The following is a 52,806-nucleotide window of genomic DNA, read 5'->3' as shown; positions in this document are numbered from 1 at the left end:
GCCAAGATGGAAGAGGTGAAGGCGCGCGGTGACACCTACGGGGCGGCGCAGTCGTGAGTCTCACGCCCGGAACCCGTGTGAAGATCAAGCGCATGGCGCCGCCGGGCCATATCCGAACGCCGCATTACCTGCGTGGGCGCGAGGGCGTGATCGAGCGGGTTCTCGGCCCGTTCAAAAACCCCGAACAGCTGGCCTACATGGTGCCCGCGCCGGAGCGTGTCCTGTATCGCGTCCGTTTCGAGATGGGCCATATCTGGCCGGACGCTGAAGCCCCGCAAGACACGCTGGACGCCGAGATTTACGAGCATTGGATCGACCAAGATGCCCCATGACCATCACGACCATGATCACCTATCGCCCTCGGGCCACCCCTATCGCGCTGACAATGACGGGCCGCTGACCTATTGGCAGACCATGGAGGTCGCGATCCGCGAGCTGATGGTCGAGAAAGGCGAGCTGACGGCGGCACAGATTCAGGCGCAGGTCGATGCGATGGATGCACGTTCGCCCGCGAACGGGGCGGCTGTGGTGGCACGGGCCTGGACCGACCCGGATTTCAAGGCGCGGCTACTGGCAAACGGATCGGACGCGGCGCGCGAGATGGGGTTCGACATCGGACCGATGCATTTGGTGGCGGTGGAGAACACCGCGGACGTACACAACCTGATCGTGTGCACGCTGTGTTCGTGCTACCCGCGCAACCTGCTGGGGCTGCCGCCCGATTGGTATAAGACCCGCGAATACCGCTCCCGCGCGGTGCGCGAGCCGCGCGCTGTGCTGCGCGAGTTTGGCGTGGATTTGCCCGCAGACAAGACCCTTCGGGTCCATGACAGCACCGCAGATATGCGCTACATCGTGCTGCCTGCCCGGCCTTCCGGGACCGACGGCCTCGACGAGGCGGCGCTGGCCGCGCTCGTGACCCGCGACAGCATGATCGGCACCGGGTTGCCCAAAGCGCCGTAGCCCATGGCCCAAACCAATATCGCTCGCGGCATCGCCTTGATGGTCGCGGCCACGCTCATGTTCACCTTGATGGATGTCTGCGCCAAGGCGCTGTCGACCCGCGTCGACACGATCCAGACGCTTTGGGCGCGCTACACGGTGCAGATGGTGGTGGTCACGCTTCTGGTCGCCCCGCGCCTGCGCAGTGTCGTTCAAACGCAGCGGCTGGGTCTGCAAGTGCTGCGCGGCTTCATGCTGCTCTGCACGACGGGCTTTTTCTTCTTTGGCTTTCTCAAGATGTCACTGATCGAGACGACCGCGCTGATGCAGATCAGCCCGGTGGTGATCATGATCGGGGCTGCGATTTTTCTGGGCGAGCGGTTCGGGATGCGCCGCGCGGCGGCGGCGGGCGTCGCCTTCCTGGGCGCGATGATCGTGCTGCGCCCCGGCACAGAGGCCTTCACGCCCTACGCGCTTCTGACCTTGTGCGGTGTCGCGTGCTATTCCACCTACGCGCTGCTGACCCGGTACGCGGGCCATGGCGAGGACGTGTGGACCTCGCTCTTTTATACCGGCAGCGTCGCCACCGTGGTTCTTTGCGCGATCGTCCCGTTCTTTTGGGAGCCGCTGGAGTTGGGTGATCTGCCATGGATGCTGGGCGTTGGGCTACTTGGCACCATGGGGCAGCTCTTGCTGATCCGCGCGCTTTCGATGGCGCCTGCATCGCTGCTGGCCCCGTTCACTTACGTGGCATTGGTGTTCTCGACCATCTGGGGGATCGTGTTCTTCGCCAACTACCCCGACGGGCCGGTCTATGTCGGCGCTCTTGTGATCGTGGGGGCCGGGCTCTATGTCTGGCACCGGGAAACACGCGTCAAAGCGAGCTAGACCATGGCACTAGGCAGCACCGCGGCAGGGCGCAGAGGCGCGCCCGATTTCATCGCAAATCTGGCGATCCGTGGCATCATTGGACTGGCGCTGGCGGTGCCTTATCGCGCGCGCGTCCCGATGGCGGGCTGGATCGTCTCGCGCATCGTGGCTCCGGTTGCAGGCTATTCCAAACGCGTGCGCGAGAACCTTGCCTATGTCCTGCCGGACCTGCCTGCGTCGGAGGTCGAGCGCCTCGTGCGCGCCGTGCCGGACAATGCGGGCCGCACGTTGATCGAGATATATTCGGGCCGCGGCTTTACCGACCGTTTCAAGCATGCGCCGCTGACAGGTGATGGGGTTGCCGCGTTGCGCGAGGCCCACAAAGCAGGCCGTCCGGTGGTGTTAGTCACCGGCCATTTCGGCAATTACGACGCGCCGCGCGCGGCGCTGATCGCGGCAGGCTTCAACGTGGGCGCGCTTTACCGCGAAATGAACAACGGGTTCTTCAATCCGCACTATGTCGCGGCAATCTCGAAGATCGGCGAGCCGGTTTTTCCGCGTGGACGTAAAGGCTTATCCGGCCTCATCAAATTCCTGCGCGGCGGCGGCATGGCCGGGTTCCTGATGGATCAATACATGGGCGACGGGGCCGATCTGGACTTCTTCGGCAAGCCCGCCCCGACCGCGCTGTCCGCCGCAGAGCTCGCGCTGAAATATGACGCCCTCGTTGTTCCCGTCTACGGCGTGCGCCAGCCCAATGGTCTCGATTTCGAGGTGATCTGCGAAGCGCCGATCCCACACACCGATCCGGTGCAAATGACCCAAGCGCTCAATGACAGCCTAGAGGCGCTAGTGCGCCAGCATATGGAGCAGTGGTTCTGGATACACCGGCGCTGGAAGCCAGAGCGCGCGGCGGAGCGTCAGTCGACCCGCGCGGCGGCCAAAATGGGACCGGACGCGCCGTCCTGAATGATGACGACCGCGGGCGTCTCGCCCGGTGCATCAGCGGTAATCGACAGTGGCTTGCCCCCGTCCCATTTGCCGATCGCCATGAAGCTGTCGACGACGTTGTGATAGGTCAGGTCTTGGCCCGCGTTCTCGCCGCGCTTGATCTTGACGCTTTGCTGCGGCGTGTAGCGAACAAGGAAGATCACCATGCCGCGTGGCACATTGGCCGCCGGCACCGCTTCGATCTCGAGCGTGTCGCCAGCGCGCGCGAGTTTCAAATCCACGGGATTGGCCTGCGCCTTGTGCTTGTCGATATGGGCCGCGAGTTTCATCGCCTTGGTGCCGACAATCTGGTCGCGCCCGCCGATCACCATCTGCGGGGTGTAAATCATTGTGCTGCCCGCGGCTTTGGCGTAGGCGCGCTGGCGGGCGGTATAGGCGGGATCGGCGAAGGCATCGACCCAGCCGAGATAGTCCCAGTAGTCCACATGCAGGCTCAAGGCGATGACGTCTTCGCGCTCTGCCAGCTCGCCCAGAAGAGCATCGGCAGGCGGACAGGACGAGCAGCCCTGCGACGTGTAAAGTTCGACCACAACCGGCCCCCCGGCCGTAGCCTCGGTCGCAGGGGTCAGAACGAGCGCGGCAAGCGCGGCGGCGGTCAGGCGTTTGAGCATGTGAGGAAATCGTCCCTTTTGCGTGTGTGCCCTATCTAGGCTCGCATTCGTGCACACACCAATCAAGCCTTTGCGAGTTTTTGTCATATCCAGCGGCGCGTGCGCGACAGATAGGCCTCGGCCTCTGCGCCGAATGCATCGCGCAGCCCTTGCTCTTCGGGCAGTACGAAGCGCCGGTTCAGGGTGCCCCAGAACAGCGGCACGAGAATCAGGCAGACCGGCTGGCCGCGCCCGATCACGGCACCCGCAAGGATGATGACAAGCGCCAGATAAATCGGATTGCGCGAGACACGGTACGGACCCTCGACGATCAGGGCTTTCGGCGTGTGGTGCGGTTCGATCGGCGTCTTGCGGCGCCAAAACCAGATGGCCGACCACGCGATCAACGCCAAGCCCAGCCCGATCAGCCCCCAGCTGACATAATCCAGCACCGGCGCGCTTGGATTGCCCGGGATTGCGGTCGAGACCGCCCAGTTGATCATCAGAAACAGCACAAGCCAGAGCGGCGGAAGATCGGGGAAACCTTTCATAGGGTCCACAATGCAGGCTGTCGGCGCAAAGGCCAAGCCTGACCCTCCTCGCCCGGGCACAAAAAAGGCCCGCCCCAAGGATCAACCTGGGGCGGGCCAGATCATACGCGGGCGAAAACCTTACGCGGCTGCGAGATCGCGCAGCACGTAATGCAGCACGCCGCCATGCTCAATATATTCTTTCTCGATCGCGGTATCGATCCGGCACTTCAGAGTGATGTTCTTCACCGTGCCGTCCGCCATGGTGATCTCGCAGGGCACTTCGGACAAAGGTTGCAGATCGCCTTCGAGCCCTGTGATGCTCACCGTCTCCTCGCCTGTCAGGCCAAGGGACTTGCGCGTGTCACCGCCGGTGAACTCGAACGGGATCACGCCCATGCCCACGAGGTTGGAGCGGTGGATGCGCTCGAAACTCTCGGCGATCACGGCCTTCACGCCCAGAAGCGCGGTGCCCTTGGCCGCCCAGTCGCGAGAGGACCCGGCACCGTATTGCTCGCCACCGAAGATCACCAGCGGGGTGCCCTGCTCCTGATAGGCCATCGCGGCATCGAAAATCGACATCTGCGAGCCATCGGGGCCCTTGGTGTAGCCGCCTTCGACCCCATCAAGCATCTCGTTGCGGATGCGGATGTTGGCGAATGTGCCGCGCATCATCACCTCGTGGTTGCCGCGACGCGATCCATAGGAGTTGAACTCCCGCGGGGCGACCTGACGCTCCACCAGATACTGCCCGGCGGGCGTACTTTCCTTGAACGAGCCCGCGGGCGAGATGTGGTCGGTGGTGATCATGTCGCCCAGAACCGCCAGCACCTTGGCGCCCTCGACGTTCGAGATCACGCCCGGATCCTTGTCCATGCCCTGGAAGTAAGGAGGGTTCTGCACATAGGTCGAGGTCGCAGGCCAGTCATAGGTCTGGCTGTCAGTCGTCTCGACCCCCTGCCATTTCTCATCGCCCGTAAAGACCTCGGCGTATTTCTCCTGGAAGGCCTCGCGCGTCACGGTCTTCTCAACCAGATCGGCAATCTCCTTGGAGGTCGGCCAGATGTCCTTGAGGTAGACGTCATTGCCGTCCTGATCCTGGCCCAGCGGCTCCTTGGTGATGTCGACATTCATGTCGCCCGCCAGCGCGTAGGCCACGACCAGCGGCGGTGAGGCGAGATAGTTCGCACGTACATCGGGCGAGATGCGGCCTTCGAAATTGCGGTTGCCCGACAGCACCGACGTGGCGATCAGGTCACCCTCGTTGATCGCCTCCGACAGCTCCGGCGCGATGGGCCCGGAGTTGCCGATGCAGGTCGTGCAGCCGTAGCCCACAAGGTTAAAGCCGATGGCGTCGAGATCTTCCTGCAGCTCCGCGGCCTCCAGATAGGCGGACACCACCTGGCTGCCCGGCGCAAGCGAGGTCTTCACCCATGGCTTGCGGGTCAGGCCCTTTTCGCGGGCCTTGCGCGCCACCAGACCGGCCCCGATCATCACATACGGGTTCGAGGTGTTGGTGCAGGACGTGATCGACGCGATCACGATGGAGCCGTCATGCAGCTTGTAATCCTGCCCTTTGACCGCGGCCGCATTGTGGTGGCCGATATCGCCCGGGATATGGTGCGGCGCGGGTTGGCCGCCCTCGCCTGTCCACTCGGCCATTTCTTCGCGTTTGGCCGACGGCTCTGGGCGCTGCCCTTTGACATATTCGGCAAAGCTCGTCGCGGCCTGGTCCAGAGCAATGTAGTCCTGCGGCCGCTTCGGGCCGGAAATCGCAGGTACGATGGTGCCCATGTCGAGGCTCAGCGTGTCGGTGTAGATCGGCGCGTAATCCGCGTCGCGCCAGAAGCCGTTCTCCTTGGCATACGCTTCCACCAGCGCGATCGTCTCTTCTTCGCGGCCGGTGTTGGTGAGATAGCGCAGCGTTTCGTCGTCGATCGGGAAGAAGCCACAGGTCGCGCCATATTCCGGCGCCATGTTGGCGATCGTCGCACGGTCGGCCAGCGGCAGATTGTCCAAGCCCTTGCCGTAGAATTCCACGAACTTGCCCACCACGCCCTTCTCGCGCAGCATCTCGACCACCTTCAGCACCAGATCGGTGCCGGTGGTGCCCTCCATCATCGCGCCGGTCAGCTCGAACCCGATCACTTCGGGGATCAGCATGGAAATCGGCTGGCCCAGCATGGCGGCCTCGGCCTCGATCCCGCCAACACCCCAGCCCAAAACAGCCGCGCCGTTGACCATGGTGGTGTGGCTGTCCGTGCCAACGAGCGTGTCCGGGTAGGCCACCGTTTCGCCATTCTGGTCGGTGTCGGACCAAACGGTCTTGGCCAGGTACTCGAGGTTCACCTGGTGGCAAATGCCGGTGCCGGGCGGCACCACGCGGAAGTTGTTGAAGGCCGACTGGCCCCATTTCAGGAACGTGTAGCGCTCCATGTTGCGCTCGTATTCGCGGTCCACGTTCATCTGGAAGGCGCGCGGGTTGCCGAACTCGTCAATCATCACCGAGTGGTCGATGACCAGATCGACCGGGTTGAGCGGGTTGATCTTTTCCGCGTCGCCACCAAGGGCCACAAGCCCGTCGCGCATCGCGGCCAGATCGACCACTGCGGGCACGCCGGTGAAGTCCTGCATCAACACGCGCGCGGGACGATAGGCGATTTCCTTGGGGTTCTTGCCGCCTTGCTTGCCCCAGTCGGAAAACGCCTTGATGTCGTCGACGGAGACCGTCTTGCCATCCTCGAAGCGTAGCATGTTCTCCAGCACGACCTTCAGCGCCGCGGGCAGGTTCGAAAACTCACCCAGCCCTGCCTCCTCGGCCGCCTTGATGGAGTAATAGGCGACGGTCTTGCCGCCCGCTTTGAGCGTCCGGCGCGTTTTCGAGGTATCATGTCCGACGACGATGGGCATAGGCAAAGCTCCTGAGGTTATGTGAATTCGGGCTGTTCAGATGTGGTGATGCCCCAAGTTTTTCAGGCGATCAAGGGGGCAAAACGCCCCGGACATCATAATTGTATGCAATTGCATACATTTTTCTTTGTTTCCGGCACCAAAGTGATGCGCTACGGCTTAACCCATGGAATTCAGCGTGCAAAATCTGGCCTGCAGGCGCGGCCCGGTGACGGTTTTGTCCGACGTTTGCTTCTCCGTCAGCGGCGGAGAGGCGCTGATTCTGCGCGGACCCAACGGCGCGGGCAAGACCACCTTGCTGCGCTGTCTCGCAGGGCTGACACCCCCGGTTTCCGGCACGCTGAACACATCGTGCGATGACGTTGCCTACGCGGCCCATGCCGACGGTCTGAAGGCACAGCTGAGCGTTGCCGAGAACCTGCAATTCTGGGCCGACATCTTCGGCACCGGCGACATCCGGCCAGCAGTAGAGGCTTTCGACCTGGGCGACTTGCTGACGCGACGTGCGCAAGACCTGTCTGCGGGGCAAAAGCGACGCCTGTCGCTGTCGCGTCTGTTGCTGACGGGCCGCCCCGTTTGGGCGCTGGATGAGCCGACCGTGTCGCTCGACACCGAAAACGTCGCCCGCTTTGCCGCGGCCGTGACCGCGCATCTCGACGCCGGCGGCGCTGCGATCATCGCGACCCATATCGATCTTGGCCTGCCCGCCGCGCGCGTGCTCGATGTCGGGCAGTTCAAGGCTACACGCGCAGCCGCGCCCGAAAGCGATCCATTTCTAGACGAGGCCTTGTCGTGATTGCCCTTTTGCGCCGCGACCTGATGCTCGCCATTCGCGTGGGCGGCGGCTTTGGGCTTGGCCTTGCCTTTTTCCTGATCCTCGTGGTGCTCGTCCCGTTCGGCGTCGGCCCCAATGCCGAGATGCTGTCGCGCATCGCGCCGGGCATCCTCTGGGTCGGGGCCTTGCTGGCCTGCCTGCTGTCGCTCGACCGTATCTTTCAGCTCGACTTTGAGGACGGCACACTGGATCTGCTCGCGACCTCCCCGCTCCCGCTGGAGGCGGCGGCAACCCTGAAGGCGCTGTCCCACTGGTTGACCACCGGCCTGCCACTGACGCTCGCGGCACCCGTCCTGGGCGTCTTGCTGAACATGGATGCGCAGGCGACGGCCTGGCTGATCACCTCTCTTGCGCTTGGCACGCCCGCATTGTCGATGCTGGGCACGTTCGGTGCGGCGCTGACAGTCGGGTTGAAGCGTGGCGGGTTGCTGATCTCGCTGCTGGTGCTGCCGCTCTACATGCCGACCCTGATCTTCGGGGCGGAGGCCGTGCGGCGCGGGGCGGACGGGCTTGCCGCCACGACCCCGCTTCTCTTCGTGGCCGCCATCACCGCCGGATGCGCGGCGCTGCTGCCCTTTGCGACCGCCGCGGCCCTGCGCATGAACCTGCGCTGACACGCTCGTGACCCACGGAGGGCAAAGCGCGCCAGAATGCCCATTGCCCCGGTCGCGCCCGTCCCATAAATCTGACACATGTCGATTTGGGAATACGCCAATCCAACGCGCTTCATGCAGACCTCGGGCAAGCTGTTGCCCGCGGTCACCGTGCTGTCGCTTGTCTGCCTTGTCGTCGGTCTGGTGTGGGGGTTCTTCTTCACACCAGACGATTTCCGTCAGGGTTCGACCGTAAAGATCATCTACCTGCATGTGCCGTCCGCATTGATGGCAATCAATGCATGGCTGATGATGCTGGTCTGCTCGCTCATCTGGCTCATCCGACGCCACCATGTCTCTGCGTTGGCGGCCAAGGCCGCGGCGCCGGTGGGGGTCACGATGACGTTGATCGCGTTGGCGACGGGGGCGATATGGGGTGAGCCGATGTGGGGCACTTATTGGGCGTGGGACCCACGGCTGACATCCTTCCTGATCCTGTTCCTATTCTACCTTGGCTACATCGCGCTCTGGGCTGCGATCGAAAACCCGGACACTGCCGCCGACCTGACATCGGTCCTGTGCTTGGTCGGATCGGTCTTCGCCTTGCTGTCACGCTACGCGGTTAATTTCTGGAACCAGGGCCTGCACCAGGGGGCATCTTTGTCGCTGGACAAGGAAGAGAACGTGGCGGACGTCTTCTATTTCCCGCTGCTCGTCAGTATTGCGGGCTTCGTGCTGTTGTTCCTCGCGCTGGTCCTGCTGCGCACCCGGACTGAAATCCGCGCGCGGCGCACCGCGGCTCTTGTGGCGCAGGAGCGGATGGCATGACCTGCGCCCCGATCCTAGTCGATACCAACCCAGTTAGTTCAGTATCGAAAGCCTGCTAATGCCTGATCTTGGAAAATATGCAGACACAGTCCTGTCGTCTTATGCCGTCTCGATCGCGCTTTTGGCGGGGCTTGTCGTCATGTCCATTTGGCAGTCCAAACGCGCCAAGGCGCGTCTGGCAGAGGTCGAAGCGCGCCGCAAAAGCGACGCGGCCCGTCAGTAGATATACCGGATCTGATCTGCCCAATACCGCTCCATCCGGCGCAGCGAGTGGTTGATCTCGTCGATCCCGGTCGTGCCCAGAATACCCTTCTCTTCCAGACCAACGGCGTGACGCTCGAACAGTTCTGAGACGTTGTTGCGCACGTCGCGCCCCTTTTCCGTCAGGCGCACGCGCACCGAGCGGCGGTCAATCTCGCAGCGCTGGTGGTGCATGTAGCCCATTTCGACCAGCTTCTTGAGATTGTAGGACACATTCGAGCCCTGATAGTAGCCGCGCGACTTCAGCTCGCCCGCGGTCACCTCGTTGTCGCCGATGTTAAACAGAAGCAGCGCCTGCACGGAGTTGATATCGAGGATGCCGAGGCGTTCGAACTCGTCCTTGATCACGTCGAGAAGAAGACGGTGGAGCCGCTCGACCAGGGCCAAACTGTCCAGATAGCTGGTCATGAAAACCCGGGCTTCCGGGCTGACCAAAGGCTTTTGCATACTCATGAAATTCTCCGGCTTACATCTGCTCTTCGACGCCGGAATAGGCCACGAATCACAAAGAAACCGTTAAAAGCCTAGAGATTTCTCAGCCCAGACCCGCACCCTTCACGGCCTTCTGGATCAACGGCGCAAATCGTGCGGGCGCCTCGGCCTGCCCGGACGCCCATTGGTACATGTCGTGGTCGCTTTCGCTCAGCATCTCGTCATAGAGCGCAAGCTCTTCGTCGCTCAGACCCTCCAGCCCCTCGGCCGCAAAGCCGCCAAGGATCAGGTCCATCTCCTTGATCCCGCGCCGCATGGAGCGCAGCTTCAGCCGCCGGATCTTGGTCTCGCGGGTCTCGCCTTCAGGGCCAAGCTCTTTCATTCGCCCGCTCGCAGCAGTTTGCCCAGACGCTTTTCGAGACGGCCCAAATGGTCGGTGAGGCGGGCAAATTCGGCTTTCGTGCGGCGCATCTCCAGCAGGACCTCGCGCACGTCGCCCGACAAGGCGACTTCGTCTTCGGGCGCATCCACGCCCTCGCCCACGCCGGTCAGCAGCCACCGCATCGAGACATTCAAAACGCCCGCCAGCGTCACCAACTTGTTGGCCCGTGGCTCGGAGATGTCATCCTCCCAGCCACGCACTGTCTTCAGCTTCACGCCAAGCTTGTGGGCCAGTTCTTCCTGGCTCAAGCCCTGCGTCTCGCGCGCGGCGGCCACGCGGTCGCCGAAGGTGGCGTTCTCGTTGCTGAAATAGGCGTCTGCGTCGTCCATCGAAAGGCTCCCTGGGAGGCGTTATCGCTTGAATGCGGTCGAGGCTCTGCCTAAGAGCAAACCAGAAGCACTTCAACCTGACGAGGCGTCACATGTCCTTTCTCTCCGAGACCCTTTCCCGCGTAAAGCCATCGCCGACGATTGCGGTGACCCAGAAGGCGGCAGAGTTGAAGCGGGCGGGCAAGGACGTCATCGGTCTGGGCGCGGGTGAGCCGGATTTTGACACGCCGCAAAACATCAAGGACGCCGCCGTGCAGGCCATCGCCGACGGCAAGACAAAATACACCGCGCCCGACGGCATCCCCGAGCTGAAAGAGGCGATCTGCGCCAAGTTCAAGCGCGACAACGGGCTGGATTACACCCCTGCCCAGATCAGCGTGGGCACCGGCGGCAAGCAGATCCTCTACAACGCGCTGATGGCGACGCTGAACGAGGGCGACGAGGTGGTAATCCCGGCCCCCTACTGGGTGTCCTACCCTGACATGGTGCTGCTGGCCGGCGGCACACCCATCATTGCGGAGGCCTCGCTGCAAACCGGCTTCAAGCTGACCGCCGACCAGCTTGAGGCCGCGATCACCGACAAAACCAAGTGGCTAATCTTCAACTCTCCGTCGAACCCGACGGGCGCAGGCTACACGTGGGACGAGCTCAAGGAGCTGACAGACGTGCTGATGCGCCACCCCCATGTCTGGGTGATGACCGACGATATGTACGAGCATCTGGCCTATGACGATTTCGAATTCTGCACGCCCGCGCAGGTCGAGCCGCAGCTCTACGAGCGCACGCTGACGGTCAACGGGGTTTCCAAGGCCTATTCGATGACCGGCTGGCGCATTGGCTATGCGGGCGGGCCCGTGGAATTGATCAGTGCGATGCGCAAGGTGCAGTCGCAGTCGACCTCCAACCCCTGCTCGATCAGCCAATGGGCCGCGGTCGAGGCGCTGAACGGAACGCAGGATTTCCTTGCGCCCAACAACGAGCTCTTCGTGCGCCGCCGCAACCTGGTGGTCGAGATGCTTAACGCCGCCGATGGCATCGCCTGCCCGAAGCCGGAGGGCGCGTTCTACGTCTACCCGTCCATTGCGGGCTGCATCGGAAAGACCTCCGCAGGCGGCACAAAGATCGTCGATGACGAGACCTTTGCGACCGCGCTGCTGGAAGAACATGGCGTCGCCGTCGTCTTCGGCGCGGCCTTCGGGCTGAGCCCCAACTTCCGGGTCAGCTACGCCACCTCGGACGAGAACCTGAAAGAGGCTTGCACGCGCATTCAGACCTTTTGCGCGGGTCTGAGCTGATCTCCATCCAATTCCGACGCCTCGCGCCGATCTGCGCGAGGCGGACTTGCGAAATTGTCTGATTAAAATTCAGGCAAACCGTGCGCATTATTGCCTGCACGGGCCCCTTATGCGGCAATTTCCTGCACAGAATTCCATTTGCGATTAAGAAGCGTGACTTTCCCGTAGGTAAACTGAACACTCTAGTTTATTGTCTAAGCGTGGCGGGGTAACGCCCGCGCATCAGGCACGGCCCACATTTTTTGTGGGCTCAACGACGCAACAGGCGAAGACCGTGGGCAAGTTCGACCGCAGTATCCAGGAGGCGCGCGCCAAGGCGCAGCAAGGTGACCTCACGGCCGCATTGGCGGCCGTGGATGTGGCACTGGCTGAGGTGCGTCAGGTCTACATTTTCCGCGCTCGCCTTCTGCAGGCACTGGGTCGTCCGCGCGAAGCCTTGCGGGATATGGAACGGATCGACGGGCCGGATGCGGAACCTGCGTTCCTGGAAATGAAGGCAAAGCTCGAAGAGCAGCTCGATCTGTTCCAGAGCGCCATCGACACGCTCACCCGCATCCTGCCCCGCGCCAAGTCCCCTGCCCCGATCCTGGCGCGACGCGCGATGTTGTATCAGGCCTTGGGCCAGATCGAGCATTCGGTCGGCGATCTTGACGCGGCGATCGCGCGAAGCCCCAGCGATACTGAGCTGTACCGCCTGCGCACCCGCATTGTCCCCGCAACCGTCACTGATCCGGCGATTGCGCAGATGGAAAAGATGCGCGGCTCGGTGAAGACTGGCAGCGCTCAGGCGATGCACCTGCATTTCGCGCTCGCCAAGGTTTATGAGGATCTCGGTCGCCACGACGAAGCCTTCGAGCTTCTCACCAGCGGCAACCGGATCATGCGCACGTTGCAGCCCTATGACATCGACACGCGCAAGCGAGAGGTGGCGGCCTATCAGAGCGCCTTTGCCGATGTCGGCGGCGCGCGCGGGGCGAGTGATTTCGCGCCCATCTTCGTGACCGGAATGCCGCGCTCCGGCACCACCCTGACAGAGCAGATCCTGTCCGCCCACCCCGATGTTTGCGCGGGCGGGGAGACGCGCGCCTTTCTGGCCCAGATGCAGGCGCATCTTGGCGATCCGATGATGCCGCCGAAAGCGGGGCTGAACCTGACGCAGAAATCCCTGACGGAGCTTGGCGCCGCCTACGCCCGCGACATGATCGAGCGTTTCGGCCCCAGTCCGCGCCACACTGACAAGTCGATCCAGACACTGCTTTACGCAGGCGCGGTGCTTGCAGCCCTGCCGCGCGCGCATATCGTGGTCGTGCGCCGCAATCCGCACGCCGTCGCCCTGTCGCTCTACAAGCAGGTGTTTCAGCCCGGCAAGCAGCTGTTCAGTTACGACCTCGAAGATATCCGCGCCTATCAGAAAAGCTTCGACGAGATGGTCGCGTTCTGGGGCACCCGCCTGACGGAGCGGTTTCACATCATTGACTACGAAGACCTCGTGACGGCGCCCGAGGCGTCGATCCGCGATCTGCTGGACCGGGTCGAGCTTGGCTTCGACGCGGCGTGCCTTGCACCCGAGACGAACCCGCGCGCGGTCAGGACGCTCAGCGCCATGAGCGTCCGGCAGCCGATCAACTCCGCCGCGCTCGACACGTGGCGTCGCTACGCGCGCCAGCTGGGTGTCTCTGCCGACGCCTGAAAACCCCGCCGTACCCTTCGCGCGAAATCGCTGTTCCCGTGCCGCATATTCCTGTGATAGCGTCGCGCAGACGCAAATAAGGCCGGGTCCAACCGAACACATGTCGAGCGAGCTTCCTGAATTCTACTTCCGCGTGCGCGAGAACGGGGCGACCGTCTTTCGCGTCGACACCGAAAACCGGCAACGGCGCATCGACATGTCCGAGATCGCGGTCGTCAATATCCGCAACGGCCAGATCAAGCCCCATGGCGATCATGAGCTGTCCGCCGAAGAGCTTGAGGTGATCGAGGACTGGATGGAAGAGCGCACGGCCGTGCTCGCCACTCGCGATATTGACGACATCTACCGCGCGGTGGACTACCTGAACCTGACGACCCACTGGGCGCAGACTAAGGCCGAGCCGGACCAGCTTGAAGTGGTCACAGACGCGCTGCTTCTGGCGATGCATGACCTGCGCTCTGTGCTGGTGCGCAAGAAGGCCGACCGGCTGCTCAAGGACCGGGGTTGATCTGGCGGCGCCGCCGCGCGCCACGCTGCCCGGAGGCCGCCCTCTGGGACCATCTCGATGCCTGCGAAATACCCTTTCGCGCGCCGCTGTCAGACTGGATCGACCGCTACCACCTGAGCCCGTCGGTCTGGAGCGAAGGGCTCGACTATTGCATCCCCGATGATGTTGCCCCGTTCTTCCCCGGGCTGGACGCGCCGTTGCACGCGCAGGTCTATGAGGTCGCCGATCTCGCCGCGCCGCCCGATTACTTGTGGTGCGCGCTGCGCGGCGACGGGGATCACCGCCTGAACTACGCAGGCGCGCTCGCGCGGCTCACGAAGATCTTCGGCAAAGGGGCCGAGACCAGCTCCAGCAACACCGTCTCACGCGAATGGCGCTTCGGGCTCGCCCGGCTCAGCTGCACCGTTTGGCCACCCGAAAAGCAGTCCTATGGCCAAAATGACCGACACCGTTTGTTCCCGGACACGATCACCGAGGCCTCCGTCGCGATCCATCCCGCGTGGCGTGCGCCGCTCTCGGCCGAGGAACACGCGGCCTGCGCGGCGGCCAAGCCGATCTGGGCCGACCCCTCCCCGACCCCGGGTGCCAATATCATCCGGTTCTCGCGGGACTGGCCCAGCGACGCTGCGACCTTGCCCCCGGGATTGGCCTTGGCCGGACAGGACATGCTGCTGTCCATTCGCAGTCCTGACATCGCGGACCTCTTCCCCCGCACGCTGATGCGCGAGCTGCATCTGGTGCGCCTGACCCCGGCGCGCGGTGGGTCGATGGCCAGCCTGTCGCTCCGCCTGTCTGCGCAGCTGCGCGATGGCCCCGGCGAGATCAACCGCACAGTCGCCAGTGTCAGTGGCGATCACGCGGCGCTTGATGCGGTGGCAGAGACGCTCGCCAAGGCGCTTGATCTGCCGCTCGACACCTGTACCGGGCCCAGCGACTAGTCACACAGCCTGAGCGGCGGGCGGCGCGCCTATGTCGAGCCGCTGCTGTTTAGTTCGGTATCCCCTCGCCAGCCTGAACCGCAACACTTCTCGCGCTTTTGCGCATACCGCCACTGATGCACGCCTGCTTATCCCGCCCGCCGCAGCTCACCAAAGCGGCGCAGGAAACGCCACCACAAGAGCACCGCGGCGAACAGCAGGCCGATCACCAGCCCCAGCCAGACGCCGACACCGCCATAGCCCAGCGTGATCCCCAGCACGTAGCTCGCCGGGATGCCAAGGCCCCAATAGCTGAGCGCCGCCGCATACATCGGCCATTTCGTGTCCTGAATGCCCCGCAACAGCCCCAGCGCCATCACCTGCCCCGCATCGACCAGCTGGAACAGCGCCGCGACCGCCAGAAGGCTCGCGCCGAGCGCGAAGACCTGCGAACGGCTTGGCTCGTCGGGCGAGAGGAAGCCCGACATCAACAGCTCAGGCAACAGAAGGAAGGCCAGCATGGTCACGACCACGACCGCCATCGAAACGGCGACGACCGCCCGTCCGCCAAGGGCCAGCGAAGCCCAATCCGCGCGCCCCATCGCCCGCCCCGCGCGCACCGTCGCGGCCTGGCTCAGGCCGATATGGACCATGAATGTGGCCGAGGTAATCTGCAGCGCGATCCCATGGGCCGCCAGTGGCAGCGTGCCGATCAGCCCGATGATCAGGGACGAGGCCGAGAACATCCCGCTTTCGGCCAGATTGGTCAGCCCGATGGGCCAGCCGAGGCGGAAGACGGCCCCGAATGCCTCCGGGTCCGGGCGCCAGATGCGCTGGAACAATGCATGCTCACGGGTCGCCTTGCCGCGCGCCACGTAGAGCGCGAAAACCGCCAAGGTCAGGCTTTGCGTCAGCACCGACGCCAATGCCGCGCCTTGCAGCCCAAGCTCTGGCACGCCGAGATTGCCGAAAATCAGCACCCAGTTCAGCGCCGCGTTGACCCCCACGGCGGCGACCGTGACCCACAGGATGAAACTCGTCTTCTCCAGCGCTGCGAGGTAGCTTTTCAACACCATGATCAGCAGCGCCGGGATCATGCCGATGCCGACAATGGCAAGGTAGTCCTCGGCCAATTGCGCCAGCTCCGGGTCTTGGCCGAAAGCGCGCAGGATCGGGGCGGACCAGATCATCAGCGGCAACAGCGCTACAGCGTATATCAGCGACAGCCACAGCCCCATGCGGGTGACGCGACGGATGCGGGTTTCGTCGGACTTCTCCGCGGCCTCCGCCACCATGGGCATCACCGCGAAGGCGAAGCCACCGCCCATAATGAACAACACGAAGAAATAAGATCCTGCCAGCACGCTCGCCGCCAAGGCAGTGACGTCGTACCAGCCCAGCATGACCGCATCGACCAGGTGCACCGCGAACTGCGCCAAATGGCTTCCCACAAGGGGCAGGCCCAGCACCAAAACCGCGCGAATATGTTGGCGAAACGTCATGACCCACGGCTACCGGGCTTTGTCAGACGCAGCAAGCGCGACGGCCGCAAAGTCTTATGAAGACTTTGGCCCAGAGTTTCGGGGAAACTCTGGCTGCGCGCTCAGAGCGCGCGCAGCAGCAGACCGCCTGCGATCACGACCACCAAACCGCCCGCGACCATTTCGATGATGGGCACCGCGCGTGCCAGAACGCCGCCTTGCGCACCCGCCAGAATGCCGCCGCGCAGGCCGATGGCCGCCAACCCGACCGCGATCGTGACCGAAGCAGTCCCCAGAGCCATGGCAAATGTCGCGGCGATCCCCGCCAGGGCGATGCCCATCTGCCACGTCAGGATCAGCACAAAGAGCGCCCCGGTGCAGGGTCGGATCGCAATGCCCGCGATCAAGGCCAGCGCGTCGCGCAGCGAGCGGGCTTTTGTGACGTCATCTAGGCTCGGCCCGTGCTTATGCCCGCAGCTGGAGCACACATCATCATCACCATGGTGATGATGGTCGCGATCATGATCGTGGTGGTGGTCATGCGCGTGTTTGGCTGGCCGCAATTTGCGCAGGCCCCGCCACACCAGCCACAGGCCAATGGCCGCGATGGCCGCATAGCTCACGGGCGCGAAGATATCCTCCGCCGCGCCCACCATCTGCTCGCGCGCAAGCCCCAGGATCCACACGCCCGCATAGACCAGCACGATGGCCGTGACCGTCTGCCCCAGCGAGGCCAGCAGGGAGATCACCGACAGCCGCAGCCAAGGCACCTTGCGGCCCAGCCCGTAGCCCCCGATCAACACCTTGCCATGGCCCGGCCCGACCGCGTGGAAGAACCCGTAGGCAAAGCACGCGCCCATAAGGGCTGCGAGTGCCCCGGCCTCGCCCGCGCGCAATCCGCGCAGGGTGCCCGCCATCTGGTTTTGGAAACTGCGCTGCTCGCCCGCAGCCCAAAGGGCCAGCTGGTCAAAGCCGCCCGATTGCCACAACCACAGCCCGCAGGCGGCCACGGCGAGGGCCACAAGGCTCACGATCCCGCGCATGTCACCTCGATCTGCGTGGCGAATTGCGCACCAATATTGTCAAAGCCCACATCCGCCGGATCGACCGAGGGGTCGAGCGCCAGAAGCTGCTCCTGGATCTGAGTCAGGGCGCCGGTCACGTCCGGCACAACCACGTCAAAGCCGCAGCCCGCGGGCGCGCCGGTCAGGCGTACGGGCTTGGTGACGTCATAGGCGGTGTAGAACGTCTCGTCATAGGGCTTTATCACGAGGGCGTCATTGACGAACGGGCTGCCTTCCACCTCGCGCAAATGGGTCGAGCTGAGGCGGCCGTCCTTGTAATCCGCCGTGTAGGCCACCGGTCGCGACAGCGCCAGCTCGGTGCCACCCAGATAGGCGCGGGTGTCGCCGTAATAGCCCTGCATCCAGTCCTGGTCGAAGCCTTGCAGCGCGGCCATTTCGGCATCGGTCAGCTCGCCATCAAAATCCGGGTCGAGTTTCATGTCCTCGGTGATCCACAGCGAGTAGAGCTCGTCATACTCCCAGGTGATGCGCAGATGGGTGACCCGCCCGGCCTCGTCAAAAATAACCTCAACCCCCGTGTCCACGAAGACATGCGGGTGGGCCAGCGCGGGGGCGGGCGCAAGCATCAGGGCGGCAAGGAGATACCTCATATGCAGTGACATAAGGGCCTGCCGCGCTGGCGGCAAGTTCTACCCGGTGTGCCGGGTGCTTGGATGCAAAGCCTTGCCCAAAATATGCGCGTCGCGATGGATCACATGCTCCGCGCGTCCCACAAGCAGCGGGTCCGGCGCACCCACCAGAGCCTCGTCTTTGTCGGGGTAGTCGAGGCTGGCAAGGAAATGCCGCATGCAGCCCAGCCGCGCGCGTTTCTTATCGTCGGACTTGATGACGGTCCACGGCGCATCGGCGGTGTCGGTGTAGAAGAACATCGCCTCCTTGGCCTCGGTGTAGTCGTCCCATTTGCCAAGGCTCGCCTTGTCGATCGGGCTGAGCTTCCAGCGCTTAAGCGGGTCGTCCGCGCGGCTGTCGAAACGGCGTTTCTGCTCCTCTTGGGTGACGGAAAACCAGTATTTGTAAAGCTTTATGCCCGACCGGACCAACATGCGCTCCAGCTCCGGCGTCTGGCGCATGAACTCCAGATACTCATCGGGGGCGCAGAACCCCATCACCCGCTCGACGCCTGCGCGATTGTACCAGGAGCGGTCGTAGAGCACGATTTCGCCCCCGGTCGGGAGGTGCTGAAGGTAGCGTTGGAAGTACCACTGTCCGCGCTCGGCATCGCTGGGCTTGTTCAGCGCCACGACCCGCGCCGCCCGCGGGTTGAGGTGCTCGGTGAAGCGTTTGATCGCGCCCCCCTTGCCCGCCGCATCGCGTCCCTCGAACAGCAACACGAACTTTTGACCGGTCTCCTGCGCCCAAAGCTGCACCTTGAGCAGTTCCGCCTGCAGCTTGGCCTTGTCAGCCTCATAGGCCTTGCGCGGCAGGCGGTCGCCGTAGGGATAGCTGTCCTGCTCGAACCGCGCCGCCGGAACGGGCGCCACGGGCGCCGGTTTCGGTGCCGGGGCGGGCGGCTCTGCGGCCCTTTCGGATTTCGGTTCGATCGCGGTCACTTTGCGCGTCATCTGCGTCTCCCTCATGCTGTCGGATGCCCCCCATTAGCCGATCGCGCGTGGCGTGACGTTGATCTGGCTCAAGATGCGGCCCGCCTGGGCCGCGACGCGCCGGAAATCGGCCGCGTCCCCCACGATCTTGTGGATAGGCGCGCCTTTTACGGGACATCTGGCATCGCGCGCTCTTCCCCCGCCCCCGCCGCTCTGCCATAATCCAGCAAAACAAAGCCAATCAGAGCGGTATATCCATGGCAGACGACATGTTCTCCGGTGCGGGAAGCAATGACGACTATAATGCCTCCTCCATCGAGGTGCTGGAGGGGCTCGAGCCCGTGCGCAAGCGCCCCGGCATGTATATCGGCGGCACCGACGAGCGCGCCCTGCACCACATGGTGGCCGAGGTGCTCGACAACTCCATGGACGAGGCCGTCGCGGGCTTTGCCAACCGGATCGAGGTTGAGCTGAACGATGACTACTCGATCACCATCAAGGATAATGGCCGCGGCATCCCCATCGACCCGCACCCCAAGTTCCCCGACAAATCCGCGCTCGAGGTGATCTTGTGCACGCTCCACGCGGGCGGCAAGTTCTCGGGCAAGGCCTACCAGACCTCCGGCGGTCTGCACGGCGTCGGCGCGTCGGTGGTCAACGCGCTCTCCGACAGCATGGTCGTGCAGGTGGCGCGCGACAAGAAGGTGTTCGAGCAGCGCTTCTCCCGCGGCCTGCCGCTTGGCCCCGTGGCCGAGGTCGGCCAGACCCAGAACCGCCGCGGCACCACGGTCACCTTCCACGCCGACGTGGAAATCTTCGGCAATCACCGCTTCAAGCCTGCGCGGCTGTTCAAGTCCATCCGCTCCAAGGCCTACCTGTTCTCGGGCGTCGAGATCCGCTGGAAGTCCGCAATCGACGATGGCGAGACCCCGACGGAGGCCACGTTCCACTTCCCCGGTGGCCTCAGCGACTACCTGTCCGAAACGCTTGGCAAGTCCACCACCTACGCCGACACCGCCTTCGCGGGCACCGTCGACTTTCAGGAGAAGTTCGGCGCCGCTGGCAAGGTCGAGTGGGCGATCAACTGGACCCCAGCCCGCGACGGCTTCATCCAGAGCTATTGTAACACCGTGCCCACGCCCGAGGGCGGCACGCACGTGACCGGCTTCTGGGCCGCAATCCTCAAGGGGATCAAGGCGTATGGCGAGTTGACCAACAACAAGAAGGCCGGGCAGATCACCCGCGACGATCTGATCTCGGGCGGCTGCGCGCTGGTCTCCTGCTTCATCGCCGAGCCCGCCTTCGTGGGCCAGACCAAAGACCGCCTGTCGACCGAGGCCGCCGCGAAATATTGCGAGGCCGCCGTGCGCGACCATTTCGACAATTGGCTCGCCTCCGACACCAAGTCCGCCGGTGCCATCCTCGATTTCCTCGTCCTGCGGGCCGAGGAACGCCTGCGCCGCAAGCAGGAGAAAGAGACCTCCCGCAAATCCGCCACCAAGAAGCTGCGCCTGCCGGGCAAGCTCACCGATTGTACCTCCAAGACCCGCGAGGGCACGGAGCTGTTCATCGTCGAGGGCGACAGCGCGGGCGGCTCCGCCAAGGGTGCCCGCAAGCGCGAAACGCAGGCGCTGCTGCCGCTCAAGGGTAAGATCCTCAACGTGCTGGGGGCCGCGTCCGGCAAGCTCACCTCAAACGCGGAAATCTCCGACCTGTGCGAGGCGCTTGGCTGCGGCATGGGCACCAAGTTCAACCTCGACGATCTGCGCTATGACAAGATCATCATCATGACCGACGCCGATGTCGACGGCGCCCATATCGCGTCGCTGCTGATGACGTTCTTCTTCGTGCAGATGCGCCCGCTCATCGATCAGGGTCATCTCTATCTGGCCTGCCCGCCTTTGTACCGCCTGACGCAAGGCGCACACCGGCTCTACGTCCCCGACGACGCAGCAAAAGAGGCCGCGCTGGCGAAGGGTCTGGGCGGCAAGGGCAAGATCGACGTGCAACGCTTCAAGGGTCTGGGCGAGATGGACGCGAAGGATTTGAAAGAGACCACCATGGACCCCGCCACCCGCCAGCTCATCCGCGTGACGGTGCAGGAGGACGAGCCCGGAGAGACCGGCGATCTGGTCGAACGGCTGATGGGCAAGAAGCCGGAGCTGCGGTTTGAGTACATCCAGCAGAATGCGAAGTTTGTTGAGGATGTGGATGTTTAGTCTAAAACGGGACTTCATCGTCCAGATTATCCAGTTCTCTCAGAATGTTATCGAGAGCCTGATCAGCGCCGGATTTTTGACGTTTAACAGTTCGGAAAAGCGATGCGAAAACACCTCCAGCAGAAATAAAACCTGTCGAAGTGAGCTCATCATCTGTGAAGGCATCAATTTCTTTTCCAAATTCGTCTCTAACTATAAGACGGTACTCGTCAATTAATTCGAAAAACTGAACTTCGACCTTCATTTCGCCTAATTGAGTTGAGATTTCGTCTCCATGAACTGTTTCGTTCCAAGACAGCTTTCCGGCCCTGGTAAGTGAAACCAATTTCTGAAGCAATTGACCCCATTTATCACTCATGCATTCAACGCCTTCTCTTTTAATTCTACTTGCAGAGCAGTGGCCTTCAAAGTGTTTCTGTTCAACATATTCTTGACCTTCACCTGATCGATGGGGCCATCTTCGTGCAGGGCTTTATCAGATAGTTTGGACAACCAAGCCATCTGGGTGGCCATGCCCGCTAAGGCCTTAGAGCCTTCTTCAGAGATTTCCACCGAAGATGAACTTTGAAGCGTTGCAACTATCGCTTGCGCATCCGTACAATGCTCTGAGATTCGCTCCCAATCCATACGATCTAACCGCCAGCGAATCTCCTTGAGTACCCTCAAAAGACTCCCCATTTCCGACACTGCCTCAATCGAGTTAATAGATTGAACCGCATTGTTTGCCGCCATCTTTGCCAATTTCGAGTTTCGGCTAGCCCTAAACGCGAAAAATGTACTGAATAAAGCTAAAACTCCACCCCAGAAATCATAGCCAGCCCACGCATATAGAATTTCCCAGGTCAGCCCGTACAACTATCTCAATCCCCCTGCCTTCGCCCAAATCTATATAGGATTTCCCAAACTTCAATCCTTTGATGCAAAACGCGATCACTTAGTCAGCACAACATGGATTTTCTCAAATTTGCAGCGCAGCTTTTGAGCAAAATCATCCCCGCGAGATCGGGGGGAGGAGGATCCCCAGCCTCTGAACGCAAGCGCTTTTTGGCGGCCAAGCGCATTCCACAGAACGAACGTCTCACTAACACCAACCAAATCGCCGCCCCGTCAAACCGCAGGTTTGCCTCCGGCAAAACGGGGCGGGACGGCGATGTGCGGCGGCTACGCCTTGGTTCCGCACGGGTGCAAAGCTCTCCCTGTCATCCGCAATTGACCCCGATCAATCCGGACCCGGCCCTCTTGATGTATCCCCTCCACATCCCCCGCACCCCCGCGGGGACCCCGATGGAGGACCCCATGAAAACCATTCTGATCCCCCTCGCCACCGCCGCCCTGCTGGCACTGCCCGCCTGCGATAACCTCTCGGACACCGAGAACGACATCATCGGCGGCGTCGCGGGCGCCACGGTGGGCGTGCTCACCGCCCGGGCGCTCAACGCCAACACCAACTGGACCATCCTCGCAGCCCTCGGCGGCGCGGTCGCGGGCACGCTGGTGGCGCGCAACCGGCAGACCGGCGAATGCGCCTATGCCAATGGCGATGGCACCTACCGCGCCGGGCCCTGCCGCTGAGGCGTTATTGTTGAATGCTCTCCAGGTAGCCGATCAGATCGACGACCGGCTGGCTGGTCATGATCAACACCCCGTCCTCGCCCGGGATGGTCACGCCCTCGCCCTCGAAGAACGGGCCGTAGACCGGCATCGGGCTGCCGTGGGAGACCAGCGGGTCGGTCCCGTCAATGCGCCGGATCGCCCAGGCGCGCGGGAACACCCCGTCATTCTCGCCCGCCAGAATCGTAAGGTCGGTGGGCCGGATGATCATCACCTGCGCCATCGGCCCGTCGCCCCGGGCCTCCGTGCCATGGCAGGCCACGCAATACTGCGAGAAATACTCCGCCCCCGCCTCGATATTCTGGGCGGTGGCAGGGGTCATGCAAAGGGCGGCCAGCGCGGCGGCGGTCAGATGTCTCATCGGAGGGTCTCCTGTCGTTGCGATCCCCCTGAGCCTAGTCGGCGGCGCCCGCGGGCGCGTTGATGCAAATCAAGGCGCGTCTGCCCCGCCCTAGGGTCGCTGCAACGCCTCGAGATACTCGGCCACCGCCAGCAGCGGCTCCGGCACCGGGGTGACGACCCCGTCCAGCTCCACCGCCGCCATGGGACCTGCGAAGAAGCTGCCGAACTCGGGCATCGCCGTCTCGAAGCGCGGGTTGCGGTGGAAGCCGTCGATGGTGCTGAGCACCCGCTCCATTGGAAACACGCCGCCATTGCGCGCGCTGAGCCGGGTCAGGTCGGCGGGCTTGCGCTTGAGCACGTCGCTCGCCCAGCCCTCCCCCGTCGCATCCGCGCCGTGGCACGATGCGCAATTCTCGGCAAACAGCTGCTTGCCCGTGGGCGGCTCGGGCTGGGCGCAGGCCGCCACGCCACAAACCATTGTAAGGTAAAGATATTTCATGCTCGCCTCCTGCTGTGATCCTAACCGTAAGTTGTGTGTGTCACAACAACCTTGAGGCAGATCAAATCCCTTGCGAGGCGGGCGAAGACTTGCCACTCTGCCCTCATGCGCCTGTTGTTTCTCCTTGCTTTCTTGACCCTTGCAGCCTGCGGTCGCCCTCTCTCAGAGGCCGAGACCCGCTTTGCCGTGGAATTCCACGGCCCCCAGCTCGACACGTCCAAGATCCGCATCCGCCAGGCCCCGGTTTTGCAGCTCTACAGCGCATCCTACCCGGCCCCGCCCCGCACGACCTGCGCCCAGAAACTGTTCCCGCCACCGGAAGAAGCGGTTCTGACAGGCTCCCCCGCGGCGACGGTTTTGTTCAATACAATCAACATCAACCCCGACTACATCGCGCGCGATTACATGCCCGCCTACCCCGACGCGGCCTCGCTTCTGGCGTCGATGTTTCTCGCCCATGAACTGGTCCATGTATGGCAATGGCAAAACCGTGAAACCACCGGCTTCCACCCGCTGAAGGCCGCGCGCGAGCATCAGATCAGCCCCGACCCCTACCTGTTCGAGCTCGACGCAGAGCCCGACTTCCTCGAGTTCGGCTACGAACAGCAAGGCGCCATCGCGTCGGAATACGTCTGCTGCGCGGCGCTGGCCCCGGATGCGCCGCGCACGAAGCGGCTTGAGCGGCTGCTCAGCCCGCATTTCCGATTGAAAAACATGACCTCGAAACTGGATCGCGCCAAGATGGTGCTGCCGTGGGATGGGGTCGAATTGCAGGGGATTTGCGACTGATGAACACCTATGATCTGACGGGTCGAACCGCCGTAGTCACCGGCGGTGCCCAAGGCATCGGCGCGGCGGTGGTCGAGCGGTTGCACGCCTCCGGCGCGCGGGTCGCGGTGTGGGACATGCAGAAGGCCGAGGCCGATTTCAGCACCTCTTGCGACATATCCGAAATGGCATCCGTTCAAGCCGCGCTGCAGTCCACGGAAGCCGCCCTTGGCCCGGTCGATATCTTGGTGAACTCCGCCGGGATCGCAGGCCCCAACGCCCCCATCCAGGACTACGACGACGCGGCTTGGGCGCAGATCGTGGCGGTTAATCTGACCGGCACCTACAACACCAACAAGGCCGTTCTGTCTGGCATGCGCGCGCGCGATTACGGCCGCATCCTCAATATCGCCTCCATTGCAGGCAAGGAGGGCAACCCCAACGCCTGCGCCTACTCCGCGTCCAAAGCGGGCGTTATCGGCTTCACGAAATCGGCGGGAAAAGAGAATGCTGACAAGAACATAGCCGTTAATTGCGTGACCCCCGCCGCTGCCCGCACGCCCATCTTCGATCAGATGAGCGAGGAGCACATCGGCTACATGCTGTCTAAGATCCCCCGCGAACGGTTCCTCGAGGTCGAGGAGGCCGCGAACATGATCGCCTGGATCGTCTCGGCGGAAAACAGCTTCACCACGGGCGCGGTGTTCGACCTGTCTGGCGGCCGCGCCACCTACTGAGCGGCGAGTTTCGCTTCCAACTCCGCAATCCGCGCGCCCATCTGGGCCAGCGCCTGTTCGACCTCGGGACGCGTGTATCGCTCGGTGATGTATTTCGGGCAATTCCACTCATAGCTCGCCACCCGCACGATCATACCGCGCTCGACCTGCGCCGGGCTGCCATCGGATAGCTGGGCCATAAATGGATCATCCGGCGAGATCACCCGCGCATGGCCGAACACCTTCAGTCGTGTCTTGGAGGCGTAATCAATGAAAAACAGTGACACGCGGTCCTCGCCCGCGATGTTCCCGGTCGAGATATATTGCCGGTTTCCAACATACTCTGCCCAGCCAAACTCGTGAGATGAAAGCACTTTGACAAACCCGGCGGGCCCGCCACGATGCTGCATATACGGCCAGCCGGTCTCCCCAACCGAGGCCATGTAAAAACTGTCCCGCGCGCCCAAATAGTTCTGCTCAGCCTCCGTCAGCTCGGTCTTCATAGGCTTTGGCGAAGCTTCGTATTTCGCGTACATCTCGCGGCTGCCCTGCGCTTCCTGCAAAGCCTTGACCCTCGGTGTGAACGCAATCTCGTGGTAGGTGTTCGGCATGGCGGCCTCCTTTTCAGCTCTGGCACCTTACCCGAACCGCTCCGCGCCCGCCTATCCATCACCAATGCACATGATCCGTGCGCTTGCCCTTGCCCGGTGCCTGTTTCATCTTGGCAGAAATATTCCCGCCGGAGGCTCCGCCATGACCACCCCTAGCTATGCCCTGATCATGCTCGCGGCGGGCATTGGCATCCCGATCCTCGCGGCCCTGAACGCAAGCCTTGGCCGCCAGATTGGCGCGCCAGCCGCCGCATCCGTTGTCCTTTTCGCCGTCGCATTCGCGACTGCGTTCGCTGTGGTTCTATTCACCGGCCCGCAAGCCATCACCAAGGTCGCCAGCGCGCCGAAACACCTGCTGCTGGCGGGTGTTCTGATCGCCTTCTACGTGCTGTCGATCACTTACATCGCGCCGCATTTCGGCGTCGGGAACGCGGTGTTCTTCGTGCTTTTGGGGCAGTTGATCTCGGCCGCGCTGATCGACCATTTCGCCCTGTTTGGCGCAACCCAAAGCCCGCTCACGCTCACGCGTGCGGCCGGCATCGCCGTGATGGCTGCCGGGGTCTTCCTGACCCAGATCACAGGCCGCGCTTAAGTCAGCGCGGACAGCTTTTCCCAAAGCGCATCAGCGACTTGCACGACAGACGCTTCAGCCCGCGTGGCCCCGGGGATACGCGCGCCGGGCTGCTCGGCCACCGCGTCGGCCATCCGCGCGAACCGCGCGCCGAAGGCGTCCGTGTAGGTGCCCGGGTCCATCAGAAAGTAGAACTGCCCCAAACCGTGCGGCGGGCCATCGGCCAGCTTCAGGCCGCCCACGTCCAGCGAATTGACCGAGCCGGTCATACAGGCCGCCATGACCTCTGCCATCAGGCCAAAGCCCCAGCCCTTGTAGCCGCCGGTCGAGACCAGCGCGCCGCCCAAAGCGGCCTCGGGGTTTGTTGTCGGCGCGCCGTCGGCGTCGACCGCCCAGCCTTCGGGGATCGGCTCGCCCGCGGCCTTCGCCATCGTGATCTTGCCCAAGGCCACGGCGGAGGTGGAGAAGTCGAAATGCATCACCGGCGCGCCGTCACCCGGCACGGTCATGGCAATCGGGTTGGTGCCGATCACCGCCTTGTTGCCGCCCGGCGGGGCCACCACGGGGGATGCGTTGGTGAAACCGATGCCCACCAGCCCGGCGGCAGCGATCTGTTCGGTGAAAAAGCCCAGCGAGGTGCAGGTGTGCGCATGAGCCACCGCAAGCGAGGCCGTGCCGCAGTCTTTCGCCGCCGCGACCGCTTTGGGCAGCGCGCGCGCAAAGGCCGCTTGCGCAAAGCCGAACTTCGCGTCCGCCTTCACCGCGCCCGGGCGGGGACGCGTGACCTCGGGCTCCACATCGCCCTTCACCCGGCCGGAGGCCAGCTGAATGCAGTAGCTTTCCAGGTAATACAGCCCGCAAATGACGTTGCCCGTCTCTTCCGCGCGGCGCACCGCGCGGGCGACCTCGCGCGCCACCCAGTCTGCGGCTCCGTGCTTCGTTAATGCCGCAAAGGACAGCGCCTCGATCTCGTCCAGTGTCACGCTTGCCATGTCTGTCAGCCCTCCCCGGCTTTCTCTTCGAGCATCATCCACTCTTCTTCCGCCGCGTCCAGCGCCGCCTGTCGCTCCACCAGCGCATCGGTGGCCTTCTGGAACTTGGCCGGGTGATCGGTGAACAGGTTGGGGTCCGACATGAACTCGCCCAGCTTGGCGATCTCGGCCTCCAGCCGCTCGATCTCGCCCGGCAGCGCCTCGAGCCGGTGCTTCTCTGTAAAGCTCAAACCGGCATTGGGCGTCTCGGCACTTTTGGCTTGTGCCTTTGGCTTCGCCCTGGTCACCACCTCTGACTTGGCCACCTCGCCCCGCTGGGCCTGATAGTCGCTCCACCCGCCCGCATAGACCGTCGCGCGGCCATCTTCCAAGGCGATGGTCGTCGTCGCCACCCGGTCCAGAAAGTCCCGGTCGTGGCTGACCAACAGCACGGTCCCGTCATAGTCGGTGATCAGCTCCTGCAGCAGGTCGAGCGTCTCGATGTCAAGATCGTTGGTCGGCTCGTCGAGGATCAGGAAGTTGCTTTCCCGCGCCATCAGCCGCGCCAGCAGCAGCCGCGCCTTCTCGCCGCCCGACAGGGAGCGGACCGGCGCGCGGGCCTGCGCTTCGTCGAACAGGAATTCCTTCAGATAGCCCACGATATGCTTCGGCGTGCCGCGCACCATGATGTAGTCGGACTGGCCCCGGACCCGCAGGGCGGTGTCTTCGGTCAGGGACGCCCAAAGCGTGTCATCGGGGTTCAGGGCCGCGCGGTTCTGGTCGAACACCGCCGGGATCAGGTTCGTGCCCAGCGTCACCGTGCCGGTGTCCGGCTCCGCCTGCCCGATCAGCATGTTGAGAAGCGTCGTCTTGCCCGCGCCATTCGGGCCCACAAAGGCGACCCGCTCCCCACGCCCGACCTTCAGGGAGAAGTCCTTCACGATCTGCTGCTCGCCAAAGCTCTTGGAGATGCCATCGGCCACAATGACCTGCTTGCCGCTCTTCGGGCCCGCTTCAAACGCCATCGACGCCGTGCCCTGCCGGGTGATCTGCGCCGCGCGCTCCGCCCGCAGCTCGCCCAAGGCGCGCACACGGCCCATGTTGCGCTTACGGCGCGCGGAGATGCCTTCGACCGCCCAGCGGGCCTCCGCCTTGATCTTGCGGTTGAGCTTGTGGCGCTGCATGTCCTCGTCTTCCCAGGTCTTGTCCCGCCAGGCCTCGAACGCGTCAAAGCCCTTTTCCTGACGGCGCACAGCGCCCCGGTCGATCCACAGCGTGGCGCGGGTCAGCGCCCGCAGGAAAGCCCGGTCGTGGGAGATCAGGATGAAGCCCGCGCGGGTCGATTTCAGCTCCTGTTCCAGCCACGCGATCGCCTCGATATCAAGGTGGTTCGTGGGCTCGTCCAGCAGCATCAACTCAGGCGCTTCGGCAAGCAATTTCGCCAGCGCCGCGCGCCGCCGCTCGCCGCCCGATGCGGTCTCGACAGGCGCGCCAAGGTTCAGCTTTAGGCCTTCCGCGGCCGCTTCAACCTTGTAGGCATCGCCAAAATCCAAATCGCTGGACGCGTAGTCCCCAAGGGTCGCGAAGCCCGACAGGTCGGGGTCCTGCTCCATATATCCGGTGGAGGTCGCAGGGGCCAAAACCCGCGCGCCGCTATCGGCTTCGACCAAGCCCGCCATGACCTTCATCAGGGTCGACTTGCCAGACCCGTTGCGCCCCACCAGCGCCACCCGATCGCCCGGATGGACGACGAGGGACAGGTCTTCGAAGACGGGATCGCCGCCAAAGGTGAGCGAGATATCGGTGAGCTGAAGAAGGGGTGCACGGGCCATGCCCCTCCGCTACGGCCAAAGGCTGGGAGGGTCAACCGCCCGGGCGCGCGCCTACCCCGCGACGGCCCGCAAGAGCTTCTTGCGCGCGGGCGGGATCGCCCCGATCTCGAGACCGGTGAAGACGTGCAACGTGTTCAGATCGCGGTCGACAACGGCATGATCGCTGACCCAACCGCCCATCAGAAGATAGGTGCGCAGCAGCGGCGGCATTGCCCGCATCGCGGCCTTCAGGTCCGGGCGGCGCAGCCTGAGCTTGGAGGCAAACGGGAAAACCTTCGGCGCCTTGACCCGGGGCAGCCAGCGTTTCGGGGCAAGATGGCGCTCCTTGAGCAGCGAGAACGCATCAAGGTAATCCTCCTCCGAGGTGCCCTTAAAGGACGAGCAGCCAAACAGCATCTCCACGCCGTTCTCGTCCACATAGGCCGTCAGCGCGCCCCAGGCGACCCGCAGGATGTCGGGGTCGTGGTGGTCAGGGTGGATGCAAAAGCGGCCCATTTCGACCATGGCCCCCTCGAACGCCTCGAGCCGCGCGAGACCGTAGTGCTGCGCGGAGTAGCTGCGCGCGATGGCCCGGCCATTGTCGAGCGGCATCAGGCGGAAGCAACAGACCAGCGTGCCGCGCGCGTTTTCGACCAGAACATGCTGGCACAACGGATCGAACGCGTCGCAGTCCAAAGCGGCCCCGTCCCGGAAGCTCAGCGCGCGCAGCTCCTGCGCCGCGCGGATGTCGGCGTCCCCGTCGGCAAATCGTGCACTGTAGCGGCCTTTGGCGAGAAGTGGCATGGCGCGGCCCTCCGGATCGGGCCGGGTGTCTTGGACCTCGGCCTCTCACGACTTATCTAGGAGCGGAACAGGCATTTAGGCAAGAGCCCTTTGAGCGGGCATGGAAGGACCACGCGTATGGATAAAGTGATCAAGTCGGACGAGGAATGGCGCGCGCAACTGGGCGATCTGGGCTTCAAGGTGATGCGCAAGCACGGCACCGAGCGGGCGCACACCCATGACGACTTCCCCAAGGCGGCGGGCACCTTCATGTGCGCGGGCTGCGGCGCGCCGCTATTCGATGCCGAAACCAAGTTCGAAAGCGGCACCGGCTGGCCCTCTTTCTATGCGCCGCTCGATGACGAGATGGTGGGCGAGAGCGTCGACAAAAGCTGGTTCATGACCCGCACCGAGGTCCATTGCAACCGCTGCGACGGCCATCTGGGCCATGTCTTTCCGGACGGGCCGCAGCCCACCGGCCTGCGCTACTGCATCAACGGTGTCGCGTTGGAGTTCGAGCCGGAAGAGTGAGGTCAGGCGGGCGGCGGATCAGCCGCCCAAAGCCTCGCCCAGGTCGATATTGCCGAAGTTGCGCAGGATCTGGCGAATGAACGTCACGTCACGCACATTCGTCTCGGTGACCCGGCGCGACAGCTCGACCACCTGGCCATCCTCAAGCCCGTAGCGCTCGACATTGGTCAGCACATCGTCCTCGAAGCGAAGGGCCACGACCTGTCGGTTGGTCTCGCGCGGGGCGCGCCAGCCGACATGCTCGACCGTGCTGCCGACGTAGAACCAGTCACCGCCCGCCAGAACGCCGGAGGCTGACGGCTTGCCGATCAGGTCTTCCACGCTGCCGCGCGTGTCCGCGCCCACGGCGAGTGTGTCGAGATCTTCCTGAAGCGGGATGTAGCCGTGGTTGCGCACGATGGGGCTGCACGCCGAAAGCGCCACCGCGAAAGCCACCGCCGTCAGCGTCGCGGTACGTCTCGACCGCTTGTTCTCCCCGTGCCGCATAACCGCGCGACCCCCGTTTCTTATGCTACTTGCTCAACAATGCCTCGAAGGCTTAATGAAGGGCTTACAGAAGGACGCGCACGTGATCAAGAAAGATAGCTCTGCCATGGCTGACCCTACGTTGCTTCGCTTGGCCGATCTGCCCAGCCGGGTTCCCACCCCGATCTCCCATATCCCTAACGCCGATGCACTGGCGGCCCTTGCCGAAGCGCTCGACATCTCTGCGGTGCGGAAATTGCGGCTTGAAGGGGTGCTGAAGCCCATGGGCAAGACCGATTGGCGGCTCGAGGCCCGTCTGGGTGCGACCGTGGTGCAGCCCTGCGTGGTCACGCTGGAGCCGGTGACAACCCGGATCGAGGAGCCGCTGGAGCGCAACTATCTTGCCGACTATGAGCCGCCGACCGAGGCCGAGCTGGAGATGGACGGCGACGATATCTCCGAGGCCCTGCCTGCGACGCTGGACCTCTCGGAGGTTGCCGCCGAGGCGCTGGCGCTGGCGCTGCCGCCCTTCCCGCGCGCCGAGGGCGCGGAGTTGGGCCAGCGCGATTTTGCCCCGCCCGGGGCGGAGCCGCTGGACGATGATGCCGTCAAACCGTTCGCCGGTCTGGCCGAGCTGAAGGCCAAGATGGAGCGCTCCGGCGGCTCGGACGCCTGAGACGGCGCGGATCGGCATCGAATCTCTTGCCAAACGGGGCAGAATGCGTATTTTCCGCGCTTCTTGAGAATATGGCTCTGGACGCCCGCATCCGCAGGCGGTAGACGCCCCTACAAAGGCGCCGTGATGGCGCGCGAAACAGATACACTGGGCCGCATGATGGCCCCCGAACACCGAAGGTTGAGACATGGCCGTCCAGCAGAATAAAGTTTCCAAGTCGCGCCGCAACAACCGCCGCGCACATGACGCGCTGGTCGCGGCCAATCCCGACGAGTGCACCAACTGCGGCGAGCTGAAGCGCCCGCACCACGTGTGCCCCTCCTGCGGCCACTATGCCGACCGTGAGGTCGTCGCACTGACCGAAGAGGTCGATCTGGACGACGACGCCGCTTAAGCTTAGGCTGCGCTGCAACAACAGTTGTGCGGCGCACAGCCAAGCAAATATGGGCAGGCATTCCGGTGGGATCATCTGACACCGTTATCTCCATCGACGCTATGGGCGGGGACTTGGGCCCCGCCGCTGTCGTGTCCGGGATGGCCAAATCAGCCGAAAAGAACCCCAACCTGCGCTACATCGTGCACGGCGACGAGGCGCAACTGAAACCGCTGATCGCCAAGCGCAAAATCACCGACATCTGCGACATCCGCCACGCCAGCGACGTGGTTACGATGCACGAGAAACCGTCCCATGTGATGCGTCATGGCAAAGGCACGTCCATGTGGTCGGCAATCGAGGCGGTGCGCGCGGGCGACGCCACCGTTTGCGTCAGCTGCGGCAACACCGGCGCGCTGATGGCGGTCTCGATGATCCGCCTTCGCAAGGTCTCCGGCGTGAACCGCCCTGCCATTGCCTGCCTCTGGCCCTCCCGCAATCCGTCCGGCTTCAACGTGATGCTGGACGTGGGCGCCGACATTCGCGCCGATCAGGACGATCTGCTGCAATACGCGCTCATGGGGTTGAGCTACGCCCGCAACGGCTTCGGCATCGCCCGGCCGCGCATCGGCCTGCTCAATGTCGGCACCGAAGAGCACAAAGGCCGGGCTGAGCTGAAAGTCGCCCACGAGATGATCGAGGCCGCCGCCGACAGCAATGACTTCGACTATGTTGGCTTCGTCGAGGGCGGTGATATCCCGTCGGACCGGGTCGATGTGATCGTGACCGACGGCTTCACCGGCAACGTCGCTCTCAAGACTGCCGAGGGCACGGCGAACCTGATCTCCGAGGGCCTGCGCGAGGCGTTCAAATTCTCGCCCCTGTCGCGCATCGCGGCCCTGCTCGCCTATCCCTCCCTGCGCCGGTTGCGCAAGCGGATCGACCCGCGCCGTGTCAATGGCGGGGTGTTTCTGGGCCTCAACGGCACGGTGGTGAAATCCCACGGTTCCGCCGATGCCACCGGCGTCTCGGCGGCGATCAAACTGGCGGTGCAGCTGGCCCAATCAGGTTTCGGTGAGAAGCTCGCCGCCCGGGTTGCATCCGCGAGCGAGGCGGGTCAAGTTGCCGACACGGCTGGGGAGCCGCAAACGGCAGGGGGCACCAACAGCACATGAGCATGATCCGATCCGCCCTGCGGGGCATGGGCCACGCCCTGCCCGAGCGTGTCGTCGAGAACGCCGAGTTCGAGGCGTGGATGGACACTTCGGATGAGTGGATCCGGGCGCGTTCGGGCATCGAACGCCGCCATTTCGCAGCCGATGGGCAGACCACCTCCGACCTCGCCACCGAGGCGGCGCGGGCCGCCTTGATCGACGCCGGCATGAAGGCCGACCAGATCGACGCGATCGTCGTTGCCACCTCGACCCCGGACACGACCTTCCCCTCCGTGGCCACGATCGTGCAGGGCAATCTCGGCACGAAAGGCTTCGCCTTTGACGTACAGGCCGTCTGCGCGGGCTTCGTCTTCGCGATGGCCAACGCGGACGCACTGATCAAATCCGGTCAGGCCACCCGGGTGCTCGTCATTGGGGCCGAGACCTTCTCGCGCATCATGAACTGGGAAGACCGCACGACCTGCGTGCTGTTTGGCGATGGCGCAGGCGCTGTGGTGCTGGAGGCCCAAGAGGGCCAGGGCACCTCCGCCGATGCGGGCATCCTCGCCACCGATCTGAACTCCGACGGCACCTACCGTGATCTGCTCTATGTCGATGGCGGCGTCTCCAAGACCCAGACCACCGGCGTGCTCGTGATGCAGGGCAAGGAGGTCTTTCGTCACGCGGTCGAAAAGCTCGCCAAGACCGCCGAGACCGCGCTCGAGAAATGCGGCCTGAGCGACGCCGATGTCGACTGGGTCGTCCCCCATCAGGCCAATCTGCGCATCATCAAGTCGACCGCGAACAAGATGAACATCCCGATGGAGCGGGTGGTCGTGACCGTGCAGGACCATGGTAATACATCCGCCGCATCGATTCCCTTGGCGCTCTCAGTTGCCAAGACGCAGGGCAAATTCCAGCCCGGCCAAGTCCTTGTGATGGAGGCGATTGGCGGTGGATTGGCATGGGGCGCGGTGGTTTTGCGCCTCTGAGCCGGATTTCACGGCTCAATTCTTGCTGAAAGGCCGCAATCCAAGCCCTTGATATTGACTCGGAATTTGCCGCGCGCCTATCGTCTCCCCTAACACATAAACCGGGGGGGACCGTATGACTGCCAAGACTTTGACCCGCATGGATCTAAGCGAAGCCGTGTTCCGCGAGGTGGGCCTGTCGCGCAACGAGAGCGCTGATCTGGTGGAGAGTGTCCTCAAACATATGTCCGACGCGCTTGTCTCCGGCCAACAGGTCAAGATTTCCTCCTTCGGCACGTTCTCCGTGCGCGAAAAATCCGCCCGTGTCGGCCGCAACCCGAAGACCGGCGAGGAGGTGCCCATTCACCCGCGCCGCGTTCTGACCTTCCGCCCATCGCACCTGATGAAGGACCGCGTGGCAACCGGCAACAAGTCCTGAGCCCACCTCTGAGGGAGGCCTGAGACCATGGCGACCAAAGCCCGCGACGCATTCCGCACCATCTCCGAGGTGGCCGATTGGCTCGACGTGCCCGCGCACGTCCTGCGCTTCTGGGAGAGCAAGTTCAGCCAGATCAAGCCGGTGAAACGCGCCGGCGGGCGGCGCTATTACCGCCCCGACGACATGCTGCTGATCGGCGGCATCAAGAAGCTGTTGCATGATGACGGCATGACCATTCGCGGCGTGCAGAAGATGCTCAAGGAGGAAGGCGTCAAGACCGTGGCGGGCCTGTCCCAGTCGCTCGACGGGGTCGACGACGCAGCTTCCCCACGCACCAAACGCCGCCGCGACGAGGTCGAGGCGGAGGCCGACGGCACCGAGATCGAGACCACCGCCGAGAGTGAAGTCGTCGAAGAAGCCGAAACCATCGCCGCATGGTCGGAAGACGCCGAAGCCGACAGCACCCCCGCCGAGCCAGAACGCGCCGCGATGCACATCGACCCCTCCGCCGCACAGATCAATGCAGGCGAAGAAGCCCCCACGGCGGAGGCGGCGTCCGAGACCGAAGATGAGGCCGAGGAGGGCTCAGACGATGGCTCCGACGAGCCGGAAACGGTCGAAGACAGCGCCGACAATGTCGTCGCGATGCCAGCGCGGACGGAACCAGAAGAGCCCGAGGAGGAGATATCCGCGTCGCAATCCACGCTCGATCTGGACGAGGCCCCTGCCCCCGATCCGAACGACGAAGAGACAGAGACAACAGATATTGAGATCGCAGCGGAGGCGCACACGCCAGAGCCTGAACCGGAACCCGAGCCCGAGCCGGAACCCGAAGCAGCCGCATTGGCCCCGCAACTCGATCCAAACCGCGAAAAGACCCTGCCCCCGACCGAGCTTCCCGCAGATGTGGCCCCATCGGAGCCTGCCTCCGCAGACCGCTCAGAGCAGGCAATCGCCGCGGCGCGGGCGCTGAAACGCCGCCTGCGCGCCAATGGCTCCGAAAAGCTCGCCGCTGATCCGACCCTGGCGGCACACGTTGCGCGCCTTGCCGCCCTGCGTGACCGGATCGCCGGGCAGGCGGCGGACAGCTGAGACCAAGGCGGCAAGCAGCTTTCCCCATGGCGCGTTTTTCTGAGCAAAGCCCTTGCCACCGCTTGGAATTTGGCTATGACATGTCGCTATTCGTCGGGCTATGGCGCAGCCTGGTAGCGCGTCCGTCTGGGGGACGGAAGGTCGCAGGTTCGAGTCCTGCTAGCCCGACCAATCATCAAACGCCCGTGCGCCGCCGCGCCGGGCGTTTCGTGGTTCTTGAGGGGGGATGATCGCAATGCAATTCAATCGCGGGGTGCTGGCCGACCACCAGATGCGGATCATGCTCGACGAGGGCGCGATCACCGCGGAAGAGCCTATCGCGGACGGCCAGATCCAACCCGCCTCCCTCGACTTGCGCCTCGGCACCCACGCCTACCGTGTCCGCGCGTCCTTCCTGGCGGGCCGCGATCACCCGGTCGAGCGGCGCCTCAACGACTTCACCATGCACCGGGTCGATCTGACCCAGGGCGCGGTGCTAGAGAAGGGCTGCGTCTATGTCGTGCCCCTGCTCGAACATCTCGCCCTGCCCGAAGACATGTCGGCGGCAGCGTCAGCCAAAAGCTCGATCGGCAGGCTCGATCTGCTGACCCGGGTGATCACCGATCACGGGGTCGAGTTCGACCGCGTGCCCGCAGGCTATGTCGGCCCGCTCTACGCCGAGATTTGCCCGCGGTCCTTTTCCGTCGTGGCGCGCACCGGGCAAATGCTTAACCAAATCATCTTCCGCGCCGGCAAAACCGTGATGGACGACGCCGAGCTGCGCGCTCTCCATGCCGCCTCTCCTATCGTTTCCGGCGAGGCGGTGATCTCCGACGGGCTGGGTTTCTCTGTCGATCTGTCTCCGGCCGAGGGCGATCTGGTCGGCTACCGCGCCAAGCCCCACACCGGCGTCATCGACCTCGACAAGATCGGCCACTACGACCCGTCCGAGTACTGGGAAGAGCTGCGCACAACCGACGCCCGCCTGATCCTCGACCCGGGCGCCTTCTATATCCTCGTCAGCCAGCAAAGCATTGTCATCCCGCCGCAATGCGCGGCAGAGATGGCCCCCTATCTCGCGATGGTCGGCGAATTCAGGGTGCATTACGCGGGCTTCTTCGACCCCGGTTTCGGCTATTCCGGGGCGGGTGGCACCGGCTCGCGCGGGGTACTGGAGGTGCGCTGCCACGAAGCCCCGTTTGTGCTGGAACACGGCCAAACCGTCGGCCGCCTCGTCTACGAGCACATGTCAGAGGTGCCGACCCAGCTCTACGGCATCGACATCAAGTCGAACTACCAGGGCCAGGGCCTGAAACTCTCCAAACACTTCAAGGCCCCGTGACCCGCTCTTTCTTTGTTCCGAAAATACGGCCCCCGGAGGGTCGATCCGCAAATATCCCGAAACACCGTGCGGCTCAAAACCGCCCGATCCGGCGGGCCATACGCACCGATTGCTTGGCGCGTTTCTTGTTCTTGCCCGCCATCTGACGCTGCTCGGGCGTCAGCTCGTCGCCCGCAGCACCGCGTTTGGCGGCCATGTCGACGCCCTTGTTGATCCCTGCCTTGATCAGCTTGCGCATCACAATCCGCATGAACATGTTGATAATTTGGTTCATCTGCCTGCTCCTTTGCTCTTCTATGTAGCTCAGTCTTCAAACAATTCGTTCTGGCCCTCTGGGCTTTCGTCTTCATCGTCGTCGTCGTGCAAGGCATCCGCACCCGGCGGCGGGCGGTTGTCCAGCAGACCTGCGGCCCGCAGCTCTTTCAGCCCCGGCAGATCGCGCGCGTTCTCTAGCCCGAAATGGTCAAGAAATCCTTGCGTGACCACGAAGGTCACCGGCCTGCCCGGCGTCATCCGGCGGCGGCCGAAGCGGATCCATTCCATCTCGATCAACTGATCAATCGTACCACGCGACACAGACACACCGCGAATTTCTTCGATCTCCGCGCGCGTCACCGGCTGGTGGTAGGCCACGATGGCCAGCGTTTCGATCGCCGCGCGCGACAGTTTGCGTGTCTCGACGGTCTCTTTCTGCATCAAGAAGCCAAGATCGCCCGCCGTGCGCATCGCCCATGCGTCACCCACGCGCACCAGATGCACGCCGCGCCCCTCGTAGCGCTTCTTCAGATGCACCAGCGCCTCCGCGGGGTCAGAGCCATGGGGCATCCGCGCCTCCAACTCCTTGACCGATACGGGCTCGACGGAGGCAAACAGCACCGCCTCGACCATCCGTTCCTGCTCGCCCATGGGCGGGGCCTCAAATAGCGTTTCTTCTTGCTCTTCAGGCACTTAATTGTCCTTCTTTCGTATCTGGATCGGGGCGAATACTTCGCCCTGACGCAGCTCGATCTGGCCTTGCTTGGCCAGCTCCAGCGACGCCGCAAAGGTCGCCGCCGTGGCCGAGCGGCGCTTGACCGGGTCGGTCTCCCATCCCTCGGGCAGCCAGGTCGTGAGGTCCGACCAATCGCCCGCAAAGCCGATCAAGCCGCGCATCCGCTCCAGAGCTTGCTCCATCGTGAAGACCTTTTCGCGGTCCATCACGAAGGGGCGGAATTCGTCCTTCGTCTTGATACGCGCATAGGCCTGCATCAGGTCCAGAAGCGTCGCCGTGTAGGTGACCCGCCGCACCCGCTCGACGCTTTCCGGCACGCCGCGCACAAAGAAATCTCGCCCCAGCTGATCTCGCGCCATCAGTTTGGCCGAGGCTTCCCGCATCGCGCTCAGCCGTTCCAGCTGGAACGCCAGATGAGCCGCTAGTTCCTCGCCCGATGGTCCGTCTTCGGTCGGGTCCGGCGGCAGCAGCAGGCGTGATTTCAGGAAGGCGAGCCAAGCCGCCATCACCAGATAATCCGCGGCAAGCTCCAGCCTTAGTGCCTTAGCTTGCTCAATAAATACAAGATACTGCTCGGCCAGCTGTAGGATCGAGACCTTGCGCAGGTCAACTTTTTGCGTCCGCGAGAGCGTCAGCAATAGGTCCAGCGGGCCCTCAAACCCGTCCACATCCACGATCAACGCCTCGGCGGCCAGCCGGGCCTCGACCGTGCCCGCCTCCCACTCGTCCGCTGTCTGATCCTGATCGACCATTTAAGCCCCCGCAATGAGCGTCCGAAGCTCGTCCTCAGCGGCCAAAATGTCAATATCCATTGGGGTTTTGCGCTGGTCCAACGCCCGACCGGCGCGGATTTGCGCAACCTCGCTCATTGGCCCGGAGACGTCCGCGACCGTACGCATTTCCTCAAGATCGCCATTGCAGTGCAAAACCACATCGCAGCCCGCATCGAGTGGCGCGCGCGCGCGCTCCGCAATCGTGCCCGACAGCGCCTCCATCGAGATGTCATCGGTCATGATCAGGTTGTGGAACCCGATCTCCTCGCGGATCATCTTCATCGCCTTGGGCGAGGTCGTCGCGGGCAAATCATCAATGCACGGAAAGACAATATGCGCCGTCATGCCCATCGCCATATGGGTCAGCCGCTTGAACGGCGCAAAATCCAGCGCCTCCAGCTCCGCCCGCGGCACATCCACGGTCGGCAGGTCCTTGTGACCATCCACGACCGCGCGCCCGTAACCCGGTATATGCTTGAGCACCGGCAGCACGCCACCCTCTAAGAACCCCTGCTCGCAGGCCAGACACATCTTCACCACCGTCTCGACATCGGACCCGTAGCAGCGATTGCGCAGCACCGGGTGGCTTTCGGGCCAGATCACATCCGCAAGCGGCGCGCAGTTGGCATCAATCCCCACCTCGAACAGCTCCGCCGCGATCAGCCGGTTCCGCAGATACATCGCGCGGGCGGCGTGCGCGCCCGTGGCCTCGACCTGATCCAACGCAGGCAAATACTCTCGCCATTCCGGCGCGCGCATCCGCTGGACCCGCCCGCCTTCCTGATCGATCAGGATCGGAGCGTTCCACCCGACCGCGGCCCGAAGCTCCGCCGTCAACGCCGATAATTGCGCCCGATCCACGATATTTCGGGCAAAAAGAATGAATCCCCAAGGCTGTGCGCTTGCAAAAAACGAACGTTCCGGCGCCGAGAGGCTCAACCCCTCACATCCGAAAATATAGGCGCCAGATGCCATTAGAGGGCCTCCTTAAATCTTTCGACGAAGCGGCCCTTGCACAAAGCGAACAAAAGCGGCCCTAACGGGCCAACACCGGGATACAGGCGGCGTTGGCCGCGACCAAGACGGCGCAGAACCGGCGGGAGGCGCTTAGATCCTCAAATCCGACCGCGCGCAGACGGTAGAATGTGCGCCCACCCGACGTCGCTTCCTGGATCACGCGCTGCTTGCCTTCGATGTAATCTTCGAACCGAGCTGCGATCTTGTCCCACTCCGCACGCGCGGTTTCCTGGTCGTCAAACGCGCCCAGCTGCACCAACCGGGTGCCCGATGCGATGCTTGACGCGTCCAGCTCTTCTGGCGTCCCGCCCCCGCCCAACGCGGCGGTCGCAGCCGCGACGGCGGCCTCGGCCTGCAGCGACGCCAGATCGACCTCCGGTTTTCGCTGCGGCACCGGCGAGCGGCGCACGCCCGGCACGGACGGGTCAAGGATCGGGCGCGCCAGATCGGGGCGCGGCTCTTCGTCCAAGGCATCCAGCGGCGCTTGGCCCGCGGCCAGTTGCTCGGCCAGGGCCAGCGCCTCGGCGACCGGGTCTTCGGGTTCGATATCGTCGGTCAGGGACACCATCGTGCCCACCGCTTCTTCCACGACGCCGGTGGCGTCCACCTCGACTTCGACGTCACCCGGGGCAATTGCATCCTCCTGGGTCAGGTCGATCGGCTCCGGGGCAAGGATCACCTGGGGGCTTGGCCCGGCGGCCGTGCCTGCCGATTGCACGGAATTCACGGCCAGCCCGGTATGCTGCGCCAATTGCCCGCCCGGGTCCGCGGGCTGAACGCGCGCGGGGCCTTCCAGCGCCCGGATCACCGGCACGCCGCTCACATCGCGCACTGTCAGCTGGTAGCCCCAGACGGCCAGTCCCAGCACAAGCACCACGGAGCTGCCTGCGCCTACAAAGCTCATCATACGCGACACGTGGCCCTGCATCCCTTGATGCTCGGGCGCGCGGGGCGCGTCATATGCGCCGAATTCCAGATCTGCCATTCTCGCCTCTCCGCCCCCGAATTGGCTTCGGGTGGTCTGTCTTTAAGCCTGCTCGTGGCTCCTCGACCGGGCGCGGATCATTGGACGTCAGCGCATCTCTTCGGCAGGAGCCACACCCAGAATACCAAGACCTGCGGAAATAACAATCGCCGTGGCACGTGCGAGGGCAATTTTCGGCGCGCTCGCCTCCGCCGTGTCCTGCATGAAGCGCAGCTCCGGCAGCTCGTTGCCGCGGTTCCACAGCGCATGCAGCTCGCCCGCCAGCTCATAAAGGTAGAAGGCAATGCGGTGCGGCTCGTTCGTCCGCGCGGCGATTTCGACCAGTCGCGGCCATTCGGCGAGCTTCGCCGCCAGCTTCAATTCCGCCTCATGGGTGTTGCCGCTGACATCGACCTGCGCCAGGGCCGCGTCCGACATATCCCAGCCCTCAGCCTGGGCCTTGCGCAGCACGGAGCACACCCGCGCATGGGCGTACTGCACGTAGAAGACCGGGTTGTCCTTCGATTGCTCCAGCACCTTTGTGAAGTCGAAATCCAACGGCGCATCCTGCTTGCGGGTCAGCATCACGAAACGGGTCACGTCGGAGCCCACCAGGTCCACCACATCGCGCAAGGTCACGAAGGTGCCCGCGCGCTTCGACATCTTGAACGGCGCGCAATCCTTGAACAGCCGCACCAGCTGGGTGAGCTTGATATCGACCGGCACACGGCCGTCCGACAGCGCCGAGACCGCCGCCTTCATGCGCTTCACATAGCCGCCATGATCGGCGCCAAACACATCAATAAGCTCGTCGAACCCTCTGGAAATCTTGTCATAATGGTATGCGATGTCGGGCGCGAAATAGGTCCATGCCCCATCCGATTTCTGGATCGGGCGGTCGACATCATCGCCATGGGCGGTAGAGCGGAACAGCATCTGTTCACGCGGCTCCCAATCCTCGGGCACCTTGCCCTTCGGCGGCTCCAGCGTGCCGCGGTAGATCAGGTCCTTGCCCTTGAGATCGGCAATTGCCGCCTCGATCTGCCCCGTGCCATAGAGCGACTTTTCCGAGTAGAACACATCCATCTCGACACCCAGCGCGGCAAGGTCCGCACGGATCAAATCCATCATCGCGTCGGTGGAGAAATCGCGCACCTCTTCCAGCCAGACCTGCTCACCCGTGTCGACATAGGCGTCACCGACCTTGTCTTTCAGCGCCTCACCCACCGCGACCAGATAGTCGCCCGGATAGGTGCCGTCCTCAAAAGCCACCTCCTGGCCATGGGCTTCGAGGTAGCGCAGGTAGACAGAGCGTGCGAGCACATCGACCTGCGCGCCGCCATCGTTGATGTAATACTCTCGCGTGACATCGTAGCCCGCGTAATCGAGAAGCGAGGCCAACGCATCGCCAAACACCGCCCCGCGGGTGTGGCCCACATGCAAGGGTCCGGTGGGATTGGCCGAGACATATTCGACATTCACCTTCCGGCCCGCGCCCATGTCCGAGCGCCCGAAGCCGGATCCCTGCTCCAGCGCGGCTTGCACGACGCCCGCCCAAACGCCTGTCTCCAGACGCAGGTTCAAAAACCCCGGCCCGGCCACGTCCGCCAGGGCCACCCGCGCATCATCCATCAGCTTGCTAGCCAAGGCGTCGGCAATGTCGCGCGGCTTCAGCTTCGCAGGCTTGGCCAGCACCATCGCCGCATTCGTTGCCATATCCCCATGGGCGGCATCACGCGGCGGCTCGACGGCCACATTGGCAAAATCCAGGCCCTCCGGCAGCGCGCCGTCGGCGACCATCTGGTCCAGCGCGGAAATCACCACCGCGCGCATGTCAGCAAACAGGTTCATCATCCTACCTCATAGCATGTGGCGGGGGTTTACCATGCCGGGCCCGGGCGTCCAGCGATGATCCCGCGTTCTGCTTTCTTTGTTCCGGAAGTACGGCGGGGGTTTGGGGGCTGGCCCCCAATAAAAAATGACGCGTGCGCAGCACACATCTGGATCACTTGCGGCCTGTCACATAGCTGTCCGCGGCGACCCCACCGATCAGCCGCTCGTGCTCTTGCAGAGCGAAGCGGTCAGTCATGCCCGCGATGTAATCCGCCACGATCCGCGCCAGCGCGGTCTCTCCGTCGGCGTCTTCGACATCCTTGCGCCATTGCTTGGGCAGCAGGTCCGTGCGCTCCATGAACAGCGGGAACAACTCGTCAACCACTTGGGTCACCTGCACGCGCATCTCGACCACGGCGGGCGCGCGGTACATGCGGGTAAACAGGAACGCCCGGATGTCTTTCAGCTGCGCCCAGACCTCGGGCGAGAACTGCACCATCGGCCGCCCCGCCCCGCGAATGTCGGCTACAGAGGCCGGCGCCAGATCATTCAAGCGCGCACGCGCCACAGCGATCACATCCTCGACCAGCAGGCCGAAGAACCGCCGCAAGGCCTCATGGCGGCGGCGATAGTAATTCAGCCCCGGATACAGCGCGTCGACCCGCGCAAAGCACGGGCCCACCAGCGGCAGCTCCGCCAGCTCATCGGTCGAAAACAGCTCCGCGCGCAGCCCGTCATGCAGATCGTGGTTATTATAGGCGATGTCATCGGCCAGCGCCGCCACCTGCGCCTCGGCGCTTGCGTACGTACCCAGCTCCAGATCATGCCGCGCGGAATATTCCTCCAGCGCGTAGGGCAAATCACCGGTCACAGGGCCATTGTGCTTGGCGATCCCCTCGAGGCTCTCCCAGGTCAGGTTGAGCCCGTCCCATTCGGCATAATGGCGCTCCAGCGAGGTGACGATCTTCAGCGCCTGCGCGTTGTGGTCAAACCCGCCGTAAGGTGCCATCAGCGCGTCCAGCGCCTCCTCCCCCGTATGTCCAAACGGCGTGTGGCCCAGATCATGGGCCAGCGCCACCGCCTCTGTCAGCTCCGCATTAAGCCCCAAGACCCCCGCAATCGTGCGCGCGACTTGCGCCACCTCGATCGAATGGGTCAGCCGGGTGCGGAAATAATCGCCCTCATGCTCGATGAACACTTGCGTCTTGTGCTTGAGCCGCCGGAAGGCGCTGGCGTGGATGATGCGGTCCCGGTCGCGTTGGAAGCAGGACCGGAAGGTACTCTCTTCTTCGCTGTAAAGCCGCCCGCGACTGTCTTCGGGCTGGCAGGCATATGCGGCGAGCATGGCGCGTCTCCTTTGCGGGCGGTCCTGCGCCTCCTACACGATCCCTTTGGCGCAGGCGAGGGCCGCATCAGCCCCCGTGCGCTCGTGCGGCGGACTGTGGTATACTCGTCCGTGACCTTATCTGAAAGGACTGCCCCCATGTTCACCGTCGAAAAAGCCGGCGCCGCCCTCATCCATGTCGAGATCGGCGGGCGCATCACCGCAGAAGAGATGTCACAGGGCCTCGATACCCTGCTGCCGATGATCGCAGGTATGCAGGATGCCGCGATGCGGATGGTCTACCACGATGTCGGCCTGCCGGAACTTGGGGCCGTGATGGAAGAGATGAAGCGCCTGCCGCAGCTCTTCGGCGCGTTGGGTCACGTCAAGCGGGTGGCGGTCCTGTCGGACGCCAAATGGATCCGCGATATGGCAGAGCTGGAGGGCATGGTCTTGCCCGGCACCACGATCCGCGGCTTCCCCACCGGCGAGACCGCATCCGCCGAACAGTTCCTGTCGGGCGAGCCCCTCGACGATCCGATGGATGACGAGAATTTTCCGGTCTAGCCCGGCCCGGCGCTTGAGATCGGGGCATTGCCCCCTTACCTTTACGCTAGACCAACGCCACAGGACACCGCCGCCATGGACCTCACTCTGCCCCCCAAAGTCACCGACCGCGCCTTCGCGCGATTGGCCGAGATTGGCGCGTCGTCGGACGGTCAGGCCCTTCGGGTGGCTGTGGATGGCGGCGGATGCTCGGGCTTTCAATACGACATCAAGCTCGACACGCCGGCCGAGGATGATCTGGTGCTCTCCAAGGATGGCGAGACTGTGGTTGTCGACAGCGTGTCGCTGCCGTTTTTGTCCAATGCGGTGATCGACTTCACCGAAGAGCTGATCGGCGCGCGGTTCACGATCGAGAACCCCAACGCCACCTCGTCCTGCGGCTGCGGCACGTCCTTTTCCATGTGATAGAACGGTAAAAGGGCGCAGGCCCGTGGCGGCCGCGCCCGTCTTGCGATCTCTTCTCCGACGGGGCCTAAAGCTCCTTGCGGTACTCCTCGAGTGCCGCGTCCCAGGCCGGAGAGTTCTCCAGAACCTCGGGCTCAAATGGGATGAAATACAGGCCCTGAATGGCCCCGCGGGATGCTTGAACATCCTCTGCCTCGGGTACACCGCAGGCCGACAGCGCCAACGTGGCGCCCAACAGCCATACTACTCTCATTGTTCTGCCTCACGCAGTGTTTTGTTTTTTATCGTTATTTGTTTCGATACTAGAAACAGAACACGCAAAAGGGGCGCAAATATGGCATTGCGCCCTCTGGTCGAGGGAGATTGTGTGTTTTGAGTCACAGGGCCCGATCAGGCGCGCCCCATAGCAAGATTTGTGTGAACCCGCCGCTTAACGCAGGTTCGAGCGCAGCAGCGAGCGGTTCAGCGAAGCTTTCGTCACCGTCAGCGACGGCTCCTGCACCTTCGTGATGGTCACGATCCGGGTGCCATCGGCGCGGGTGACGGTTTCGATATAGGTCACCGTCTTGGCCTGTGCTGCAGCGCCCAGGGCGCAGCTGGCGATTACGGCGAGTGTCATAAGCTTTTTCATCGGGTCTGCCTCTCAGGCTTGGCGTTTGAGCTGTGTTTGGCCACCAACCGGGGCGCGAATAGGGCGCAACATGGGTGATTTCGCGCCCATCGCCGTCAATTCTGCCTAAATCGGCAATCCTCGCCGCTGCTGAGTGTTTGTGCTTTCCCCGCCCTCCGCGCGCCCTATCTCCTTCGGTTCAACAGGCAAATTAGCCACGAGGTGCGCGATGCAGACGCTTTTGATCCTGGGCAGTGGTCCCAACGCGCTCGAGGCGCGCGAATGGGCGCGCGAGCCGTTCGATCACGTGCTGGCCATCAATAACGCGTGGCGCGTGCGCCCCGATTGGGATGAGCTGATCCACCCCTGCGACTTTCCCGTGGACCGCAGGCCGACCTTTGGCCGCACCACGACCTATCGTGACTATGTGCCCGCCCAGAATACCTATGGCGGGTTTGTCTATGCCGGGGGCACGATGGCCTTCACCGCCGCCTATTGGGCGCTGTCCCACCACCGGCCCCGCACCATCGCAGTGATGGGCTGCGACATGGTCTATCCGCGCACTCAAAACACGCATTTCTACGGCACAGGCACCGCCGACCCGCTGCGCGACGATGTCACGCTGCAATCGCTCGAAGCCAAGTCGGCGCGCCTCATGATCCACGCCGCCCGCCAGGGCTGCGCCATGGTCAACCTGTCCTCCGGGGAAAGCAGGCTCGTCTTTCCGCGCGCGACGCCGGAGACCGCCGCCGATGTCGCCCTGCCCCGCTGGGACCGCGAGCTGGAAGCGCAGGCCCGCCAGACCGAACAGCGGCTCGGCTATTACGTGCCCTCCGGCGAGTATTGGAAGGAAGAGCACCGTTTCAATGCCGCCAAGCTGCGCGCGCTCGATGCGCTTTGGCTACGGGCCGTGGGTGGCGAGCCGCAGGCTCTGGTCGCCTGACCCCTTGCCCCCGGCCCCGCCCTGCGGGATACCTTGGCCAAACAGGGGACCGCGCTCATGAAAATCGCCACGTTCAACATCAACGGCATCAAGGCGCGCATGAACGCGCTCACCGACTGGTTGGGCGAAGCACAGCCCGATGTCGCGCTGTTGCAAGAGATCAAGTCCGTGGACGAGGCCTTCCCGCGCGAACATTTCGAAGACCTCGGCTACAACGTCGAAACCCACGGCCAGAAAAGCTTCAACGGGGTCGCGATCCTCTCCAAGCTGCCGCTCGAGGACGTCACCCGGGGCCTACCCGGCGATGACGAAGACGAACAGGCCCGCTGGATCGAGGCGACCGTGACTGGCGACACCCATTCCGTGCGGCTCTGCGGGCTGTACCTGCCCAACGGCAACCCGACGCCGGGGCCGAAATACGACTACAAGCTCGCCTGGATGGACCGGATGTTCGCCCGCGCACAAGAGCTGCTGGCCTCTGAGATGCCCGCGATGATGGCGGGGGACTACAACATCATCCCACAAGCCGTGGACGCGAAGCGACCCGACGCGTGGCGCGACGACGCGCTCTTCAAGTTAGAGAGCCGCACTGCCTATCGCCGCATTCTGAACCTCGGCTTCACCGAAGCCTTCCGCACCCGCAACCCCGCGCCCGAGCAATTCAGCTTCTGGGATTATCAGGCGGGCGCGTGGAACCGCAATGACGGCATCCGCATAGACCATCTGCTGCTGACGCCGCAGGCCGCCGATCTGTTGACCGAGTGCAAGATCGACGCCGAGATTCGCGGCCGCGAGAAGCCGTCCGATCACGTGCCGGTCTGGGTCGACCTCGCCGCCTAAAGCGCGCTCAGACCCGCGAGCGCGACGACACCGAGCATCGCCGCCGCCATGCCGACGTTGATGATCCGCTGGGTGCGGGGCGCCAGCTCCATGCGTTTGACCGACGCGCCGGCCCACAGCCACAGGAAGTGGATCGAGATCCAGATGACGTTGATGATGACAAATTTCACCACGACCTCGGCCAGATAGGCGTCCTCGAACAGCGCGAAGCCTGCAAAAAGCGTGGTATTGACGACATAGGCCTTCGGGTTGACCGCCTGCAGCAGCAGCCCGTCCCGGATGCCCGGCTGTCGCGCCGCGGGCGAGAAGGCGATGTTTGAGCCCGCCAGCGCGATCCGGGCCGCGAGATACAGCAGATATCCCGTCGACAGCGCCAGCAGGATGAGCCGGATCACCGGGCTGGCCAGCACGACCGCCGCAAGGCCAGAGACGACCGCGAGCGCCACCATGTTCGTGCCCAGAAACAGCCCCGTCATATAGCGCAAGCCGGAGCGGAAGCCGAAGGCGGCACCGACGCCAGCAAGCGACAGCACCCCGGGGCCGGGCGTGATCAGCAGCAAGAAGATGGCGGCGGCGAAATTCAGCATCGCGGGTGGTGGCCTCTCAAACGCAAACCGCCAGCGCATCGGGGCGCTGGCGGTTGTCTTTTCTGTTCTGTCCTGCGCGGGCCTTAGTCGTCCCGGTGGACCTTTTCGCGCCGCTCGTGGCGCTCTTGCGCCTCAAGGCTCAGGGTCGCGATCGGGCGGGCGTCGAGGCGCTTGAGTGAGATCGGCTCGCCGGTCTCGTCGCAATAGCCGTACTCGCCCTCTTCGATGCGGCGCAGGGCGCTGTCGATCTTGGCGATCAGCTTGCGCTCGCGGTCCCGCGTGCGCAGCTCCAGCGCGCGGTCGGTCTCTTCGGAGGCCCGGTCGGCGATGTCGGGGATGTTGCGCGTCCCGTCGCGCATCCCTTCGATCGTTTGGGCGGTCTCATCCATGATGGACGCTTTCCAATCCAGCAACTTGCGGCGGAAATATTCGGTCTGCCGCTCATTCATGAACGGCTCGTCCTCGGCAGGACGGTAATCTTCTGGCAGAAATACTTCGGCTTTCATCCCAGCTCCCTCGACTTTTGCGGATGCGTTCGACAAGACGACTCGCTCCCCTGTGCACACGTGTCTATCTGCGGCTCTCCTAGCGGAAGGCGGGGCACTTGTCACGCGGATAAGGGAAGTTAAAAGGGGGTGAAGACCAAGAAATATCGATTAATGAACTCCGGGTCACAGAGGCTTGATTTGAATATGAATTCCGAAACTATGTCTCAAGACACACTTCGCTTTACCGGCACCGACAGCTATGTCGCCACCGAGGACCTGACGATTGCGGTCAATGCGGCGGTGACGTTGGAGCGTCCCTTGCTGGTCAAGGGCGAGCCCGGCACCGGCAAAACCGAGCTTGCGCGTCAGGTCTCCAATGCGCTCGGCCTCGAGATGATCGAGTGGCATATCAAGTCGACCACCAAGGCCCAGCAGGGCCTTTATGAGTACGACGCCGTCTCCCGCCTGCGCGACAGCCAGCTTGGCGAGGAGAAAGTCCACGACGTCGCCAACTACATCAAGCGCGGCAAACTCTGGCAAGCCTTTGAGCGCGAAGAGAAATGCGTGCTTTTGATCGACGAGATCGACAAGGCCGACATCGAGTTCCCCAACGACCTGCTGCAAGAACTCGACCGCATGGAGTTCCACGTCTACGAAACCGGCGAGACCGTGCGCGCGCGCCAGCGCCCGATCGTGATCATCACCTCCAACAACGAGAAAGAGTTGCCCGACGCCTTCCTGCGCCGCTGCTTCTTTCACTACATCCGCTTCCCCGACATGGAAACGATGCGCGCCATCGTCGAGGTGCATCACCCGGGGCTGAAATCCGACCTGCTGACAACCGCGCTGACCCAGTTCTACGAGTTGCGCGACACGGCGGGTTTGAAGAAGAAGCCCTCCACCTCCGAGGTGCTCGATTGGTTAAAATTGCTGCTGGCCGAGGACCTCACGGCGGCGGATCTCAAACAAAACGGCACAAACGCGTTACCTAAGTTACACGGGGCTTTGTTGAAGAATGAGCAGGACGTACATCTGTTCGAGCGGTTGGCGTTCATGGCGCGAGGCCAGCGCTAAGTGATGCCGATTTGGCGACAATGGCCTGCAAAATGCCCAATTCGCCACGTACTCGCGCCCCAATCGAGAGGTTAACACTGCGTTAATCGAGCAAGAAGGCGGGACGACACCGTGACACTGACACTCTTTGCGTGCCCCGGCGTGGGCGCTCCGGCCCCGGCATGCGTCCGATGCGGCCCAGTGGACAATGTGACCACGCAGCCACTCTTTAACCTCGTTTGCGAAAACGAGTTCTTAACGAAAAATAAACGGGTATAAAGCTGTGATGCATCGCCTAGCTGTCCCGATTCTGTGCCTGATGGCCGCTTGTGTGCCGACCTCCGACAGCGAGGTCGCCAACCGCAATGCTCCCGTCGCCATAGACCTCCCGCCCATGAAAACCTTTTCCAACCAGCGCGCGGGCGGGGTCAATCGCCCCAATTCGCAGATCGCGCAGGATTTTCTGGACCTGACGTTCCAGATGGAAAGCGGCCGCCCGCTGCCATGGCTCACCAAGTTCGAAGGTCCGATCAAGGTCGGCGTGCGCGGCAAGACCCCCGCCGGGCTGGAGGGCGATCTCGCCCGCCTGCTCGCCCGCTTCCGCTCCGAGGCGCGGATCGACATTACCCGCGCCCGCTCCGGCGAGGACGCTCAGATCATGGTCGAGGCGATCCCGCGCAAGACCCTGCAGCGCGCCGTGCCGCAGGCCGCGTGTTTCGTGGTTCCCAATGTCGCCAGCTGGGCCGAGTTCAAGAAGAACCGCGGCAATGGCAAAACCGATTGGACCCGCCTGTCCAACCGCACCAAAGCCACCGTGATCATCCCCAATGACGTCAGCCCCCAAGAGGTGCGCGACTGCCTGCACGAGGAAATCGCCCAGGCGCTCGGCCCGCTGAACGATCTTTATCGGCTGCCGGATTCGATCTTCAACGACGACAATTTCCACACGGTCCTGACCGGCTTCGACATGCTGATCCTGCGCGCCTACTATGCGCCAGAGCTGAAGAACGGCATGACCCGCGGCCAGGCGGCCCGCGCCCTGCCCGCTTTGCTCAACCGCCTGAACCCGCGCGGCAATCGCGCCACGAACGCAGGCGCCAACCGCACGCCCAAGCAATGGAACGACGCGATCACCCGGGCGCTCGCGCTTGGCACGGCACAGTCCCAGCGGGCCTCCCACGCCGCCAAGGCGGTCAAGATCGCCAAGTCCCAAGGCTGGACCGACAACCGGCTCGCCTTTTCGCTCTTCGTGCAAGGCCGCGTGTCTTTGGCCTCTAAGCCCGAAACGGCGATTTCCGCCTTCGTGCAGTCCGGCAACATCTACAAACAGCTCTACGGCGCGTCGGTGCATTCCGCCCATGTGAACACGCAGATGGCGGCCTTCGCGCTGTCCTCGGGGCAGTCCGACCTGGCCGTGCGTCTGACCGATGAAAGCATCCCCGCCGCGCGCAACTCGTCCAACGCCGCCCTTTTGGCGACGCTTCTGATGATCAAGGCCGAAGCGCTCGAGGCCGCAGGCCGCAAGGACGAGGCCCGCCGCGTCAGGCTCGACTCTTTGGGATGGGGCCGCTATGGCTTCGGCTCGGAACGCAATGTGCGGATGCGGCTCAACGAGATCAAAGGTTTGGCCCCCCGCCGAGTACGGAGCTAGGCATAAATGGCCCCAGTCATCGGGTTGGTTTTCGGCGCGGGCCTCGGGGCCCTTTTGGCGAAACGCAAGGGCGGCAATCGGCTTGATATGGCGCAATATGCGGGCGCATTCGCCATCCTCTTCGGCCTGATCGGTCTGTTCATTGCGATCTTCATGGCCCGCAACGCGGTCAGCTAGGTGTTTCTGCCCTTCTTCGACAACCTGCGCGCGGCCAAGGTGCCCGTCAGTTTGCGCGAATACCTGTCTTTCCTTGAAGGTATGAAGGCGGGGCTCGCCACCTACGACATCGACGGCTTCTACTACCTCGCCCGCACGATCATGGTGAAGGACGAGCGCCATCTCGACCGGTTCGACCGCGCCTTCGCCCACACTTTCGAGGGGCTCGAGCAGATCAATGTCGATGATGTACTTCAGGCCATGGACCTGCCTGAAGATTGGCTGCGCAAGATGGCTGAAAAGCACCTCAGCGAAGAGGAACGCGCCGAGATCGAGGCGCTCGGCGGTTTCGACAAGCTCATGGAGACGTTGAAGAAACGTCTCGAAGAACAGAAAGGCCGCCACCAGGGCGGCAACAAATGGATCGGCACCGCAGGCACGTCGCCCTTTGGGGCCTATGGCTACAACCCGGAAGGCATCCGGATCGGCCAGTCGGAAAGCCGCCACCAGCGCGCGGTAAAGGTCTGGGACAAAAGAGAATTCCGAAACCTCGACGACACGATCGAGCTCGGCACCCGCAACATCAAAGTGGCCCTCAGACGCCTGCGCCGCTGGGCCCGCGATGGCGCCGCAGAAGAGCTGGACCTCGATGGCACAATTCGCGCCACGGCCGAGCACGGCTATCTCGACGTCAAGACGCGGCCAGAGCGGCGCAACGCCGTCAAGGTTCTGCTGTTTCTCGATGTGGGAGGCTCGATGGACCCCCATATCCGCGTCGTCGAAGAGCTGTTCAGCGCGGCGCGCGCCGAGTTCAAGCATCTCGAGCATTACTACTTCCACAACTGCCTCTACGAGGGCGTCTGGAAGGACAATTCCCGCCGCTGGAACGAGCAGACCCCTACCCACGAGGTGCTGCGCACCTACGGCTCCGACTACAAATGTATCTTTGTGGGCGATGCTTCCATGAGCCCCTACGAGATCGCCTATCCCGGCGGCGCGAACGAGCATATGAACCCCGAGGCAGGCCAGGTCTGGCTCGAACGCGCCCGCGACCAGTGGCCCGCACATCTCTGGATCAACCCGCTCGAGCAGCGCTATTGGCGCTACACGCAAAGCATCACGATGATCCAGGATATCTTCGGCGCGGACCGCATGGTGCCGATGACCTTGCAAGGGATCGAGCAAGGCATGCGTCTGCTGACCAGAGGCTAGGCAGACTTTCCCCGGAAAGTCTGCGCCAAATCCTTGAGAAGGATTTGCGCGCAATCTTTTCGTAAAAGATTGCCGGCCCTACACGCGATAAAGCCCCCGCCTTTTCAGGCGAGGACTTCTTTTGGGTCCAGGGAGAAGACCGCGGGGGGGAAGTTACTTCACGATCCGCTCGGCGGCGCTGTCGTTGCTCAGCGCGAAGAAGCGCAGCACGTCGGAGGAGGCTTTCGTCGCCACGTCGGCGGTCTTGTTGACCGACCGCTCGGCGGCGCTCTCATTGGCCAATGCGCCGTTCAGCTGGGCGGCGAAGATGTTGCCGGTGGAGGTGTCGCGGATGACGCGCTCGGCGGCGCTGTCATTGCCAAGGGCGAAATGGGCGGC

65 protein-coding genes and 1 tRNA gene (1 of these 66 only partly in view) are annotated in these 52,806 nt (G+C 63.6%); 35 read left to right on the top strand and 31 right to left on the bottom strand.

The features are described from left to right. The 5 genes in view from C8N43_RS19860 to C8N43_RS00305 are tightly spaced (at most 3 nt apart) and all read left to right on the top strand, a layout consistent with a single transcriptional unit that may run on beyond the window. On the top strand, positions 1-57 hold the end of the coding sequence (locus tag C8N43_RS19860; protein ID WP_281257861.1) for an SH3-like domain-containing protein. Its footprint begins 279 nt before the window's first position; only the last 57 of its 336 coding nucleotides appear in the window; its start codon lies beyond the left edge, outside the window; its stop codon occupies positions 55-57. Continuing rightward, positions 54-332 carry an SH3-like domain-containing protein gene (locus C8N43_RS19855; protein WP_281257860.1) on the top strand — a complete coding sequence of 93 codons (279 nt, stop codon included), beginning with the start codon at positions 54-56 and terminating at the stop codon, positions 330-332. The genes C8N43_RS19860 and C8N43_RS19855 overlap by 4 nt, the downstream gene beginning before the upstream one ends. Next, positions 322-963 carry a nitrile hydratase subunit alpha gene (nthA, locus tag C8N43_RS00315; RefSeq protein ID WP_107843715.1) on the top strand — a complete coding sequence of 214 codons (642 nt, stop codon included), beginning with the start codon at positions 322-324 and terminating at the stop codon, positions 961-963. The genes C8N43_RS19855 and nthA overlap by 11 nt, the downstream gene beginning before the upstream one ends. Before the next feature lie 3 nt (positions 964-966). Further along, positions 967-1,830, top strand: coding sequence for a DMT family transporter (locus C8N43_RS00310; RefSeq protein WP_107843714.1), 864 nt, complete (start codon positions 967-969; stop codon positions 1,828-1,830). Between the two features lie 3 nt (positions 1,831-1,833). Then, entirely contained in the window at positions 1,834-2,781 is a 948-nt protein-coding gene (locus C8N43_RS00305; protein ID WP_107843713.1) for a lysophospholipid acyltransferase family protein, read from the top strand. Here the strand turns inward: C8N43_RS00305 and C8N43_RS00300 are convergent. The 3 genes from C8N43_RS00300 to acnA form a co-directional block, all read right to left on the bottom strand. Continuing rightward, complete coding sequence (locus C8N43_RS00300; protein ID WP_107843712.1) at positions 2,733-3,434, bottom strand: DUF1223 domain-containing protein; 702 nt, start codon at positions 3,432-3,434, stop codon at positions 2,733-2,735. The two genes, C8N43_RS00305 and C8N43_RS00300, sit on opposite strands and share 49 nt — an antisense overlap. 83 nt (positions 3,435-3,517) lie before the next feature. Next, positions 3,518-3,964, bottom strand: coding sequence for a methyltransferase family protein (locus C8N43_RS00295; protein ID WP_146174134.1), 447 nt, complete (start codon positions 3,962-3,964; stop codon positions 3,518-3,520). A gap of 120 nt (positions 3,965-4,084) precedes the next feature. Beyond that, complete coding sequence (gene acnA / locus C8N43_RS00290; protein ID WP_107843710.1) at positions 4,085-6,853, bottom strand: aconitate hydratase AcnA; 2,769 nt, start codon at positions 6,851-6,853, stop codon at positions 4,085-4,087. Positions 6,854-7,019: 166 nt separating this feature from the next. Here acnA and ccmA point away from each other — a divergent pair, with 166 nt between their 5' ends. From ccmA to ccmD, 4 genes are all read left to right on the top strand, one after another. Next, complete coding sequence (ccmA, locus tag C8N43_RS00285) at positions 7,020-7,649, top strand: heme ABC exporter ATP-binding protein CcmA (RefSeq protein WP_107843709.1); 630 nt, start codon at positions 7,020-7,022, stop codon at positions 7,647-7,649. Next, positions 7,646-8,302 (top strand): heme exporter protein CcmB, encoded by a 657-nt coding sequence (gene ccmB / locus C8N43_RS00280; protein WP_107843708.1) that lies wholly within the window; start codon positions 7,646-7,648, stop codon positions 8,300-8,302. The genes ccmA and ccmB overlap by 4 nt, the downstream gene beginning before the upstream one ends. A 78-nt stretch (positions 8,303-8,380) precedes the next feature. Beyond that, positions 8,381-9,109 carry a heme ABC transporter permease gene (locus C8N43_RS00275; protein WP_107843707.1) on the top strand — a complete coding sequence of 243 codons (729 nt, stop codon included), beginning with the start codon at positions 8,381-8,383 and terminating at the stop codon, positions 9,107-9,109. Between the two features lie 58 nt (positions 9,110-9,167). Beyond that, positions 9,168-9,332 carry a heme exporter protein CcmD gene (ccmD, locus tag C8N43_RS00270; RefSeq protein WP_107843706.1) on the top strand — a complete coding sequence of 55 codons (165 nt, stop codon included), beginning with the start codon at positions 9,168-9,170 and terminating at the stop codon, positions 9,330-9,332. Here the strand turns inward: ccmD and C8N43_RS00265 are convergent. The 3 genes from C8N43_RS00265 to C8N43_RS00255 form a co-directional block, all read right to left on the bottom strand. Continuing rightward, positions 9,326-9,823, bottom strand: a complete 498-nt coding sequence (locus C8N43_RS00265; RefSeq protein ID WP_425437025.1) for a MarR family winged helix-turn-helix transcriptional regulator — start codon at positions 9,821-9,823, stop codon at positions 9,326-9,328. The genes ccmD and C8N43_RS00265 overlap by 7 nt on opposite strands. Positions 9,824-9,905: 82 nt before the next feature. Then, the gene (locus C8N43_RS00260; protein ID WP_107843704.1) at positions 9,906-10,184 is read right to left on the bottom strand and encodes a succinate dehydrogenase assembly factor 2; all 279 of its coding nucleotides are present in this window, start codon (positions 10,182-10,184) and stop codon (positions 9,906-9,908) included. Continuing rightward, a complete protein-coding gene (locus tag C8N43_RS00255; RefSeq protein WP_107843703.1) occupies positions 10,181-10,573 on the bottom strand; it encodes a helix-turn-helix domain-containing protein in 393 nt (130 codons plus the stop codon). Before C8N43_RS00255 ends, C8N43_RS00260 begins: the two co-directional genes overlap by 4 nt. 92 nt (positions 10,574-10,665) lie before the next feature. Here C8N43_RS00255 and C8N43_RS00250 point away from each other — a divergent pair, with 92 nt between their 5' ends. From C8N43_RS00250 to C8N43_RS00235, 4 genes are all read left to right on the top strand, one after another. Further along, positions 10,666-11,868 carry a pyridoxal phosphate-dependent aminotransferase gene (locus tag C8N43_RS00250; protein WP_107843702.1) on the top strand — a complete coding sequence of 401 codons (1,203 nt, stop codon included), beginning with the start codon at positions 10,666-10,668 and terminating at the stop codon, positions 11,866-11,868. 274 nt (positions 11,869-12,142) lie between these two features. Further along, on the top strand, positions 12,143-13,558 hold the full coding sequence (locus C8N43_RS00245; RefSeq protein WP_158269876.1) for a tetratricopeptide repeat-containing sulfotransferase family protein: 1,416 nt from the start codon (positions 12,143-12,145) through the stop codon (positions 13,556-13,558). Between the two features lie 100 nt (positions 13,559-13,658). Next, a complete protein-coding gene (locus C8N43_RS00240; protein WP_107843700.1) occupies positions 13,659-14,066 on the top strand; it encodes a hypothetical protein in 408 nt (135 codons plus the stop codon). After that, a complete protein-coding gene (locus C8N43_RS00235) occupies positions 14,063-15,004 on the top strand; it encodes a hypothetical protein (RefSeq protein ID WP_107843699.1) in 942 nt (313 codons plus the stop codon). Before C8N43_RS00240 ends, C8N43_RS00235 begins: the two co-directional genes overlap by 4 nt. 128 nt (positions 15,005-15,132) lie before the next feature. Here the strand turns inward: C8N43_RS00235 and C8N43_RS00230 are convergent, their stop codons facing one another. The 4 genes from C8N43_RS00230 to ppk2 all read right to left on the bottom strand — a co-directional run bounded on the left by C8N43_RS00230 (position 15,133) and on the right by ppk2 (position 19,111). After that, on the bottom strand, positions 15,133-16,485 hold the full coding sequence (locus C8N43_RS00230) for an MATE family efflux transporter (protein WP_107843698.1): 1,353 nt from the start codon (positions 16,483-16,485) through the stop codon (positions 15,133-15,135). Between the two features lie 101 nt (positions 16,486-16,586). Further along, positions 16,587-17,507 carry a nickel/cobalt transporter gene (locus C8N43_RS00225; RefSeq protein WP_107843697.1) on the bottom strand — a complete coding sequence of 307 codons (921 nt, stop codon included), beginning with the start codon at positions 17,505-17,507 and terminating at the stop codon, positions 16,587-16,589. Then, complete coding sequence (locus C8N43_RS00220; protein WP_107846171.1) at positions 17,492-18,139, bottom strand: DUF1007 family protein; 648 nt, start codon at positions 18,137-18,139, stop codon at positions 17,492-17,494. The genes C8N43_RS00225 and C8N43_RS00220 overlap by 16 nt, the downstream gene beginning before the upstream one ends. 39 nt (positions 18,140-18,178) lie before the next feature. After that, positions 18,179-19,111, bottom strand: a complete 933-nt coding sequence (gene ppk2, locus C8N43_RS00215; RefSeq protein WP_107843696.1) for a polyphosphate kinase 2 — start codon at positions 19,109-19,111, stop codon at positions 18,179-18,181. A 236-nt stretch (positions 19,112-19,347) separates the two neighbouring features. Here ppk2 and parE point away from each other — a divergent pair, with 236 nt between their 5' ends. After that, on the top strand, positions 19,348-21,309 hold the full coding sequence (parE, locus tag C8N43_RS00210) for a DNA topoisomerase IV subunit B (RefSeq protein WP_211308544.1): 1,962 nt from the start codon (positions 19,348-19,350) through the stop codon (positions 21,307-21,309). 1 nt (position 21,310) lies between these two features. Here parE and C8N43_RS19405 read toward each other — a convergent pair whose 3' ends face one another. Together C8N43_RS19405 and C8N43_RS00200 are read right to left on the bottom strand one after the other, a co-directional pair. After that, a complete protein-coding gene (locus C8N43_RS19405) occupies positions 21,311-21,667 on the bottom strand; it encodes a hypothetical protein (protein ID WP_146174133.1) in 357 nt (118 codons plus the stop codon). Next, entirely contained in the window at positions 21,664-22,164 is a 501-nt protein-coding gene (locus C8N43_RS00200) for a hypothetical protein (RefSeq protein WP_107843694.1), read from the bottom strand. The genes C8N43_RS19405 and C8N43_RS00200 overlap by 4 nt, the downstream gene beginning before the upstream one ends. Positions 22,165-22,605: 441 nt before the next feature. Here C8N43_RS00200 and C8N43_RS00195 point away from each other — a divergent pair, with 441 nt between their 5' ends. Beyond that, positions 22,606-22,881 carry a glycine zipper 2TM domain-containing protein gene (locus tag C8N43_RS00195; RefSeq protein WP_107843693.1) on the top strand — a complete coding sequence of 92 codons (276 nt, stop codon included), beginning with the start codon at positions 22,606-22,608 and terminating at the stop codon, positions 22,879-22,881. A gap of 4 nt (positions 22,882-22,885) precedes the next feature. Here C8N43_RS00195 and C8N43_RS00190 read toward each other — a convergent pair whose 3' ends face one another. Both C8N43_RS00190 and C8N43_RS00185 read right to left on the bottom strand, forming a co-directional pair. Then, positions 22,886-23,281, bottom strand: coding sequence for a cytochrome c4 (locus C8N43_RS00190; RefSeq protein ID WP_107843692.1), 396 nt, complete (start codon positions 23,279-23,281; stop codon positions 22,886-22,888). Between the two features lie 90 nt (positions 23,282-23,371). Continuing rightward, entirely contained in the window at positions 23,372-23,761 is a 390-nt protein-coding gene (locus tag C8N43_RS00185) for a c-type cytochrome (RefSeq protein WP_107843691.1), read from the bottom strand. Between the two features lie 132 nt (positions 23,762-23,893). Here C8N43_RS00185 and C8N43_RS00180 point away from each other — a divergent pair, with 132 nt between their 5' ends. Together C8N43_RS00180 and C8N43_RS00175 are read left to right on the top strand one after the other, a co-directional pair. Next, on the top strand, positions 23,894-24,550 hold the full coding sequence (locus C8N43_RS00180) for a hypothetical protein (protein WP_245912857.1): 657 nt from the start codon (positions 23,894-23,896) through the stop codon (positions 24,548-24,550). Further along, entirely contained in the window at positions 24,550-25,266 is a 717-nt protein-coding gene (locus tag C8N43_RS00175; protein WP_107843689.1) for an SDR family NAD(P)-dependent oxidoreductase, read from the top strand. The genes C8N43_RS00180 and C8N43_RS00175 overlap by 1 nt, the downstream gene beginning before the upstream one ends. Here C8N43_RS00175 and C8N43_RS00170 read toward each other — a convergent pair. Next, on the bottom strand, positions 25,260-25,856 hold the full coding sequence (locus tag C8N43_RS00170) for a pyridoxamine 5'-phosphate oxidase family protein (RefSeq protein ID WP_107843688.1): 597 nt from the start codon (positions 25,854-25,856) through the stop codon (positions 25,260-25,262). The genes C8N43_RS00175 and C8N43_RS00170 overlap by 7 nt on opposite strands. 142 nt (positions 25,857-25,998) lie before the next feature. Between C8N43_RS00170 and C8N43_RS00165 the strand changes: the two genes are divergently transcribed. Further along, positions 25,999-26,448: a DMT family transporter gene (locus C8N43_RS00165; protein ID WP_107843687.1), complete on the top strand. Its 450-nt coding sequence runs from the start codon at positions 25,999-26,001 to the stop codon at positions 26,446-26,448. On the opposite strand, the gene C8N43_RS00160 is transcribed toward C8N43_RS00165, so the two are convergent. The 3 genes from C8N43_RS00160 to C8N43_RS00150 are packed head-to-tail and all read right to left on the bottom strand — an operon-like array spanning position 26,445 to position 30,013. Further along, a complete protein-coding gene (locus tag C8N43_RS00160) occupies positions 26,445-27,419 on the bottom strand; it encodes an Ldh family oxidoreductase (RefSeq protein ID WP_107843686.1) in 975 nt (324 codons plus the stop codon). The genes C8N43_RS00165 and C8N43_RS00160 overlap by 4 nt on opposite strands. Positions 27,420-27,424: 5 nt before the next feature. Then, on the bottom strand, positions 27,425-29,230 hold the full coding sequence (locus C8N43_RS00155) for an ABC-F family ATP-binding cassette domain-containing protein (RefSeq protein ID WP_107843685.1): 1,806 nt from the start codon (positions 29,228-29,230) through the stop codon (positions 27,425-27,427). Between the two features lie 51 nt (positions 29,231-29,281). After that, positions 29,282-30,013, bottom strand: a complete 732-nt coding sequence (locus C8N43_RS00150) for a GNAT family N-acetyltransferase (protein ID WP_107843684.1) — start codon at positions 30,011-30,013, stop codon at positions 29,282-29,284. A 117-nt stretch (positions 30,014-30,130) separates the two neighbouring features. Between C8N43_RS00150 and msrB the strand changes: the two genes are divergently transcribed. Continuing rightward, positions 30,131-30,523, top strand: coding sequence for a peptide-methionine (R)-S-oxide reductase MsrB (msrB, locus tag C8N43_RS00145; protein ID WP_107843683.1), 393 nt, complete (start codon positions 30,131-30,133; stop codon positions 30,521-30,523). An 18-nt stretch (positions 30,524-30,541) separates the two neighbouring features. Here msrB and C8N43_RS00140 read toward each other — a convergent pair whose 3' ends face one another. Further along, a complete protein-coding gene (locus C8N43_RS00140) occupies positions 30,542-31,009 on the bottom strand; it encodes an outer membrane protein assembly factor BamE (RefSeq protein WP_107843682.1) in 468 nt (155 codons plus the stop codon). Positions 31,010-31,091: 82 nt separating this feature from the next. On the opposite strand from C8N43_RS00140, the gene C8N43_RS00135 reads away from it, so the two are divergent. The 8 genes from C8N43_RS00135 (at position 31,092) to C8N43_RS00100 (ending at position 37,014) form a co-directional block, all read left to right on the top strand. Next, the gene (locus C8N43_RS00135; RefSeq protein WP_342748693.1) at positions 31,092-31,664 is read left to right on the top strand and encodes a DUF177 domain-containing protein; all 573 of its coding nucleotides are present in this window, start codon (positions 31,092-31,094) and stop codon (positions 31,662-31,664) included. A 187-nt stretch (positions 31,665-31,851) separates the two neighbouring features. Continuing rightward, on the top strand, positions 31,852-32,058 hold the full coding sequence (gene rpmF / locus C8N43_RS00130; protein ID WP_107843681.1) for a 50S ribosomal protein L32: 207 nt from the start codon (positions 31,852-31,854) through the stop codon (positions 32,056-32,058). Positions 32,059-32,084: 26 nt separating this feature from the next. Next, positions 32,085-33,212, top strand: a complete 1,128-nt coding sequence (gene plsX / locus C8N43_RS00125; protein WP_425437024.1) for a phosphate acyltransferase PlsX — start codon at positions 32,085-32,087, stop codon at positions 33,210-33,212. A 2-nt stretch (positions 33,213-33,214) separates the two neighbouring features. Continuing rightward, complete coding sequence (locus C8N43_RS00120) at positions 33,215-34,183, top strand: beta-ketoacyl-ACP synthase III (RefSeq protein ID WP_107843679.1); 969 nt, start codon at positions 33,215-33,217, stop codon at positions 34,181-34,183. Between the two features lie 115 nt (positions 34,184-34,298). Further along, positions 34,299-34,601 (top strand): integration host factor subunit alpha, encoded by a 303-nt coding sequence (gene ihfA / locus C8N43_RS00115; RefSeq protein WP_107843678.1) that lies wholly within the window; start codon positions 34,299-34,301, stop codon positions 34,599-34,601. Between the two features lie 27 nt (positions 34,602-34,628). After that, positions 34,629-35,693: a MerR family transcriptional regulator gene (locus tag C8N43_RS00110; RefSeq protein ID WP_107843677.1), complete on the top strand. Its 1,065-nt coding sequence runs from the start codon at positions 34,629-34,631 to the stop codon at positions 35,691-35,693. Between the two features lie 94 nt (positions 35,694-35,787). Further along, positions 35,788-35,864: transfer RNA gene (locus tag C8N43_RS00105), tRNA-Pro, on the top strand. A gap of 55 nt (positions 35,865-35,919) precedes the next feature. Then, positions 35,920-37,014, top strand: a complete 1,095-nt coding sequence (locus C8N43_RS00100) for a 2'-deoxycytidine 5'-triphosphate deaminase (protein ID WP_107843676.1) — start codon at positions 35,920-35,922, stop codon at positions 37,012-37,014. A gap of 73 nt (positions 37,015-37,087) precedes the next feature. Here the strand turns inward: C8N43_RS00100 and C8N43_RS00095 are convergent, their stop codons facing one another. From C8N43_RS00095 to C8N43_RS00065, 7 genes are all read right to left on the bottom strand, one after another. After that, on the bottom strand, positions 37,088-37,288 hold the full coding sequence (locus tag C8N43_RS00095) for a hypothetical protein (protein ID WP_107843675.1): 201 nt from the start codon (positions 37,286-37,288) through the stop codon (positions 37,088-37,090). A 29-nt stretch (positions 37,289-37,317) separates the two neighbouring features. Then, on the bottom strand, positions 37,318-37,920 hold the full coding sequence (scpB, locus tag C8N43_RS00090; RefSeq protein ID WP_107846168.1) for an SMC-Scp complex subunit ScpB: 603 nt from the start codon (positions 37,918-37,920) through the stop codon (positions 37,318-37,320). Positions 37,921-37,962: 42 nt separating this feature from the next. Further along, the gene (locus C8N43_RS00085; RefSeq protein ID WP_107843674.1) at positions 37,963-38,757 is read right to left on the bottom strand and encodes a segregation and condensation protein A; all 795 of its coding nucleotides are present in this window, start codon (positions 38,755-38,757) and stop codon (positions 37,963-37,965) included. Continuing rightward, positions 38,758-39,753, bottom strand: a complete 996-nt coding sequence (locus C8N43_RS00080) for a glycoside hydrolase family 3 N-terminal domain-containing protein (RefSeq protein WP_107843673.1) — start codon at positions 39,751-39,753, stop codon at positions 38,758-38,760. A 61-nt stretch (positions 39,754-39,814) separates the two neighbouring features. Then, positions 39,815-40,780 carry an SPOR domain-containing protein gene (locus C8N43_RS00075; protein ID WP_245912856.1) on the bottom strand — a complete coding sequence of 322 codons (966 nt, stop codon included), beginning with the start codon at positions 40,778-40,780 and terminating at the stop codon, positions 39,815-39,817. 87 nt (positions 40,781-40,867) lie between these two features. Continuing rightward, the gene (gene argS / locus C8N43_RS00070; RefSeq protein ID WP_107843672.1) at positions 40,868-42,610 is read right to left on the bottom strand and encodes an arginine--tRNA ligase; all 1,743 of its coding nucleotides are present in this window, start codon (positions 42,608-42,610) and stop codon (positions 40,868-40,870) included. A 154-nt stretch (positions 42,611-42,764) separates the two neighbouring features. Further along, the gene (locus C8N43_RS00065; RefSeq protein ID WP_107843671.1) at positions 42,765-43,937 is read right to left on the bottom strand and encodes a deoxyguanosinetriphosphate triphosphohydrolase; all 1,173 of its coding nucleotides are present in this window, start codon (positions 43,935-43,937) and stop codon (positions 42,765-42,767) included. Between the two features lie 138 nt (positions 43,938-44,075). Here C8N43_RS00065 and C8N43_RS00060 point away from each other — a divergent pair, with 138 nt between their 5' ends. Further along, on the top strand, positions 44,076-44,483 hold the full coding sequence (locus tag C8N43_RS00060; RefSeq protein ID WP_107843670.1) for a SpoIIAA family protein: 408 nt from the start codon (positions 44,076-44,078) through the stop codon (positions 44,481-44,483). A gap of 75 nt (positions 44,484-44,558) precedes the next feature. Next, on the top strand, positions 44,559-44,888 hold the full coding sequence (locus C8N43_RS00055; RefSeq protein WP_107843669.1) for a HesB/IscA family protein: 330 nt from the start codon (positions 44,559-44,561) through the stop codon (positions 44,886-44,888). A 67-nt stretch (positions 44,889-44,955) separates the two neighbouring features. Here C8N43_RS00055 and C8N43_RS00050 read toward each other — a convergent pair whose 3' ends face one another. Then, on the bottom strand, positions 44,956-45,141 hold the full coding sequence (locus C8N43_RS00050; RefSeq protein ID WP_107843668.1) for a hypothetical protein: 186 nt from the start codon (positions 45,139-45,141) through the stop codon (positions 44,956-44,958). A gap of 177 nt (positions 45,142-45,318) precedes the next feature. Further along, complete coding sequence (locus tag C8N43_RS00045; RefSeq protein ID WP_107843667.1) at positions 45,319-45,519, bottom strand: hypothetical protein; 201 nt, start codon at positions 45,517-45,519, stop codon at positions 45,319-45,321. Between the two features lie 208 nt (positions 45,520-45,727). On the opposite strand from C8N43_RS00045, the gene C8N43_RS00040 reads away from it, so the two are divergent. Next, a complete protein-coding gene (locus C8N43_RS00040; RefSeq protein ID WP_107843666.1) occupies positions 45,728-46,441 on the top strand; it encodes a hypothetical protein in 714 nt (237 codons plus the stop codon). A 57-nt stretch (positions 46,442-46,498) separates the two neighbouring features. Further along, on the top strand, positions 46,499-47,281 hold the full coding sequence (gene xth, locus C8N43_RS00035) for an exodeoxyribonuclease III (protein ID WP_107843665.1): 783 nt from the start codon (positions 46,499-46,501) through the stop codon (positions 47,279-47,281). Here the strand turns inward: xth and C8N43_RS00030 are convergent. Next, positions 47,278-47,868 carry a LysE family translocator gene (locus C8N43_RS00030; RefSeq protein ID WP_107843664.1) on the bottom strand — a complete coding sequence of 197 codons (591 nt, stop codon included), beginning with the start codon at positions 47,866-47,868 and terminating at the stop codon, positions 47,278-47,280. The genes xth and C8N43_RS00030 overlap by 4 nt on opposite strands. A gap of 83 nt (positions 47,869-47,951) precedes the next feature. Next, positions 47,952-48,374: an RNA polymerase-binding protein DksA gene (gene dksA / locus C8N43_RS00025; protein WP_107843663.1), complete on the bottom strand. Its 423-nt coding sequence runs from the start codon at positions 48,372-48,374 to the stop codon at positions 47,952-47,954. Between the two features lie 201 nt (positions 48,375-48,575). Between dksA and C8N43_RS00020 the strand changes: the two genes are divergently transcribed. From C8N43_RS00020 to C8N43_RS00010, 4 genes are all read left to right on the top strand, one after another. Next, positions 48,576-49,430 (top strand): AAA family ATPase, encoded by an 855-nt coding sequence (locus tag C8N43_RS00020; protein ID WP_107846166.1) that lies wholly within the window; start codon positions 48,576-48,578, stop codon positions 49,428-49,430. Positions 49,431-49,695: 265 nt separating this feature from the next. Then, the gene (locus C8N43_RS00015; protein ID WP_107843662.1) at positions 49,696-51,060 is read left to right on the top strand and encodes a DUF2927 domain-containing protein; all 1,365 of its coding nucleotides are present in this window, start codon (positions 49,696-49,698) and stop codon (positions 51,058-51,060) included. 6 nt (positions 51,061-51,066) lie between these two features. Next, complete coding sequence (locus tag C8N43_RS19690) at positions 51,067-51,237, top strand: hypothetical protein (protein ID WP_170114401.1); 171 nt, start codon at positions 51,067-51,069, stop codon at positions 51,235-51,237. Further along, complete coding sequence (locus C8N43_RS00010; protein WP_107843661.1) at positions 51,238-52,428, top strand: vWA domain-containing protein; 1,191 nt, start codon at positions 51,238-51,240, stop codon at positions 52,426-52,428. A gap of 153 nt (positions 52,429-52,581) precedes the next feature. On the opposite strand, the gene C8N43_RS19510 is transcribed toward C8N43_RS00010, so the two are convergent. After that, the coding region (locus C8N43_RS19510; protein ID WP_158269875.1) for a hypothetical protein at positions 52,582-52,806 on the bottom strand (225 nt) is incomplete at its 5' end.

The organism is Litoreibacter ponti, from assembly GCF_003054285.1.
GTDB lineage: Bacteria > Pseudomonadota > Alphaproteobacteria > Rhodobacterales > Rhodobacteraceae > Litoreibacter > Litoreibacter ponti.
Note: the sequence above shows the minus strand (reverse complement) of the source record. Positions and strands in the feature narration are given on the sequence as shown.

What these genes read in the sequence shown, in the direction of transcription:
- C8N43_RS00265 (WP_425437025.1), bottom strand. Translation starts at nt 9,823, where the DNA reads ATGAGTATGCAAAAGCCTTTGGTCAGCCCGGAAGCCCGGGTTTTCATG.
- C8N43_RS00085 (WP_107843674.1), bottom strand. Translation starts at nt 38,757, where the DNA reads ATGGTCGATCAGGATCAGACAGCGGACGAGTGGGAGGCGGGCACGGTC.
- C8N43_RS00015 (WP_107843662.1), top strand. Translation starts at nt 49,696, where the DNA reads ATGCATCGCCTAGCTGTCCCGATTCTGTGCCTGATGGCCGCTTGTGTG.
- C8N43_RS00185 (WP_107843691.1), bottom strand. Translation starts at nt 23,761, where the DNA reads ATGAAATATCTTTACCTTACAATGGTTTGTGGCGTGGCGGCCTGCGCC.
- C8N43_RS00190 (WP_107843692.1), bottom strand. Translation starts at nt 23,281, where the DNA reads ATGAGACATCTGACCGCCGCCGCGCTGGCCGCCCTTTGCATGACCCCT.
- acnA (WP_107843710.1), bottom strand. Translation starts at nt 6,853, where the DNA reads ATGCCCATCGTCGTCGGACATGATACCTCGAAAACGCGCCGGACGCTC.
- C8N43_RS00020 (WP_107846166.1), top strand. Translation starts at nt 48,576, where the DNA reads ATGTCTCAAGACACACTTCGCTTTACCGGCACCGACAGCTATGTCGCC.
- rpmF (WP_107843681.1), top strand. Translation starts at nt 31,852, where the DNA reads ATGGCCGTCCAGCAGAATAAAGTTTCCAAGTCGCGCCGCAACAACCGC.
- C8N43_RS00170 (WP_107843688.1), bottom strand. Translation starts at nt 25,856, where the DNA reads ATGCCGAACACCTACCACGAGATTGCGTTCACACCGAGGGTCAAGGCT.
- ihfA (WP_107843678.1), top strand. Translation starts at nt 34,299, where the DNA reads ATGACTGCCAAGACTTTGACCCGCATGGATCTAAGCGAAGCCGTGTTC.
- C8N43_RS19690 (WP_170114401.1), top strand. Translation starts at nt 51,067, where the DNA reads ATGGCCCCAGTCATCGGGTTGGTTTTCGGCGCGGGCCTCGGGGCCCTT.
- C8N43_RS00175 (WP_107843689.1), top strand. Translation starts at nt 24,550, where the DNA reads ATGAACACCTATGATCTGACGGGTCGAACCGCCGTAGTCACCGGCGGT.
- C8N43_RS00255 (WP_107843703.1), bottom strand. Translation starts at nt 10,573, where the DNA reads ATGGACGACGCAGACGCCTATTTCAGCAACGAGAACGCCACCTTCGGC.
- C8N43_RS00160 (WP_107843686.1), bottom strand. Translation starts at nt 27,419, where the DNA reads ATGGCAAGCGTGACACTGGACGAGATCGAGGCGCTGTCCTTTGCGGCA.
- C8N43_RS00120 (WP_107843679.1), top strand. Translation starts at nt 33,215, where the DNA reads ATGATCCGATCCGCCCTGCGGGGCATGGGCCACGCCCTGCCCGAGCGT.
- msrB (WP_107843683.1), top strand. Translation starts at nt 30,131, where the DNA reads ATGGATAAAGTGATCAAGTCGGACGAGGAATGGCGCGCGCAACTGGGC.
- C8N43_RS00155 (WP_107843685.1), bottom strand. Translation starts at nt 29,230, where the DNA reads ATGGCCCGTGCACCCCTTCTTCAGCTCACCGATATCTCGCTCACCTTT.
- C8N43_RS00040 (WP_107843666.1), top strand. Translation starts at nt 45,728, where the DNA reads ATGCAGACGCTTTTGATCCTGGGCAGTGGTCCCAACGCGCTCGAGGCG.
- C8N43_RS00050 (WP_107843668.1), bottom strand. Translation starts at nt 45,141, where the DNA reads ATGAGAGTAGTATGGCTGTTGGGCGCCACGTTGGCGCTGTCGGCCTGC.
- dksA (WP_107843663.1), bottom strand. Translation starts at nt 48,374, where the DNA reads ATGAAAGCCGAAGTATTTCTGCCAGAAGATTACCGTCCTGCCGAGGAC.
- C8N43_RS00220 (WP_107846171.1), bottom strand. Translation starts at nt 18,139, where the DNA reads ATGAGGTATCTCCTTGCCGCCCTGATGCTTGCGCCCGCCCCCGCGCTG.
- C8N43_RS00055 (WP_107843669.1), top strand. Translation starts at nt 44,559, where the DNA reads ATGGACCTCACTCTGCCCCCCAAAGTCACCGACCGCGCCTTCGCGCGA.
- C8N43_RS00100 (WP_107843676.1), top strand. Translation starts at nt 35,920, where the DNA reads ATGATCGCAATGCAATTCAATCGCGGGGTGCTGGCCGACCACCAGATG.
- xth (WP_107843665.1), top strand. Translation starts at nt 46,499, where the DNA reads ATGAAAATCGCCACGTTCAACATCAACGGCATCAAGGCGCGCATGAAC.
- C8N43_RS00225 (WP_107843697.1), bottom strand. Translation starts at nt 17,507, where the DNA reads ATGCGCGGGATCGTGAGCCTTGTGGCCCTCGCCGTGGCCGCCTGCGGG.
- C8N43_RS00250 (WP_107843702.1), top strand. Translation starts at nt 10,666, where the DNA reads ATGTCCTTTCTCTCCGAGACCCTTTCCCGCGTAAAGCCATCGCCGACG.
- C8N43_RS00045 (WP_107843667.1), bottom strand. Translation starts at nt 45,519, where the DNA reads ATGAAAAAGCTTATGACACTCGCCGTAATCGCCAGCTGCGCCCTGGGC.
- C8N43_RS00260 (WP_107843704.1), bottom strand. Translation starts at nt 10,184, where the DNA reads ATGAAAGAGCTTGGCCCTGAAGGCGAGACCCGCGAGACCAAGATCCGG.
- C8N43_RS00295 (WP_146174134.1), bottom strand. Translation starts at nt 3,964, where the DNA reads ATGAAAGGTTTCCCCGATCTTCCGCCGCTCTGGCTTGTGCTGTTTCTG.
- C8N43_RS00080 (WP_107843673.1), bottom strand. Translation starts at nt 39,753, where the DNA reads ATGGCATCTGGCGCCTATATTTTCGGATGTGAGGGGTTGAGCCTCTCG.
- C8N43_RS00195 (WP_107843693.1), top strand. Translation starts at nt 22,606, where the DNA reads ATGAAAACCATTCTGATCCCCCTCGCCACCGCCGCCCTGCTGGCACTG.
- ppk2 (WP_107843696.1), bottom strand. Translation starts at nt 19,111, where the DNA reads ATGACGCGCAAAGTGACCGCGATCGAACCGAAATCCGAAAGGGCCGCA.
- nthA (WP_107843715.1), top strand. Translation starts at nt 322, where the DNA reads ATGCCCCATGACCATCACGACCATGATCACCTATCGCCCTCGGGCCAC.
- C8N43_RS00150 (WP_107843684.1), bottom strand. Translation starts at nt 30,013, where the DNA reads ATGCCACTTCTCGCCAAAGGCCGCTACAGTGCACGATTTGCCGACGGG.
- C8N43_RS00095 (WP_107843675.1), bottom strand. Translation starts at nt 37,288, where the DNA reads ATGAACCAAATTATCAACATGTTCATGCGGATTGTGATGCGCAAGCTG.
- C8N43_RS00110 (WP_107843677.1), top strand. Translation starts at nt 34,629, where the DNA reads ATGGCGACCAAAGCCCGCGACGCATTCCGCACCATCTCCGAGGTGGCC.
- ccmD (WP_107843706.1), top strand. Translation starts at nt 9,168, where the DNA reads ATGCCTGATCTTGGAAAATATGCAGACACAGTCCTGTCGTCTTATGCC.
- C8N43_RS00165 (WP_107843687.1), top strand. Translation starts at nt 25,999, where the DNA reads ATGACCACCCCTAGCTATGCCCTGATCATGCTCGCGGCGGGCATTGGC.
- C8N43_RS00060 (WP_107843670.1), top strand. Translation starts at nt 44,076, where the DNA reads ATGTTCACCGTCGAAAAAGCCGGCGCCGCCCTCATCCATGTCGAGATC.
- C8N43_RS19405 (WP_146174133.1), bottom strand. Translation starts at nt 21,667, where the DNA reads ATGAGTGATAAATGGGGTCAATTGCTTCAGAAATTGGTTTCACTTACC.
- C8N43_RS00240 (WP_107843700.1), top strand. Translation starts at nt 13,659, where the DNA reads ATGTCGAGCGAGCTTCCTGAATTCTACTTCCGCGTGCGCGAGAACGGG.
- C8N43_RS00030 (WP_107843664.1), bottom strand. Translation starts at nt 47,868, where the DNA reads ATGCTGAATTTCGCCGCCGCCATCTTCTTGCTGCTGATCACGCCCGGC.
- C8N43_RS00230 (WP_107843698.1), bottom strand. Translation starts at nt 16,485, where the DNA reads ATGACGTTTCGCCAACATATTCGCGCGGTTTTGGTGCTGGGCCTGCCC.
- argS (WP_107843672.1), bottom strand. Translation starts at nt 42,610, where the DNA reads ATGAACCTGTTTGCTGACATGCGCGCGGTGGTGATTTCCGCGCTGGAC.
- C8N43_RS00310 (WP_107843714.1), top strand. Translation starts at nt 967, where the DNA reads ATGGCCCAAACCAATATCGCTCGCGGCATCGCCTTGATGGTCGCGGCC.
- C8N43_RS00075 (WP_245912856.1), bottom strand. Translation starts at nt 40,780, where the DNA reads ATGGCAGATCTGGAATTCGGCGCATATGACGCGCCCCGCGCGCCCGAG.
- ccmA (WP_107843709.1), top strand. Translation starts at nt 7,020, where the DNA reads ATGGAATTCAGCGTGCAAAATCTGGCCTGCAGGCGCGGCCCGGTGACG.
- C8N43_RS00275 (WP_107843707.1), top strand. Translation starts at nt 8,381, where the DNA reads ATGTCGATTTGGGAATACGCCAATCCAACGCGCTTCATGCAGACCTCG.
- C8N43_RS00300 (WP_107843712.1), bottom strand. Translation starts at nt 3,434, where the DNA reads ATGCTCAAACGCCTGACCGCCGCCGCGCTTGCCGCGCTCGTTCTGACC.
- C8N43_RS00140 (WP_107843682.1), bottom strand. Translation starts at nt 31,009, where the DNA reads ATGCGGCACGGGGAGAACAAGCGGTCGAGACGTACCGCGACGCTGACG.
- C8N43_RS00305 (WP_107843713.1), top strand. Translation starts at nt 1,834, where the DNA reads ATGGCACTAGGCAGCACCGCGGCAGGGCGCAGAGGCGCGCCCGATTTC.
- C8N43_RS00065 (WP_107843671.1), bottom strand. Translation starts at nt 43,937, where the DNA reads ATGCTCGCCGCATATGCCTGCCAGCCCGAAGACAGTCGCGGGCGGCTT.
- parE (WP_211308544.1), top strand. Translation starts at nt 19,348, where the DNA reads ATGGCAGACGACATGTTCTCCGGTGCGGGAAGCAATGACGACTATAAT.
- scpB (WP_107846168.1), bottom strand. Translation starts at nt 37,920, where the DNA reads ATGGGCGAGCAGGAACGGATGGTCGAGGCGGTGCTGTTTGCCTCCGTC.